We start from the raw sequence: 57,254 nt of genomic DNA on the forward strand, positions 1-57,254 counted from the left end.
TCAAGTCTTCTTAAACGATCGGCATTAAACACTGAGGTTGGCCTTTCAAAATTAAGCGTATTCTAAATGACTATCGAAACTGTTTGGCTTCTGGAAGGAACTCAAAGCCAGCTGACGCAAGTTTAGCGATCAATGCTGCCTTGTCGATCTCGTAGAAGTTGACCACTCGATCCAAATCACCGCCGAAGTCGTCACGTAGCTTCATGTTGACGATGCTCATCAACATTACAGGATCCATTTTTTCAAAATTAGCGAGGTTCATATTAGTCCTCGAAATCTGAGATCAGCAGGTTTGCAGCGGCAAAGGCTGCACGCTCACGCGCTTCTTTAGGAAGAGATTCGTCTGCAGCAAGGTCATTCAATGTTTTTACCGCGCAGGTGATCGCTTTCGGGATATAGCCTTGGTCGCCACTGCCAATTTGAGAATACAGTTCACGCACCAAATCACAACAATCGTATACTTTCATTTTTATACCTAACCAAATGATAACTTATCTCAATATACACATAGAGATAAGCAAAAACAAAGTAGATCTGATTAAGTTCAGAGTTAGTTTGTTCTTGCTCAATATCTCATTCTGTTGATGCTCAACGTATCACTTGCTAGCTTGCCAATTAGCCGGATATTGACCGCTTAACCAGATATTTGCTGTTCAAGTTGATAAGTCACTTCATCAGTAAGGTTGAGTTGTTTGGCTAACTCTTTGAGGTACGCCTTTTCCATGAAGTTCTGTTCGTCGGCTACGATCAAAGAGGCTAAGTAGATTTCGCTGGCTTGTTGCGGTGATGTCGCGAGTTGAGCGATTTCACTTGGATCGAGTGGTTTGTGCAACTCTTCAGACACCAATTTAGTCAGTTGATAATCGGCACCCATGTTCTCGACGGCTTGTTCAATCTTAGCCATCTCTTCTTCATCGACATGGCCATCGGCTTTGGATGCGGCAATCATTGATCTGAGAATCAGTACGCTATGGTTTGAGTCGTTCTCATCAAATTGAGCTTGCTCGGCATTCGGTGTTTGGCCTTGTTTAGATTGGTAGTCGTTGTAGACCTTGTAAGCGAGAGCGCCCAGAGCTGCTGCGCCACCAATACCTGCGGCTTTCTTACCCATTTTCTTGGTTTTCTTAGAACCCATTAATGCACCTAATAGCCCGCCACCAACAGCGCCTGCACCGAAGGCTCCGAGTGTACTTTTACTGCTACTCTTGCCATTGTTGCCTTGAGAAAGGCCACTTAAACTTGAAGAACCTTGTGAAAGTTTCTGAGTGCCTTGTTTAACGAGATCTGACTTAAGTGCTTGGTTCAGTAAGCTTTTGATATCCATTGATACCTCCAATGGTGAGCATGTCCAAAAAGTTGATGACACCAATATACGGATTTGAAGATGAACAGGGGATTAACTTACGTTATTTACTCTACTGATAAATAGAAGGGAGTTTGAAGGGAAAAAATAGGTATAAAAAAGGCCACCTGATGGTAGCCTTTCAATGTTTATCTAGTGAGTAATCTGATTACTAAGCTAGTTGAGCTTTAAGGTGCTCGATAACCGTGTCCATTGCGATAGCTTCTTTATCACCAGTACGACGGTTTTTGTATTCGAAGTTACCTTCGTCCATGCTGCGATCACCGATAACGATAGTGTGAGGAATACCCACTAGCTCGATATCTTTAAACATAACACCTGGGCGCTCTTTACGGTCATCGAATAGAACTTCGATACCCATAGCCGTTAATTCAGCGTATAGCTTCTCAGCTGCTTCTTTAACACGCTCAGATTTGTGCATGTTCATTGGTACGATAGCAACTTGGAATGGTGCTAGTGCGTCTGGCCAAGTGATACCAAATTTATCGTGGTTTTGCTCGATAGCAGATGCAACAACACGTGAAACACCGATACCGTAACAACCCATTTCTAGGATTACGCTCTTACCATCAGGACCAAGCACGTTACAGTTCATTGCTTTAGAGTAAGTATTACCTAGTTGGAAGATGTGACCAACTTCGATACCACGCTTAAGCTGAATAGTACCTTGACCACATGGGCTAAGGTCGCCTTCAACAACGTTGCGTAGGTCTTCAACTTGAGCAAGCTCAACGTCACGACCCCAGTTGATGCCGAAGTAGTGCTTACCGTCTACGTTTGCGCCAGCGCCGAAGTCACTCATTACAGCAACAGAACGGTCAACGATGAATGGTAGCTCTAGACCAACAGGGCCAAGTGAACCAGGACCAGCACCAACAAGTGCACGGATTTCTTCTTCAGAAGCCATCTCTAGTGGAGAAGCAACCTGTGGAAGGTTCTCTGCTTTCACTTCGTTCAGTTCGTGGTCGCCACGGATGATTAGCGCGATGATATCAGCGTCTACTTCATCAGAAGCTTTAACGAATAGAGTCTTAACAGTCTTCTCGATTGCTAGACCGTGTTGCTCTACCAATTCTGCGATTGTTTTTGCGTTTGGCGTATCAACCAGTTCCATCTCTTGAGTTGGCGCTGCCGCTTCAGTCGTTGGAGCTAGTGCTTCTGCTTTCTCGATGTTCGCTGCATAATCAGATTCTGAAGAGAATGCGATTAGGTCTTCGCCGCTTTCAGCAAGAACGTGGAATTCTTGAGAGCCGCTGCCGCCGATTGCGCCAGAGTCTGCCAATACTGGACGGTACTCAAGGCCCATGCGATCGAATGCTTTACAGTAAGCATCGTGCATCGCTTGGTAAGACTTTTCTAAGCCTTCTTTATCGATATCAAAGCTGTACGCATCCATCATAGAGAATTCACGTGCACGCATTACGCCAAAACGAGGGCGGCGCTCATCACGGAATTTAGTCTGGATTTGGTACAGGTTTAGAGGTAGCTGTTTGTAAGAGCTGATCTCGTTACGTACTAGGCTCGTTACCACTTCTTCAGCTGTTGGGCTAAGAACAAACGGGCGAGAGTGACGGTCTGTGAAACGAAGTAGCTCAGGACCCATCTTTTCAGAACGGCCAGTCTCTTCCCAAAGCTCAAACGGTTGAACTACGGGCATCAAGATTTCAACGGCACCTGCATTATCGATCTCTTGGCGAACGATATTTTCGACTTTACGCAGTACACGTAGACCAGTAGGTAGCCAAGTATATAAACCTGAAGCTAGCTTACGGATCATACCTGCACGTAGCATCAGCTGGTGGCTGATAACTTCTGCGTCGTTTGGAGTCTCTTTCAGAGTAGAAAGAAGGTAGTTACTGGTACGCATTCTATGGTATCCGTTTCATCATTGATAAAAGAAAACTTGCTGCAGTTAGTGACGACAGCAAATCTGATATAGCCGCATATAATATCAGCCTATTTGGGATCTCAAAAGCGTTCAATGTCGGTAACATTGATGAAAAGCGTTTCAACAACGAATTTCACGTTAAGATCGAACAAATTTACCGCATATTCTTTACTGTCTGGCTTGCCTTTCTTATAGGCGGGTCGCGGATCTTGGCCTAACACTTCTTTGATCACCTGAATGATATGGCGCGCCTGTGGGTGACCAGACAGCTTACTTTGGGCTTGCTGCGAGAAGCTCACATCTAACACTTCAGGTTCATCGGCGGCAAACCCTCCTAGTGCATCGGGAATCGAATCCGAGTAGGGGATATAAGGCTTGATGTCTATGATAGGTGTGCCGTCAACGAGATCAACACTGCCTAAGTCCAACCAAGTTTGTCCCTTTTCTTGAGATACCCCTTTGAGTTCAACTGCAGACATGCCTATTCCATTCGGTCTGAATGTGGCACGAGACGCGAAGACACCAATACGTTCATTCCCGCCAAGGCGAGGTGGCCTCACTGTTGGTTTCCAGCCTGCTTCAAGGTTCTTATCGAACAAAAACAACAACCACACATGGCTAAATTGCCCAATATCTCGCACAGACTCAAGGCAGTTTGCTGCATCAACCAACCTGACTCTTGAGGTGGATGTGGGTACCAACCTGGGCTGCCTTGGCACAGCGAACTTCTCTTTATAAGGAGACTCAATAAAGCCAACAGGTTCAATGGTGTACATAGTTGGGTGTTCTCTGATTACGATTAAGACGGGAAAATATCATAAAATCACTTGTTTTTCTTTTGATAATGATTAACATTTGTAATGTTATAACGTATCAATTTGGTTGTTTAAGAGAAATACAATGAAACCGAATATCCATCCAGATTACCGTCCCGTGGTTTTTCATGACACCAGTGTCGATGAGTACTTCTTAATCGGCTCAACGCTAAAAACAGACCGTACTATCGAATGGGAAGACGGCAATACTTATCCTTACTTCACGATTGAGGTGTCGTCAAAGTCGCATCCTTTCTATACGGGTAAACAACGAGTGCTACATAAAGAGGGACGCGTTGCGAATTTCACTCGTCGTTTTGGTCAATTAGGTAAGGGAGCGAAATAGAATGAAAGTTGTGAAATCACTTAAAAGCGCGAAAAGCCGCCATCCTGATTGCCAGATAGTAAAGCGCAGAGGTCGTCATTATGTTATCTGCAAAACTAATCCGAGATTCAAAGCGGTTCAGAAATAAGCCGTCAATTTGATGTGACACGTGTGTAAAAAACGAGGGGAAAGTCAAACTTCATTCATTTGTCTGCTTTTCTTTTCCCTCAACAGGAACCTGATTAAAGATAGAGTGTTTATTTAGCGTACGATGTGTTTTATTTTCAAGTGAATCAATAGGTTATGTCGTTAGTTATATTTGTAGTGAATGCGTAGTTGTGAATTATAAATCTATGTTTTGTATTCAATGTAGATTTATTTGCTAATTAATTGTTCAAATGGAGTTAAAAATCGTCGTTTGTTACACATTTTGTAACATTTTGAATTTCTAATTGATAATTTTGTCGCGTACCCTTCGCTGGCAATTTGAACATTTTTTTCACAATTGCATAGGAATCACTACAAGGAGGGAACTGATGAGTTCATCAGCTTCAATAAAAAACAACTCGCCAAAGAAACCTATTTTTACCCGTTTTCTCGATGGTGTTGAATATTTGGGGAACCTATTACCCCACCCGATCACTCTTTTCGCAATCTTCTGTGTCGCTATTTTAGTTACTTCAGGTATCGCTGGATATTTTGAAGTATCTGTTATGGACCCTCGTCCAGAAGGTGCTCCAGGTCGTGCTGCTGACGGCATGATCTACGTTGTAAGCTTACTTAATGCTGAAGGCTTACAGCTCATTGTTACTAATCTCGTGACAAACTTTGTTGGCTTTGCGCCATTAGGTACCGTGCTTGTTGCAATGCTAGGTGTAGCGATTGCTGAGCACTCAGGTCTATTATCTGCGGCGATGCGTGGCATGGTAATGGGCGCATCTAAGCGCATGGTTACGGTAACCGTAGTTTTTGCCGGTATTATCTCTAACACGGCTTCAGAGCTGGGTTATGTAGTACTTATCCCGCTTGCAGCAATGCTTTTCCACTCTTTGGGTCGTCACCCATTAGCGGGTCTAGCGGCAGCATTTGCTGGTGTATCTGGTGGTTACTCTGCGAACCTTCTAATCGGTACGGTTGATCCACTGCTTTCTGGTATTACCACAACAGCAGCACAGATGATTGACCCGACTTACAACGTTGGTCCTGAATCAAACTGGTACTTCATGTTTGTTTCTACTTTCTTCATCGCGATTACAGGTGCATTTGTAACTGAGAAGATTGTTGAACCAAAACTGGGTAAATACAACGACGAAGAAGCGTCTGAAGATTTATCAAATGATTCAATGGGCAAGCTAACAGACGTTGAGAAGAAAGGCCTTAAGCTAGCGGGTATCGCAGTCTTAGCGGTTTCTGCACTTCTTGCATGGACGATTGTTCCAGCTGATGGTGTTCTACGTTCAGCAGCAGGTACGGTTTCGGGTTCTCCATTCCTGAAAAGTATCGTAGCGTTCATCTTCGTATTCTTCGCAGTTCCTGGTTTTGTTTACGGTAAAGTTACCGGCACAATGAAAACAGACCGTGATGTAATCAATGCAATGTCTAAGTCTATGTCTTCAATGGGCATGTACATCGTACTTGTGTTCTTCGCTGCTCAGTTTGTTGCTTTCTTCAAGTGGACTAACTTCGGTCAAGTATTTGCAGTTGCAGGTGCTACGTTCCTACAGGATATTGGCCTAACGGGTCCAATGTTGTTCTTCGCATTCATCCTAATGTGTGGCTTCATTAACCTGATGATCGGTTCGGCTTCTGCTCAGTGGGCAGTAACAGCACCTATCTTCGTTCCAATGCTAATGCTAGTAGGCTACGCTCCAGAAACGATTCAAGCTGCTTACCGTATCGGTGACTCAACAACGAACATTATTACTCCAATGATGAGCTACTTCGGTCTAATCCTTGCTGTAGCGACGCGTTACATGAAGAACCTAGGTATCGGTACTCTGATTGCAACTATGCTTCCATACTCAATCGTATTCTTGGTTGGTTGGAGCTTAATGTTCTACGTTTGGGTATTCGTATTCGGCCTACCAGTAGGTCCGGGCGCTGCAACGTACTACACGCCTTAGTTGTAGAGTAGGGGAAACCTTCTTCTAATTGATATTAAAAAACCTGCATTGTTTGCAGGTTTTTTGATTTTTTATGGAGAGATAGAACTAGGTTAAGCTCGGATGAGCCAGCTAGCGTTTGGCTAGAATTCTATCTAAGTGGTTGGCAAACTCACGACGGTCGGTTTGAGAAAGGGTGCTTGGTCCGCCAGTTTGGATGCCGCTTGAGCGCATGGTATCCATAAAGTCACGAATGTTCAGACGCGCTTTGATGGTCTCTTTGGTGTAAAGCTCACCACGAGAACTGAGAGCTTGCCCACCCTTGGTGATCACTTCGTCAGCCAGAGGGATATCGGATGTAATCACAAGATCGCCGGGTTCAGTGCGCTTTACGATTTCGTCATCAGCAATATCAAATCCGCTTGGCACTTGAATCGAGTGAATGTTATTGCGTTTAGGAACAGGAACCAGGTGGTTTGCCACAAAGGTACATTCAACCCCTGTGCGCTCAGCTGCGCGTACGATTGTTTCTCGGATAACCTTTGGACAAGCGTCCGCATCAACCCATATCTTCATAGTGTTCTATTTCTCTGTTTGCTTATTTATCGGTCAACTTATTTCTCAGTTGCCTTATTGATCAGATAACTTGCCTTCAAGCGTGGTAACACGAGCAGTGAGTTCAAGGATTTGCTTTTCTAGCTGGCTTACACGATCAAGTGCCGGCTCTTCTGGTGTCGCGACTTCAACTTTAGGAACACGATTTGCGCTTTTCCAGCTCTTGATAGTAGTAATCAAAGCGGGCATCGGAACGGATGTGCTCATACGAGCCTTAACTAAAGCAACTGTCGGCTCTTTCCCTTGCGCTTGCAGTCCTTCAAGCACTGATTTCAACTCTTCAGAAACATCTTTTGTCAGCATGTTGACCTCCATTTTTAGTCTTTGGTCATTTTACTCGCTCTGGTGAATGATAGCGAATCATAAAACCTCCCATGGCTTGTGAGAGATCTCTTACAAAGGCTGTGAGATAATACGAATACATCGCTAGAGAGATTGATGTGCATGTGATTAAGTTGTTGAATTTTAGTTGTTTTATATAATTAACAACTTTCTTGAATTCAAAATGTGATGCAAATCTATTGTCCAAAATCCTAAATCGCGTAAATTAAACCTTGTCGGAAGGATTCTGACACGGAACAGGAAAGCACCAAGGATTTGGTTATCTTCAGGATGAAGATTTGGTTACTTAGGATTGAGTGATCAAGCATGGAGCGTAAGGACATTGTAGGGATACAGTCAGTTAACAGGAAGTTAGCTGCAACGGAATGACAATGGACACCTTTAGGATTAAAAGGGTTGGATTAGCATCAGGACGATGTAAAGGACACCGCTCACGGAACAAGTGATGTGCGCTAACTAGGATTGTTAGCTTTCAGGATGATTGGACACCGCTAGGACGGCGAAGTAAAGGAAAGAGCTGAAGGATTACAGCCACTATTATGGATGATGCATGGAGCATTAATTAGTAGCCGGACTGCTGCGAGTAAGACCCTAGCCCTGACACTTCGGTGTCGGGGCTTTTCTTTTTCTGAGGCTTTCTCTGTTTAGGAGGCTCTTTTTAATCGAGAGCTTTTTCATCTAAAAGCGCAACATCTGCTTTCTGCTAATGGTCAACACAAGGAGTGTTTTATGACGATAGCAACCTCAAGAACGCTGTTGGTACCTTATACTGAACAGTTAGAACTCGACTTTATCAAGTTAAATTGCTGCCCCATTAATCGTGCCGAAATGAATGGGCCTCATTCTGTTGCCTCTGCGAAGCACCTTTTTCAAGAAATACTGCAAGATAACGTCGGCTTCTGCCGCGCGATCATCCACAACCAAACCCGTGAATATATTGGGCATGTCTTTGTTTCATCAGAAGAAGGTAAGCGTGAGCTTGGCTTTATTTTGGATAAAGAATACTGGAATCAAGGTTTTGCTAGTGAGGTGTTAAAACCTTTCTTTAGTTTGGTGTGCTTTGAAGAGCGTCTAACGAATGTTGTTGCGACTGTGAATGTCGGCCACAACCCATCTATTAAGCTATTAGAAAAATTAGGTTTTGCATTTAAAGAGACCAAACAAGATCAGTTTGGCCCTTATCATGAATATCGTTATACCGAGTATTGCGACGTTACATTCTATGAGGCTGTAGCTCAAACCGCATAGAACGGAAACCCACCATAGTCAGTTTCCCTTGGTACAGGTCATCACCCAACGCCGAAAACTCGAATTGGTACACGGTGTGCCAGCGCCAAATGGTGGTGAGCTCATGGCGCATCTTAAGTTTATGACCACTGAAGGCGACACTTAATAATTGTAGGTCTAGCTCTTTACACTTTCTCGCAATGGCAGCTTTCGCAAGCTCAGATTGCCTGCGCTGCTGCCAAAACAGAAAGCAAAAGAAGCACAGAAACAAAATAGCCAATAAGTTATCTATCATTTAATCCATACTTCCTTTTTATCTTTCTATTCCGTTCGTGATTTGAGTTTTTTCTTACGAGCTATTGTTCGGTTCTATTTAGTTTCTATTGCGACTTAGCCGCTTGTTGTAATTCAACAAGTGCATTGGCAAGTTCTGGTGATGGATTTGAGTTCAGTAGCGGCAAAAATACCATTCTCAGAGTTGGAATCATCACTAAATCTGCAAATAACTGATTGAACAAGTTTTGGTTGCCTGTTTGTGCGAGACGCAGCAAGAATTGCTCAGCAATCACTGGATCTTGCAGTGCGTGCCAGCTTCGACCAGCCAAACCAATTAACACTTCTTGGTGACTTAAGCGTGGGCTCGTCAGAACTTGGTTAATGACGGCATTCGTTGTGCTTTGTTCAGCACCAGAAAGAGCACGAACCAACGCAGACAGCAAGAACAGATCCGGTTCTTGGCTGTTAATCTCATTTTCGGCCATCTCTTGTAAGCGTTGAGCCAGCTTGTCATTGATTTGCGTGTGCTCAAGCGCCCCTAGTATTGCGTATAGAGGTTCTGATGGCAGTTTGTTCAATGCTTTGCGAATCGCGACACCGTTTTGTTGGCTGCCTAGGCGAGCACACATATCGGTGATGCCTTGAAGACCAACCGTTTTCCAGTTGTCCCAACCTAAATCGCCAGTGAAGTAGTGTTGAGCGTGTTCGTAGTATTGGCTCGTCGCCAGGTCTAAACCTGCTCTTACTTGGCTATGGAACACGGCCATTTTGTCTTCTGAAGGCTTGAAAGTATATGGGTTGTTAGACAGCTTTTGTTGTTGCTCTTCGCTGCTCTCGCCGTTTAGACGTGTACCCATCGCTTCGATAACAAACTTAAGGAAGTTGCCTACATCGCCTTGATGCAATAGGCCTCTTTCGTCCAGCTTGAACTTTAGGAACCAAATCCAAGGTTGCTTGTGTTCGTTCCAGTAACTAATGGCTAAGTGAGCTTGTTTCTGAAGTGGAAATGGGTACGGCTGTTTCCCTTGCTCAACATCAGAGAATAAGGTGTTGTCGATCTTTTGAATGCGACGACCTAGGTCGTAGATATCGTATTGGCAACCGCTATTCTTGAGTAACTGAGTGAGCGTGTGAATCGTTTCCATAGTAATAAAGCTCCTAACTTTCTTTCCTAAATAGATGGTACTCTATGCCCCAATTTCAAGGTCACTAGATAAATAACTTGGTGAAAAATGACAGCAGCCACAAAGTTACCTCTTTTACTTCAACAATTAGAACAACAAATGCGCCAATGTTCCCTATGGAGCACGCTTCCGCCTTCTGATGAAGCTCTGGCGAGCGTAGAACCTTTTGCTATTGATTCTCTAAAGCCAGAAGAGTGGTTGCAGTGGATCTTTATTGTAAAGATCAACGCAATGATGGATGCCCAAATGAGCCTACCGAAAGGCTTTGCGATTCATCCTTATTTTGGTGAAGTGTGGAAAAATGAGTCAGACAAAGTCGAACTGCTAGTGACAATTCAGAGCATTGATGAGGTATGTGCGTAATGTTAGAGATCATTTATCAAGATGAGTACTTTGTCGCGGTGAATAAGCCCGCTGGCATGCTAGTGCATCGTTCATGGTTGGATAAACACGAAACGCAATTTGTTATGCAGACATTGCGCGATCAAATTGGTCAGCATGTCTTTCCATTACACCGCTTAGACAGACCGACATCGGGTGTGTTGGTGTTTGCGTTGTCGAGTGAGGTTGCTTCACAGGTGATGCCAATGTTCGCTAATCATGAGATGCAAAAAACCTATCATGCGATTGTCCGTGGTTGGATAGAAGAGGGCGATACGCTCGATTATGCACTTAAGGTTGAGCTGGATAAGATCGCAGATAAGTTCGCGAAAGAAGACAAAGAAGCGCAAGAGGCAGTGACAGTCTATGAACCGCTAGCAAAAGTAGAAGTGCCATATTCAACAGGACGTTTTCCTACGAGCCGCTACTGCTTGGTTGAGATGATGCCAAAGACAGGTCGCAAACATCAGCTGCGTCGTCACATGGCTCATCTAAGACATCCGATTGTCGGTGATACTTCACATGGTGATGGTAAGCACAATCGACTGTTCCGTGATGATTTAGATTCGCACCGCTTGTTGTTGCACGCTTCTGAGCTTCGCTTTATTCATCCTTTCACAAAAGAAGAGTTGGTGATGAAAGCCAACCTAGATGAAACGTGGTTAAGGTTGTTTGAAACCTTTAAGTGGGATACTCAATTAATCAATTCTCAAACGTGCTTGTCTAAGTAAGTCACACGCGTTTTAGTAATTACGAGTCTAAGTGAATAAAGAAAATAGAATAAAAAACAAAGGGCTGATAGTGAAATCAGCCCTTTTTGTATCTGCATAACCTTAACGGCATAACTAATGTTGGTTAGTTAACAGTAATAGTTAGTCGCGGGATCATTTTAGCTTTTCTAGATCGGCTTCGATCTCAGCGATCTTACTTGATACCACTTTCTCTAGATGGCGTAAGTCGGTAAGGATCTTCTGTTTCACATCCACTTCAGCCGTTGGCGTCGGTTTGGTGATCTTGTTGAGCTCATCAATCACAAGAGTGAGGTTGCGGTTAATCTCTGTCACTTCTTTGTATTGATTATTGCCACCGCTAACAAGCACACTTTTTACTTGTCGTGGGTACTTAAATTTAACGCTTTTCGCGAACAGTTCACCTTTCTGCTTACGAAAGTAAATCTTCAGGATATCTTTGTGCGCTTCTTGGCGAAGGGAGTAACGTTCAATCTGTTTAGGTTCGTGGATACCTAAGCCAGTGAGGTTTGGATACATAAGCGACCTCTAGGTTATGAATGTAATACTTTTATGTAATTGACTTGATCAATGTAGCAGCCTAACGACGAGCTAGATAGTTGATATCTGTGAATTGATTGTAAGTTGTGGGCAAGATCGCTCTCTATCTTTGCCCACACTTATTTGGTTATTAAACCTGCTTTTAGACTGAATTCGCTTTCTAAGGTGCGAGTTCCGAAACGTGCTCGGTTAATCTTTCTCTTAGTGCCTGCTCTTGCTCTTCAGATAGTCTTCCACCGGCTTCACTGGTCAGAATAAACAAATCCTCAGCTCGCTCACCTATGGTGGTGATTTTGGCACCATGTAAGTTGATGTCTAGTTCCGCGAAGGTTGCACCTACTTGAGCCAATAACCCCGGCGTATCAAGGGCTCTTAACTCCATCAAGGTACGTTTTTTGCTCTTGGTTGGTAGGAACTCAACTAAGGTTTTGACCTTAAAGTGTTGCAAGTTACGTGGCGTGCGACGCGTCTTAATCTTAGTCGGACGGCCATCAGCCAATACATGAGTCAGATGTTTAGCAACGGCTTTGTGTCTTGCTTCATCAATCGCTTCGCCGTGTTGGTCTAGTACGATAAAGGTATCCAAAACATGACCATCTTTGCTGACCATGACCTGCGCGTCATGAACGTTAAAGTTACGTCTGTCGAGTTCGGCAACCACGGTCGCAAACAGTGCCGCTTGGTCTTTACAGTAAACGAACACTTCTGTGCCACCACGCGTCGCTTTCTTACTGATCAGCACTAACGGTTGGCTTGGGTCTTCTAGGCGAAGTAAGTGCTCACAGTGCCAAGCGATTTGTTTATGTGTGTGACGCAAAAAATAATCGGCTTTGAAGCGTTGCCATAACACTTCAATTTCACGAGCAGTGAAGCCTTCTTTACGCAGCAGTGCTGATGCCATTTGTTGATTGTGGCGAATACGATCTCTGACATCGACTGGGTTTTCCAATCCGCGTCGCAGTGCTCGCTGCGTTGAGTGGAATAGCTCTGCTAACAGCGTTCGCTTCCAGCTGTTCCATAGCTCTGGGTTAGTTGCACAGATATCGGCAACGGTTAAACAAACCAGTAGCTCGAGTGATTCTTCATCACGAACCTTTTTTGCGAATTCAGTGATTACATCAGGGTCGTAGATGTCACGGCGTTGAGCGGTCACAGACATCAACAGGTGGTTTTGTACCAACCACGCGACTTGTTTTGCTTCAGGTTTTGATAACCCGTGTTCAATACAGAAAGAGTAAGCTTCAACAGCGCCAATTTCTGAGTGGTCTCCACCGCGGCCTTTGCCGATGTCGTGGAAGATAGCCGCCAGAATCAGCAGCTCTTTCTTCTGTACGCGTGGGTAGACTTCACAACAGATAGGGTGCTTGTCGTGGTTCTCAATTTGGCCAAAACGGTTAATGTGCTTGAGCAGGCGAATACTGTGCTCATCCACAGTGTATACGTGGAATAGGTCAAACTGCATCTGGCCAACGATCTGGCTCCACTGCGGTAAGTACGCTGAGAGCACGCCCAGCTTATGCATTAAGCTAAAGGCTTTGTGTAGTGCATTTGGGTGGCGAACTAGATCCATGAACTTGTCACGAGCTTCAGGAATCGTATGCAGGAAGCGGTTCAATCGACGACGTGCCGTTCGCAATTGTCGTAATGTTGGTGGGCTTACCCCTTCGATAGTCGAGTCATTAGCGATATGGATAAACATATCGAGAATCGTTTCTGGTCTAGCTTGGAATAGGGCCGGCTTGCGTGCTTCGATCAATGACCCTCGGCGTTGGAAGTCATTGTCGAGAATCTCAGCTTCTTGGGTCTGGCCACCATTGATGATTGCTTGATCGAACAATTTAAGCAGCATTTTGTTGAGCTCGGCTACGCGACGAAGGGTTCGGTAGAACTCTTTCATCATCATCTCAACACCACGGTTACCTTCGCCAGTGTAACCCAGGTGTTCAGCAACTTGAGCTTGATGGGCAAAGGTGAGGCGGTTGTCGTAACGGCGCAGCTCTATGTGCAGTGCAAAGCGAACTCTCCATAGGAAATCTTGGCACTCCACTAGCTCGCGATATTCAGCATCCGTTAGAAAGCCGTATTTGCTCATCTCCAATAAAGACGTTGCACCAAAATGTCGACGCGCAACCCAGCTCAGTGTATGGATGTCTCTGAGCCCTCCCGGAGTCGATTTGATGTCCGGTTCTAGATTATAGGTGGTGTCGTGGTAGCGAGCATGACGCTCTCTCTGTTCTTGAATCTTAGCCTTGTAGAAGGTCTCACTTGGCCAAAATGAATCAGAATGAATCTTTAGTTTCAATTCTTGAAAGGTGTCTTCGCTGCCACACAGTAAGCGTGACTCTTGCAGGTTAGTGGCAACGGTTAAATCATCGGTGCCGATATCAAGACACTCTGCAATGGTACGCACCGCGTGGCCGACTTCGAGTTTCAAGTCCCAGAGTAGGGTAATGAATTGACTGACTTTTTCACCCAGTGCGGGTGGCAGTGTTTTTTGCGAGACGATGAGGATATCAATATCGGACAAAGGGTGTAGTTCACCACGACCATAGCCTCCCACCGCAACAAGTGAAATATGAGGCAGTTTGTTGAACCCAAAATGCTCCCATAAACGATTGAGAAGCAAATCCATGTATTCGGAACGAAGCAGCACCAAATCGGTGACTGGATGATGATTGAGAAATTCATTTTTTTGATACTGCGTGAAGATTTCGAGCTGATTTTTTATTTCGCAGATTTCAATTTGTTCGTCATTGAACGTAAGGGGACATTGATAAGGCATAGTCTGCTATCCGTGCAAGCAAATGAGAATAGTAAACAATTTAACAGAAGCTGATGGAAAATCGAAATTGAGCGGATAAAAAAATATCCTCGACAGGCGAGGATATTTTTAAAAGTCTGAGGTATTCAGCTTGTTGAACTAAGCGTTCTTCATGATACGTGGGATCGTATCGTCGCTGCGTAGTGTTAGTACCTCACAACCAGTATCGGTCACAACTAGAGTGTGTTCCCACTGAGCGGAGTTCTTGCTGTCTGCTGTGTACACTGTCCAGCTATCTTCGTCATCTAGACGACAGCCAAACTTACCCGCATTGATCATTGGCTCGATTGTGAAACACATGCCTGCTTTCAGTACGGTACGGTCACTGTTTTTGTAGTGAACGACTTGTGGATCTTCGTGGAACTCAGAACCAATACCGTGGCCACAGTAATCTTTTACAATAGAGAATTTAGCGCGTGGGTTGTTCTTGTTGTTTGTTTTGATGTACTTCTCAATAGCAGTACCGATTTGGCCAAGTTGAACACCTGGTTTAACCTGACGCATGCCTTCGTAAAGTGCTTCTTGAGCAACCATACACAGACGTTTGTTTGCTGGAGAAACTTCACCCACAAGGAACATCTTAGATGTGTCACCGTGGTAGCCTTGTGGACGAACACTTAGATCAGCATTTTCGTCATCAGGAACAATCACAGTGATATCAACGTTGAGAATGTCGCCATCTTTTAATACTGCAGGTTTGAATTGACCTGTGCTACCCGTCTCATCTTGTGATGCTGGAATACCGTGACACACGATGTGGTTGATAGACGTACAGATTGACTTAGGGAAACCGTGGTAATCAAGTGGTGCTGAGTATGCGCCTCTTTCTAGAGCGTACTCATGACAGATTTGGTTTAGCTCTTCTGTCGTTGTACCTACTTGGATATGAGGTTCAATCATCTCTAGAATTTCAGAAGCCAGTTTGCCGGCGACGCGCATCTTTTCAATTTCTTCAGCAGTTTTAATTTTTACAGCCATTGCATATCTCTTAATTTGGTAGCACCTAAGTGTGCATATTGGGGCTATTCTATCAGTGCAGCATTTTAGCGCAACATTCCCATATCCGCACAATACCGATGGATACTGTTTAACCTGAGTAAATAATGTTCGGTTAAAAGATGTAGAAGCAACTTGATATGGATGCCATTTATAGAGGAAATTCGTCTTTAGAGGTCAGTATAGCAGTCGCCATTTTTCGATTTTTTTCTAGCCATAGATAGACAAAATATGGTATAAAGCGCGCCGGACATCAGGAGTGTTTTCTCCAATTGGCGAAACAAGCTTTGTGTCCACTAACTTATTTCTTTAAATCACACACATTCCGACACATGTTCCGGGGTGCCTCAACAACACAAATAACGGCTGAAAAGTGGTTAGTTGTTAGGGGTCGGATTCATGGGGGATGTGGAGGCCTAACCCCATAGAGGATTTTAAAATGGCAACTGTATCAATGCGCGATATGCTTAAAGCTGGTGTTCACTTCGGTCACCAAACTCGTTACTGGAACCCAAAAATGAAGCCATTCATCTTTGGTGCTCGTAACAAAGTACATATCATCAACCTAGAAAAAACTGTACCAATGTTCAACGACGCTCTAGCTGAAATCGCTAAAGTTGGCGAGAAGAAAGGTAAAGTTCTTTTTGTTGGTACTAAGCGCGCTGCATCTGAAGCTGTTAAAGAAGCTGCTATCAACAGCAACCAGTTCTACGTTAACAACCGCTGGTTAGGCGGTATGCTAACGAACTACAAAACTGTTCGTCAGTCTATCAAGCGTCTGAAAGAACTTGAAGCGCAAGCTCAAGACGGTACTTTCGACAAGCTTACTAAGAAAGAAGCTCTAATGCGTACTCGCGAAATGGAGAAGCTAGAGAAATCTCTTGGTGGTATCAAGAACATGGGCGGCCTTCCAGACGCTCTATTCGTAATCGATGCTGATCACGAACACATCGCAGTTAAAGAAGCAAACAACCTAGGTATCCCAGTTTACGCTGTAGTTGATACTAACTCTAACCCAGACGGCGTTGACTTCGTTATCCCAGGTAACGACGATGCAATCCGTGCAGTACAGCTTTACCTAAACGCTGCTGCAGACGCGGTTAAAGAAGGTCGCAACAAAGATGTTGCTGCTGTAGCTGCTGAAAAAGACGGTTTTGTAGAAGCTGAATAATAGCGGCTCTGAGCCATATTTAGTTCATATTAAGCGGTCATAATCGGTGGCTTAACGGACTGAATACAGTCAATATCAGGGGCCAATTAATTAGGCCCCTGTTTTTTATCTTTTTTAGAATTTACTGAGGAATAGAGAATGGCAACTGTAACTGCAGCTCTAGTTAAAGAACTTCGCGAGCGCACTGGCGCTGGCATGATGGAATGTAAGAAAGCGCTTGTAGAAGCAAACGCTGACATCGAACTAGCAATTGAAAACATGCGTAAGTCTGGCGCAGCGAAAGCAGCTAAGAAAGCTGGTAACGTTGCTGCTGAAGGCGCAATCATCATCAAAGAAGAGAACGGCGTAGCTGCTCTTCTTGAAGTTAACTGCCAAACTGACTTCGTAGCAAAAGATGCTAACTTCACTGCATTCGCAGAAGAAGTTGCAGCTGCTGCAGTAGCTTCTCAAGCAACTGTTGAAGAGCTACAAGCACAGTTCGAAGAGACTCGTGTTGCTCTAGTTGCAAAAATCGGTGAAAACATCAACATCCGTCGCGTACAATACGTTTCAGGTGTTGCACTAGCTTCTTACCGTCACGGTGAGAAAATCGGTGTTGTTGTTGCTGGTGAAGGCGAAGCTGAAACTCTTAAGCACGTTGCAATGCACGTTGCTGCATCACGTCCTGAGTTCCTAAACCCAGAAGACGTACCTGCAGACGTAGTTGCTAAAGAGAAAGCAGTTCAAGTTGAAATCGCTATGAACGAAGGCAAACCAGCTGAAATCGCAGAGAAAATGGTTGTTGGCCGTATGAAGAAATTCACGGGCGAAATCTCTCTAACTGGTCAAGCTTTCATCATGGAGCCTAAGCAAACTGTTGGCGCTATCCTTAAAGAGAAAGGCGCTTCAGTATCTAACTTCGTACGTCTAGAAGTTGGTGAAGGCATCGAGAAAGCAGCTGAAATGAGCTTTGCTGACGAAGTTGCAGCGGTACAAAAAGGTTAATCCTTAGCGTATTGTTTGAAAAGAGACCGTGGCCATTGCTGCGGTCTTTTTATGAATAGTGAATTATTTTTGCTCGCAACGTTAGCTGTTATGAATGCAAACTGAGCTATTCAGTTTTTATCCATGACTGTTAATCATCAACTCTTTGGAAGGTAAACTCCATGACTACGAACCCTAAACCGGCGTATCAACGTATTCTGTTAAAACTTAGCGGTGAAGCACTACAAGGCGAAGAAGGTTTTGGTATTGACCCGACGATCCTTGATCGTATGGCACAAGAAGTGAAAGAATTGGTTGAACTAGGTGTTCAAGTAGGCGTTGTTATCGGTGGCGGTAACCTTTTCCGTGGTGCAGGCCTTGCTGAAGCCGGTATGAACCGCGTTGTTGGTGACCACATGGGTATGCTTGCAACGGTAATGAACGGCCTGGCAATGCGTGACGCTCTTCACCGTGCTTACGTAAACGCACGTGTAATGTCTGCAATCCCTCTTAAAGGTGTGTGTGACGACTACAACTGGGCAGATGCAATCAGCCAATTACGTCAAGGTCGCGTTGTGATCTTCTCTGCTGGTACTGGTAACCCATTCTTCACTACAGATTCTGCTGCATGTCTACGTGGTATCGAAATCGAAGCTGACGTAGTTCTAAAAGCGACAAAAGTAGATGGTGTATTTACTTCTGACCCTGTAGCAAACCCAGACGCAGAGTTGTATGATACGTTGTCTTACAACACGGTTCTTGATAAAGAACTTAAAGTAATGGACTTGGCTGCATTTACGCTAGCACGTGATCACAAAATGCCAATCCGTGTATTTAACATGAATAAACCAGGCGCACTACGTCGCGTGGTTATGGGTGAAACTGAAGGTACATTAATCAGCGACGCTGACTAATTTTTCGGGCTTACTGAGGTGTTATACCTTGGTAAGCTTATCCTTATCACTCCAAATAAAAAGCTTTCTTGAAGAAAGAACATAATCAAGGTGAAATTGTGATTAACGAAATTAAAAAAGACGCTCAAGAGCGCATGGTAAAAAGTGTTGATGCACTAAAAAACAGCCTGCAAAAGATTCGTACAGGCCGTGCGCACCCGAGCCTACTCTCTGGTCTTACTGTTGAGTACTACGGTGCTCCAACGCCTTTGACTCAAGTTGCTAACGTTATCGCTGAAGATGCACGTACACTAGCTATTACAGTGTTTGATAAAACACTGACTCCTCTAGTTGAAAAAGCAATCTTGACATCTGACCTAGGCCTAAACCCTATGTCTGCAGGTACAGTTATCCGTGTACCACTTCCACCGCTAACGGAAGAGCGTCGTAAAGACCTAGTTAAAATCGTTCGTGGCGAAGCTGAAGGTGGCCGTGTTGCTATCCGTAACATCCGTCGTGACGCGAATGGCGATCTAAAAGCACTTCTTAAAGATAAAGAAATCTCTGAAGATGAAGATCGTAAAGCACAAGACGAAATTCAAAAGCTAACTGACGCTGCGGTTAAGAACGTAGACGAAGTTCTAGCTGTTAAAGAAAAAGAGTTGATGGAAGTTTAATTTTCCATATTCTTTTCTTTCCGGAAAAACGCTGTACTCACGGTGCAGCGTTTTTTTATGCTACTCTGTTCGACTATTAGAATTTGATTCACTCTTTTATGCATAATTCTCAAGCGTTCACAGACTCTCTTCCTAAACACATTGCTATCATCATGGATGGTAATGGTCGCTGGGCAAAAGCTCAGGGCAAGCCTCGCGTCTTTGGCCATAAAAACGGTGTTCAAGCCGTTCGTAAAACTATCTCTTCTGCAGCCAGACTTGGCATTAAAGCTGTTACTCTTTTTGCGTTTAGTAGCGAGAACTGGCGTCGTCCTGAAGAAGAAGTCGGTATTTTGATGGAACTGTTTATTTCAGTGCTGTCGAGTGAAGTAAAAAAGCTTCATAAAAATAATCTACAACTTCGTGTTATTGGTGATAAAAGTCGTTTCAATGATCGACTACAAAAGAAGATAGAAGAAGCAGAAGCTTTGACTAGCACCAATACCGGTATGGTTATTAACATTGCGGCTAACTACGGCGGTAAGTGGGATATTCAGCAAGCAATGACTTCTATTGCTCAACAGGTAAAGTCTGGTGATATTAATGTAGATGACATTGATGAAGCTATGATTACACAGCACCTGACGATGGCAGATATTCCTGAAGTCGATCTACTTATCCGCACCAGTGGCGAATGCCGCATTAGTAATTTTATGCTTTGGCAGTTGGCTTACGCCGAAATGTATTTCACTGAACAATTCTGGCCAGACTTTAATGAAGACAGCTTAGTAGAAGCTGTGACTTGGTTTGTAAACCGTGAGCGTCGTTTTGGATGCACCGGTGAGCAAATTAAAGCTCTGATGGACAGTTAATAAGGATTTTTTGGTTTGAAACAACGAATTATTACGGCGTTGATTTTAGCTCCCCTAGTTATTCTAGGTATTTTCGAGTTATCACTTCCCACATTTATTCTTTCACTAGCGGTGATCTCGCTATTGGGTTTTTGGGAGTGGACTCAGTTTGTTGAAAGCAAATCGCGTTATTTAGCTTTGATTCCAACGGTTGTGGTAAGTGCTGCAAGTTTTGCTTTTATCCCTTTTGATGCATTTAGCCTTAATAACTTGTCTACTGCTCACTACGCCATTCTAACTATTGGCTCAATTTGGTGGGTAATCGCGAGTGGTATGGCAGTGACTTATCCTAAGTCTATGCCAGCATGGAAAGACTCTTATCTTCTTCGTCACTCCTTTGGTGTGCTGACTCTGCTGCCATTCTTCTGGAGTGTGGTTATCCTGCGTGCTAACGGTATCGACGTTGATCCTTACCACGGTGCAAAATTGGTTATGTTTGTTTGCTTGCTCGTTTGGGCGGCGGATAGCGGTGCTTATTTTTCAGGAAAGAGTTTTGGTAAGCGTAAAATGGCGCCAGCGGTAAGCCCTAACAAGACTATTGAAGGTCTTATTGGTGGCATCATTACTGCAGTGATCGTGGCTTGGATTTTTGCTGACTTGTTTGATATCCAATTCACAAGTCCTCTTCACATGATTGTTATTACTCTTGTGACCGTCGTTATCTCTGTTCTTGGTGATCTTGTTGAAAGCATGTTTAAACGTGTTTCTGGGGTGAAAGACAGCAGTAATCTGATTCCTGGTCATGGTGGTATACTAGATAGAATAGATAGCTTAACGGCTGCATTCCCTGTCTTTGCTCTGCTTTATTTAGCATTCTAATAAAAAGGGGCAGTGATTCTGCCCTTTATTACATTTCTACGGTCATATGTGATGCGAAATCTAACTATCCTTGGCGCTACCGGCTCAATTGGTGCAAGTACACTAAAAGTCGTTGAGCAAAACCCAGACCTTTATTCAGTCGTTGCACTGGCTGCTGGCTCGAATGTTGAAAAGATGCTGGCGTTAGTGGAAAAGTGGCAACCAAGCTATGTTGCGATGGCTTGCCCTAGTGCAGCGTCTCAGCTGACTGAAGTGTTGTCTTTGGATTACCCAAACATCAAAGTGCTTTCAGGTTCAGAAGGCATGTGTCAGATTGCTTCCCTAGATGAAGTAGACACTGTCATGGCTGCGATTGTTGGCGCAGCAGGCTTGCTTCCTACGATGGCTGCAGTTAAGGCTGGTAAGCGTATTTTACTTGCTAATAAAGAAGCTTTGGTAATGTCTGGGCAGTTATTTATAGACGCCGTGGAAAAGTACGGTGCTGAGCTACTTCCGGTTGATAGTGAACATAATGCTATCTTCCAATGCTTACCTCAAAACGTACAAACTAACTTAGGCCGCTGTGATTTAGAAGAGAACGGAATCAACCATATTCTTTTGACTGGCTCGGGCGGTCCTTTCCGTTATACGGACGTTACAGATCTGGAATCGGTAACACCAGAGCGAGCGATTGCACACCCTAACTGGTCTATGGGCCCTAAGATCTCGGTCGATTCAGCGACTATGATGAACAAAGGCTTAGAGTACATTGAGGCGAAATGGTTATTTAATGCCTCTCAAGAGCAGTTGAAAGTGATTATTCATCCTCAGTCGGTGATTCACTCTATGGTTCAGTACAAGGATGGCTCTGTGCTTGCTCAAATGGGCGAACCGGATATGGCGACGCCAATCGCTTTAACGATGTCTTACCCTGAGCGTACAGAAGCGGGTGTGAAGCCTCTGGATTTCACCAAAGTGGCCGAGCTGACTTTCTTAGAACCAGACTTTAGCCGCTACCCATGTTTAAAATTAGCAATCGAAGCGTGCTACTTAGGTCAGCATGCGACAACCGCAATTAACGCGGCAAACGAAATTGCAGTCGATGCTTTCTTGAATAATCGAGTGAAGTTTACCGATATTGCAGTCATTAACGAGCATGTTATGAGCAAAGTATGTGAACAACATAACTCTGAGGGCTTAGACAGCTTGGAAAGCCTTCTCGAGCTAGATAATATGTCTCGTCAAATAGCCAATCAATTTATTAAAGAGCAGCTAGCATGAGTGGAATTTTGTGGAACTTCGCATCCTTTATTGTAGCGCTTGGTATTCTGGTCGCTGTTCATGAGTTTGGACACTTCTGGGTTGCTCGTCGCTGTGGTGTGAAAGTTGAGAAATTCTCGATTGGTTTTGGTAAATCAATCTGGAGCAAAGTTGGCCGTGATGGTACGGAATACAGCTTGTCAGTCATTCCATTGGGCGGCTACGTTAAGATGCTTGATGGTCGAGTTGATGACCTTTCTGAAGACGAACAACAATATGCTTTTGATAAGAAGCCATTATGGAAAAGAACGGCGATAGTGGGTGCAGGCCCTGCGTTTAACTTTATCTTTGCCGTCTTTGCGTATTGGCTAGTATTTTTGATTGGCGTGCCGGCAGTTAAACCTGTAATCGGTGAAGTCACTCCGCAATCTATTGCTGCACAAGCCGGAATTGAAACTGGAATGGAACTTAAATCTATTTCAGGAATCAAAACCGCAGATTGGGAATCAGTCAATATGGGTTTGATATCACATATAGGTGATCAGTCCATGACTGTAACGGTTTCTTCTCAAGACGATATCGGCTTTGAGCAGCAGATGACATTGGATATTTCTGACTGGTCATTTAACCCAGAAACTGAATCGGCAATGACAACGCTTGGTTTTAGACCGTACTCTCCAGAGATATCGACAGTGCTAGCTCAAGTCATTGATGACGGTGCTGCATACGATGCAGGAGTAGAGGCTGGCGACAAAATTGTTGAGATTAATGGGCAGCCTATTGAACAGTGGCAGTCGGTTGTTGAGTTGATTCGTGCAAATCCAATGACATCATTGGATTTGGTCGTATTGCGAAATGGAGTTGAACAGCCATTAGTTATGACGCCAAAAAGTCGCGAGCTTTCTGATGGTTCTACAATCGGCTATGCGGGTATTGCTCCAGAAGTCGCAGAATGGCCAGAAGATTATCGCTTTGAGTTACAATTTGGTGTAATTGAGTCTGTAGGAAAAGCATTTGATAAAACAGGTCAGATCATTGGATTGACACTGACAATGCTTAAGAAGCTCATCGTTGGTGATGTTGGCTTAAATAACTTGAGTGGCCCGATTTCAATAGCTAAAGGTGCAGGGACAACCGCCGATTACGGTCTGGTTTACTTCTTAGGCTTTTTAGCTCTGATTAGCGTTAACTTGGGGATTATTAATTTGGTTCCGCTGCCTATGCTTGATGGCGGACATTTGCTCTTTTTCGCTATTGAGGCCGTTACTCGTAAACCGGTTCCTGAGAAAGTTCAGGAAATGGGATACAGAGTGGGAGGTGCAATCCTCTTCTCTTTGATGGCTCTGGCAATATTTAATGATTTTACTCGCCTGTGAATGGTTTCTCACAGGCATTGGTAGTAGCAAGGAATAATTAGAATAAGTATGGCGATTAAGCAAATTCTGTTCGCAAGTCTATTAGCCACTAGTGTGGCAGCGAACGGAGCACAAAACTTTGTAGTTCAAGATATCAAGATCGAAGGTTTACAACGTGTTGCACTTGGTGCAGCTCTACTGAAAATGCCAGTGCGTATTGGCGATGAAGTGGATGAAAGCGATGTATCTGAGATCATTCGCGCATTGTATGCTTCGGGTAACTTTGAGGATGTTAAAGTCCTTCGCGATGAAGGTGTTTTAGTTGTTCAAGTCAAAGAACGACCGACCATCGCAAGTATCTCATTCTCGGGCAACAAAGCGATTAAAGAAGAACAGCTTCAACAGAACCTAGATGCATCTGGTGTTCGTGAAGGTGAAGCCCTTGACCGTACTACGCTGAGTAACATTGAGAAAGGCCTTGAAGATTTTTACTACAGTGTTGGTAAGTATAACGCGACAGTAAAAGCGGTTGTGACGCCTTTGCCTCGTAACCGTTCTGACCTTAAGTTTGTGTTTACTGAAGGCGTATCCGCTAAGATTCAGCAGATCAACTTTATCGGTAACGAAGTCTTCACTGATGCAGAATTGCTTAGCCGCTTTAATTTAAATGTAGATGTCGCTTGGTGGAACTTCCTTGCGGATGAAAAATATCAGAAGCAAGTACTGGCTGGTGATATTGAAGCGCTGAAATCTTACTACCTCGACCGTGGTTACCTTAAGTTTAAGGTAGATTCTACTCAGGTGGCGATCTCTCCAGATAAGAAAGGCGTTTATATCACGCTTGGTATTGATGAAGGCGAAGCCTACACCGTTAAAGATGTCGCATTTCGTGGTGAACTTATCGGCCGTGAGGCTGACTTTGAAGCGTTAGTACCATTTGAAGATGGCGATACTTATAACGGTTCATCGGTAACGTCTTTAGAAGAGAACGTAAAACGAATTCTTGGTGAGTCTGGTTATGCCTACCCACAAGTCCGTACTATTCCTGAATTTGACGATGAGACCAAAGAAGTGTCGTTGGTTATCAATGTAGAAGCGGGCAGCCGTATCTATGTTCGTGACATTCGTTTCACGGGGAACAACTCAACGAAAGATGAAGTACTGCGTCGTGAAATGCGTCAGATGGAAGGCAGCTGGCTTAACTCTAAGTCAATTGATACAGGTAAGAGCCGTCTTAACCGTTTAGGTTTCTTTGAAACAGTTGATGTACAAACAGTTCGTGTTCCTGGTAGTGAAGACCAAGTTGATTTGGTTTACAACGTTAAGGAAGCGAACTCGGGCAGCATTAACTTTGGTGTCGGCTACGGTACTGAATCGGGGGTGAGCTTCCAAGTTGGTCTACAACAAGACAACTTTGCAGGTTCTGGTAACCGTGTTGGTGTAAGTGCCATGATGAACGATTACCAAAAGAACGTGAGCTTAGACTACCGCGACCCATACTGGAACCTTGATGGTGTGAGTTTAGGCGGTAAGATTTTTTACAACGAATTTGAAGCATCTGAAGCGGGTATCGTCGACTATACCAACCAAAGTTATGGTACGAGCTTAACATGGGGTTTCCCTATGGATGAGCTGAACCGTATCGAGTTTGGTGTGGGTTACACGCACAACAAGATCGGTAACGTACCGACTTATATCCAAGTTGAACAGTTCGCGAGAAGTATCGACCAATACGGTGACGAGCACATCTTAACCGATGACTTCGATATCAATATTTCATGGACGCGTAACAATTTGAACCGTGGTTTCTTCCCAACTGAGGGTAACCACCAACGTGCTTTCGCTAAAATGACGGTACCAGGCTCTGATGCTCAGTACTTCAAAATGCAGTACGATGTAAAACATTACATCCCGCTGACCAAAAAGCATGAGTTCACACTATTGATGCGTGGCCGATTAGGCTATGGTAATGGTTATGGTCAAACGGATGGTAACGATAACTTGTTCCCATTCTACGAGAACTACTATGCGGGTGGTTTTACAACCCTACGTGGTTTTGGCTCTAACTCGGCAGGTCCGAAGGCCGTTTACGGAAGCAGCACGGGTAACAACCCAACCTACGATACCGCTACGGATGATTCAGTAGGTGGTAACGCGGTTGCCTTGGCAAGTTTAGAGTTAATCGTACCTACGCCGTTTGCTTCTGATGAAGCACGTAGCCAAATTCGTACCAGTGTCTTCTTCGATATGGCAAGTGTATGGGATACCGAGTTCGTAGACCGTGGCGCACCTAACAGTGGCGGCCAGTACTACTACGATTACTCTGATCCAACGAATTACCGTTCATCTTATGGTGCAGCCCTTCAATGGATGTCACCGATGGGCCCACTGGTTTTCTCTCTAGCGAAACCAATTAAAATTTACGAAGGTGATGATGAGGAATTCTTCACATTTACCATTGGTAGAACTTTCTAATATTTAAAGGACAATATTTTGAAAAATATGATTAAAGCAGCAGGTTTAGGCCTTGTAGTTCTTAGCTCTTCTTTCTTTGCAACAGCTGCTGAAGCTGCGCAAAAAGTGGGTTATGTAAACACTGCACAAGTATTCCAGGCTCTACCTCAGCGTGAAGTTGTTCTTCAAAAAATGCAGGAAGAGTTCAAAGACAAAGCAGCTGAGCTACAGAGCATTCAAGCTGAAGCAAAAACGAAGATTGAAAAGCTTAAGCGTGATGGCGAGCTACTGGGTCCTGACGAAGTTGAGAAGCTACGTATCGAAGTAGGCCAACTAGACAGCAAGTACAAAATCAAAGCTCAAGCACTAGAAAAAGCAAGCCAACGTCGTGAAGCACAAGAGAAGCAGAAGCTATTCAAAGTGATTCAAGATGCTGTAACGAAAGTTGCAGAGAAAGAAGGCTACGACATGATCGTTGATATTCAAGCTCTGCAATACGGCAAGCCAGAATACAACATCTCTGAGAAAGTAATTAAAGCACTGAAATAAGTTTTATGAAGAATCTGACTTTAGCCGAATTGGCAACGATTACCGGGGGAGAGCTACACGGTGATGGTACTATTACCGTTTCAGCAGTCGCTCCTATGGATAAAGCGCAAGAAGGTAACATTACGTTCCTTTCTAACGTGAAGTACAGCAAGCACCTAGGTGACTGTAAAGCATCTGCTATTATGGTTAAAGAGAGTGAGCGCGAACTGTGTAAGACCAACGTTATTGTGGTTAGTGACCCTTACGTTGCTTTTGCTAAGGTTGCTCAAGCGCTTGATACTACTCCTGCACCCGCAGCGGCTATTGCTGATTCTGCTTCAATATCTAGTGATGCAACCATTGGACAAAATGTGTCTATTGGTGCGAACGCTGTAATTGAGTCTGGTGTAGTACTTAGTGATGATGTGATCATCGGCGCTGGATGCTTTATTGGTAAAAACGCAAAAATTGGCACCGGCACTAAGCTGTGGGCTAACGTAAGTGTTTACCATGAAGTTGTGATTGGTGAAGCATGTTTGATTCAATCAAGCACTGTCATTGGTTCTGATGGCTTTGGTTATGCGAATGAGAAAGGTGAGTGGGTTAAGATTCCGCAAGTCGGTTCAGTTCGTATTGGTAACCGCGTAGAAATTGGCGCGTGTACCACCATCGACCGCGGCGCATTAGATGACACGATCATTGAAGATAACGTTATCCTAGATAACCAACTTCAGATTGCTCACAATGTTCACATCGGATATGGTTCTGCTCTTGCGGGTGGTACTATCATTGCTGGCAGCACGACGATAGGTAAGTACTGTATTATTGGTGGTGGCAGTGTGATTAATGGTCACATAGAAGTTACTGATGGCGTTACAATCACCGGCATGGGAATGGTAATGCGCAGCATCACTGAGAAAGGCATGTACTCTTCGGGTATTCCTTTACAGCCAAACAAAGATTGGCGTAAAACAGCAACGCGTGTTCATCGTATTGATGAAATGAACAAGCGTTTGAAAACCGTTGAAAAACTTATCGAGAAGAGCGCGGAATCATAATTCCAGCATTTCTAATAAAAGGCTCGCGTACAGCGAGTCTTTTTCGTTTATAATCCTTCTAATTAAATAAAGAATATACATAGGAATACGACTTTGACTACTGAACAGACAACGATGAACATTACTGAAATTCAGGAACTATTACCTCATCGCTACCCATTCTTAATGGTTGATCGTGTGACTAGCTTTGAAAAAGAAAAAACACTGACCGCAATTAAGAATGTCTCAGTTAACGAACCTCAGTTCACAGGCCACTTCCCTCAGCTTCCTGTATTCCCAGGCGTGTTGATCTTAGAAGCAATGGCACAAGCAACAGGCCTTCTAGCATTTAAATCTTTCGGCGCGCCTTCTGGCAACGAGCTGTACTACTTTGCTAGCGTAGATAAAGCTAAATTCCGTAAGCCAGTAGTACCAGGTGACCAACTGGTTATCGAAGTTGAATTCTTAAAAGAGCGTCGTGGCATCGCATCGTTTAATGGTGTTGCTAAAGTTGACGGCGTAGTTGTATGTTCAGCTGAACTTAAATGTGCTCGTAGAGAGTTTTAATATGATTCATGAAACAGCGAAAATTCACCCGGCAGCAGTAATCGAAGGTGATGTCACTATCGGTGCTAACGTGACCGTTGGGCCTTTCACTTACATTGCTGGTAACGTGACAATTGGTGACGACACAGAAATCATGTCGCATGTTGTGATCAAAGGTCACACCACTATTGGCAAAGAAAACCGTATCTTCCCACATGCTGTTATTGGTGAAGAAAACCAAGACAAGAAATACGGTGGCGAAGAGACAACAGTTGTGATCGGTGATCGCAACGTGATCCGTGAAGCGGTTCAAATCCACCGTGGTACGGTTCAAGATAAAGCAACAACTGTGATTGGTGATGACAACTTACTTTGTGTTAATGCTCACGTAGCACACGATGTTATTGTTGGTAATCATACTCATATTGGTAACAACGCTATCCTTGGCGGTCACGTAACGGTTGGCGATTATGCTGGTGTAATGGCGCTTTCTGCGATTCACCCATTCTGTTCGATTGGTGCTTACGCTTACATTGGTGGCTGTTCTGCTGTAGTTCAAGATGTACTGCCGTACGTGCTTGCACAGGGTAACCATGCGGCTCCATTCGGTCTTAACCTAGTAGGCCTGAAGCGTAACGGATTTGAGAAACCTGAAATTCGCGCACTACAGAAAGCGTACAAAGAGTTATACCGTTCAGGTAAAACACTTGAAGAAGCGAAAGCGGCTTTAGTTGAAATGGCAAAAGAGTTTACTTCGGTAGTTCCTATGCTAGAAATGCTAGAGAGCTCTGAGCGCGGTATTATTCGTTAATACTTGATGTGGTTATGTACCAATCAATGTGAGTATGACAATAATTACTTCATCAGAATGGTATAACAAAAAGATCGCTACTCGTTAGGCGGTCTTTTTTGTTTTAGGCAAGAAGGGAATTGGAAAACTATGGCACAGCAAGAAGCAGCAACCAATAGCTCGGACTTCGTTTCGAATGAACCACTGCGCGTAGGCATTGTTGTCGGCGAACTGTCTGGCGACACGCTTGGTGAAGGCTTTATCAAAGCGATCAAATTACAGTACCCGAATGCTGAGTTCGTTGGCATTGGTGGACCGAAAATGAAGGCGCTTGGTTGTGAGTCTCTTTTCGAGATGGAAGAGTTGGCCGTTATGGGGTTAGTTGAAGTGCTTGGCCGTTTACCTCGTCTGCTAAAAGTAAAAGCGGAGCTGGTAAAGTATTTCACTCAAAACCCGCCAGATGTGTTTGTGGGTATCGATGCGCCTGACTTCAACCTAAGACTTGAACTCGATCTTAAGAACGCGGGTATTAAAACGGTGCATTACGTGAGCCCTTCAGTATGGGCTTGGCGTCCAAAGCGTATCTTTAAAATCGACAAAGCAACCGACCTAGTATTGGCTTTCTTGCCGTTCGAAAAAGCGTTTTATGATAAATATAACGTTGCCTGCGAGTTTGTTGGTCACACGTTGGCTGACGCAATTCCTTTAGAACCAAGTAAACAAGATGCGCGAGAGTTGTTGGGGCTTGAGCAAGACAAGCAGTGGTTAGCCGTATTGCCAGGCAGCCGTGGCGGTGAGATGGGTTTGATTGCTCAACCATTTATCGAAACTTGCCAACGCATTAAGCAAAAATACCCTGATATCAATTTTGTTGTTGCGCTCGTGAATGAGCAGCGCAAAAAGCAGTTTACTGAAATCTGGCAAGCAACAGCGCCTGAGCTTGAATTCACGTTAGTCGAAGATACGGCAACCAACGTGATTACCGCTGCTGACTCTGTGCTTCTGGCTTCCGGCACAGTGGCTCTTGAGTGTATGTTACTGAAGCGCCCAATGGTCGTTGGCTACAAAGTGAATAAACTGACAGGTTACATTGTGAAGAAGCTAGCAATCACTGAGTTCGTATCACTGCCGAATATTCTGGCTGGTGAAGAGATCGTGAAAGAGCATATTCTTGAAGAGTGCCACCCAGACTTCTTGTTCCCATCTGTCGATAAGATGCTATCAGCCGATAATAGTGCATTGATCGAACGTTTTACCGAGATGCATCACTGGATACGCAAAGACGCAGACAAACAAGCCGCTAATGCGGTATTGAAATTGATTGACCGACCTTTTGTTGAAGCATAAAGCGCTTACTTACAGAACATTAAGAGATTAGTTATGGCAGTAAAAGAGAAAAAAGAGCTTCCTCCATTTGAGTATCCGCAAGGCTACCAGCTGTTTGCTGGTGTGGATGAAGTAGGCCGTGGTCCTTTGGTTGGCGATGTGGTGACCGCTGCGGTTATCCTCGATCCAAACAACCCAATCGAAGGCTTGAACGACTCAAAGAAATTATCTGAGAAAAAGCGCCTAGCTCTGCTTCCAGAAATTAAAGAGAAAGCTCTGGCATGGTCTGTTGGTCGTTGTTCTCCACAAGAAATCGATGAGTTGAATATTCTGCAGGCGACTATGGTCGCTATGCAGCGAGCTATTGCAGGATTGAGTGTTCAACCTGATATAGCCCTAATAGATGGAAACCGTGTCCCAGAACTGCCAATGGACGGTCTTGCTATTGTAAAGGGCGATTTACGAGTAGCAGAGATCAGTGCGGCGTCTATTATCGCTAAAGTGGTTCGTGACCAAGAGATGGAAGAACTCGACAAGCTGCATCCAGAGTTTGGTTTTGCGAAACACAAAGGTTACCCAACTAAAGCGCATTTTGAAGCGATTGAAAAGCATGGTGTTACCGAGCATTACCGTAAGAGCTTTAAGCCAGTAAAGCGTATTCTAGACATTGATTAAGCTCTATATAGACTAGAGCTTTACGTTAACTAGAGCTTAGCATCGAATAAAGTTGCTTACTTGCGTCAGAAAAAAATAGAATACACACAGTTGTAATCCTAGGCTCAAACCTAGAACTCAGGAAAAATAATGTCAGATCCAAAATTTGTTCACCTACGCGTACACAGTGACTTTTCGATGGTGGATGGCCTATCTAAGGTGCCACCATTAGTTAAAAAAGTCGCTGAGATGGGTATGCCTGCTCTAGCACTTACCGACTTTACCAACTTGTGTGGTTTGGTGAAGTTTTACGGTACTGCCCATGGGTGTGGGGTTAAACCAATTATTGGTGCTGACTTCTTGATGCAGTCTCCGGAATTCGGTGACGAGTTGACCAAACTCACTGTTATTGCGACGGACAATAAAGGTTATAACAATCTAACGCTGCTTATCTCGAAAGCTTACCTTCGTGGTCATGTTCAGCATCAGCCTGTTATTGATAAAGAGTGGCTAATTGAGAATGCAGAAGGCCTGATCATTCTATCGGGTGCTAAAGAAGGTGAGATTGGTAAGGCGTTACTGAAAGGTAACCGTGAGTTGGTTGCAAGTAGCGTCGAGTTTTACAAAACGTACTTCGCCGATCGTTTTTATTTGGAATTGATTCGTACCGGACGGCCGGACGAAGAGTCATACTTGCACTTTGCGCTAGAGCTTGCTGAGCAAGAAGACCTGCCTGTTGTTGCAACCAACGAAGTGGTTTTCCTAACCGAAGACCTGTTTGATGCTCATGAAATCCGCGTGGCTATCCACGATGGTTTCACTATGGTCGATCCTCGTCGTCCTAAGAACTACAGCGCTCAGCAATATCTACGTAGTGAAGAAGAGATGTGTGAGTTGTTCTCAGACATTCCAGAAGCGCTAGAGAACAGTGTTGAGATTGCCAAGCGTTGTAACGTTACGGTTCGTTTGGGTGAATACTTCCTGCCTAACTTCCCTACGGAAGGTTTGGCGATTGAAGACTTCCTGATCAAGAAGTCAGAAGAAGGCCTTGAGCGACGTTTAGCATTCCTATTCCCTGATGAAAAAGTTCGTGCTGAGCGTAGGCCTGAATACGATGAGCGACTCAAGATCGAGCTCGAAGTTGTCAATAACATGGGTTTCCCAGGTTATTTCTTGATCGTAATGGAGTTCATCCAGTGGTCAAAAGACAACGATGTGCCAGTAGGCCCTGGCCGTGGTTCTGGTGCCGGTTCTCTTGTGGCTTACGCCTTAGATATCACCGACCTCGATCCACTTGAATACGATCTACTTTTCGAACGTTTCTTGAACCCAGAACGTGTCTCGATGCCCGATTTCGATATCGACTTCTGTATGGATAAGCGTGACCAAGTTATTGATCACGTTGCTGAAATGTACGGTCGTGATGCGGTATCTCAGATTATCACCTTTGGTACTATGGCAGCGAAAGCGGTAATCCGCGACGTAGGCCGTGTACTGGGTCACCCGTTTGGTTTCGTCGATCGAATTTCAAAGCTTGTACCGCCAGATCCGGGTATGACGCTAGAGAAAGCATTCCTTGCTGAACCTGCATTGCCAGAGCTTTACGATGGCGATGAAGAAGTTCGTGAGCTGATTGATAAGTGTCGCATCCTTGAAGGTTGTACGCGAAATGCCGGTAAGCACGCGGGTGGTGTTGTTATCTCACCCACCACGATCACCGATTTTGCGCCAATCTATGCCGACGCAGAAGGTAACTTCCCGGTAACGCAATTCGATAAGAATGACGTTGAAACCGCTGGTTTGGTTAAGTTCGACTTCTTGGGTCTACGCACCCTGACCATCATCGATTGGGCGTTGGGCCTCGTAAACCCTCGCCTGAAGAAAGAGGGTAAAGAGCCGGTTCGTATCGAGTCGATCCCTCTGGATGATCAAGCGTCATTTAACCTATTACAAAACTCTGAAACCACCGCGGTATTCCAGCTGGAATCGCGTGGTATGAAAGACCTGATCAAACGTCTCCAACCGGACTGTTTTGAAGATATTATCGCATTGGTAGCCCTATTCCGCCCGGGTCCTCTGCAATCAGGCATGGTAGATAACTTTATCGACCGTAAGCACGGCCGAGAAGCTGTTTCGTATCCTGATGAAACGTGGCAGCACGAATCGCTTAAAGAGACACTAGAACCTACGTACGGCATCATCCTGTACCAAGAACAGGTAATGCAAATCGCTCAGATCCTTGCTGGCTATACGCTTGGCGGAGCGGATATGTTGCGTCGTGCGATGGGTAAGAAAAAGCCAGAAGAGATGGCAAAGCAGCGTGGTACCTTTAAAGAGGGGGCTGAAGCCAATGGTGTTGATGGCGAACTGGCCATGAAGATCTTTGACTTGGTAGAGAAATTTGCGGGCTACGGCTTTAACAAATCTCACTCCGCAGCGTACGCACTGGTTTCTTATCAAACGCTATGGCTGAAAACGCACTACCCAGCGGAATTTATGGCTGCGGTAATGACGGCAGATATGGATAACACCGAGAAGGTTATCGGCCTTGTTGATGAATGTTTCCGTATGAAGCTCAAGCTTTTGCCACCAGATATCAACTCAGGTCTATACCGTTTCAACGTCGATGAAGATGGCGCGATTGTTTATGGTATCGGCGCGATCAAAGGGGTGGGTGAAGGCCCTATCGAAGCGATCATCGAAGCGCGAAATAAGGGTGGTTACTTTAAAGACTTATTCGACTTCTGTGCACGCCTTGATCTGAAGAAGGTTAATAAACGTGTTATCGAAAAGTTGATTCTATCCGGAGCCTTAGATAGATTAGGTCCTCACCGAGCGGCGATGATGGCATCTTTGAAAGATGCGGTGAAGGCGGCGAGCCAACATCACCATGCCGAGTCTTTTGGTCAATCTGATATGTTTGGTGTGTTGACCGACGCTCCGGAAGAGGTTGAGCACAAGTATACCCAAGTGCCTAAATGGCCTGAGAAGGTTTGGCTTGAGGGTGAGCGTGAAACGCTTGGCTTGTATTTAACGGGTCACCCGGTTAACGCTTACATCAAAGAGTTAGCGAAATACACCAGCTGTCGTTTGAAAGATGCCACGCCAACGCGTCGTGACCAATCACTAACGATTGCCGGTTTGGTGATTGCAGCGAGAGTGATGACCACTAAGCGTGGTACGCGAATCGGTTTGATGACACTTGATGATCGATCAGGCCGAATGGAAGTGATGTTGTTCTCGGATGCGCTCGATCGCTACGCAGAACTGCTCGAAAAAGACAAAATTGTGGTCGTTTCCGGACAGGTCAGCTTTGATGATTTCAATGGCGGGCTTAAAATGTCCGCGCGCGAGGTCATGGACTTAGGAAGCGCCCGTGAGAAATATGCTCGTGGGGTGTCGATATCTATCGACCAATCCCAAATTAACGGTCAATTTTTTGAACGCTTTAGTCAAATCTTAGAACCTTATAGAGCCGGAACGGTCCCAGTCAATGTATACTACCAGCGTGCCGACGCTAGAGCGCGGTTAACATTGGGCACAGAATGGCGCGTGACGCCAAGTGATACATTGCTAGACGAATTAAAACAGCTGCTTGGAAATAGCCAAGTAGAACTCGAATTTAACTAAAATTTAGCTTCGCGAATGCGGAGCTGAATCAACAAGGATTCATAGATGAGCCTGAACTTTCTAGAATTTGAAAAGCCTATCGCTGAACTTGAAGCAAAAATCGAAGCGCTACGTGACGTTTCGCGTCACGGTGGTGACACAGCGGTAGATCTAGACAAAGAAATCGAACAACTAGAGAAAAAAAGCTTAGAGCTTAAACAGAAAATCTTTAGTGACTTAGGTGCATGGCAGGTAGCTCAACTTGCTCGTCACCCTCAACGTCCTTACACCAAAGATTACCTGGAGCATGCATTCACAGAGTTTGAAGAGATGGCGGGCGATCGCGCTTACGCTGACGACAAAGCTATTGTGGGTGGTATGGCTCGTCTAAATGGCCGTCCTGTTATGGTTATTGGTCACCAGAAAGGTCGTGAGACTAAAGAGAAAGTGATCCGTAACTTTGGTATGCCAAAGCCAGAAGGTTACCGTAAGGCGCTACGTCTAATGGAAACTGCTGAGCGTTTCAACATGCCTATCATCACTTTCATCGACACAGCGGGCGCATACCCAGGTGTTGGTGCTGAAGAACGTGGTCAATCTGAAGCTATCGCTAAAAACCTAAAAGTGATGGCTGGCCTTTCAGTTCCTGTTATCTGTAACGTTGTTGGTGAAGGCGGTTCTGGTGGTGCACTAGCGATTGGTGTTGGTGACTACGTGAACATGCTTCAGTACTCTACGTACTCAGTAATCTCTCCAGAAGGTTGTGCTTCAATCCTATGGCGCGATTCAGATAAAGCACCACAAGCTGCTGAAGCGATGGGCCTGATTGCTCCTCGCCTTAAAGAGCTTGAGCTTATCGACGAAATCATTCCTGAGCCTCTAGGTGGCGCGCACCGCGACCCTGCACAAACGGCTCAGAACATGAAAGACATGTTAGTTAAACAGCTAGAAGAGCTAGAGCAGTTTGATAACGAAACGCTGCTTGAGCGTCGTTACCAGCGTCTAATGAGCTACGGCTACTGCTGATAAGTTGCCTTAGCGATAAGGCCAGCTATACGAACAAGTTGATGAAAGGGTTGGACTCAGTGCCAACCCTTTTTTATTATTAAAAAATTATCCCTTCACACACGACCTCTGGTTTATTAGCCTCATGACACACTTAATTGATACCTTCACATCTGTACTTGATCAAAGCGCGCTTAAGCCTTGTCGGTTGATCGTCGCTTTCAGTGGTGGTGTCGATTCACGAGTTTTGTTGGAGTTGGCTGCCCAATTCGCTAAGTCCCATCACATCGAGTGCTGTGCGGTACATGTTCATCATGGCTTAAGTAACAATGCTGATCACTGGGCAGAGCAGTGCCAAACATGGTGTGATGCTTTGTCTATTCCACTAGCTATTGAGCGAGTGTCGCTGGATGTTAATTGTGGGGAAAGCATAGAAAAGCTCGCTCGAGATGCTAGGTATCACGCCTTCAAACAACATATCCGACACGGCGATGTACTCGTTACTGGCCAACATATCGATGATCAAGTCGAGACTTTCCTGTTAGCGTTGAAGCGTGGCAGTGGTCCGAAAGGGCTCTCTTCTATGGCGAAAGTGATGCCGTTTGCTGATGCTCATATTGTTCGCCCACTGCTGTCGGTGACGAGAATGGAAATTGAAGGGGCGGCGCGCGATATGGCTTTAACTTGGGTAGAAGATGAGAGTAATCAAGACGTTCGCTTTGACCGCAATTTTATTCGTCATCAAGTGACTCCGACACTGACCGAGCGTTGGCCTAGTTTCCGAGAGTCGGTCAGTCGCAGCGCTCAGCTATGTGCAGAGCAAGAGTTACTGTTGGATGAGTTGTTAGAATCTAACTTACAGCAAGCTTTAGGTGGCAATCAAAGTCAAAGCATAAGTATAGAAGCATTATCTCAGCACTCTGATTTACTGCGTGCACGCCTATTAAGAATGTGGCTGAGCCGCTGTAATCAACCGATGCCGAGCCAAAAACAGCTCAAACTTATATGGGATGAGGTGGCATGCGCTCAGGCTGATGCCAACCCTAAGTTGGTGTTGAATGAGGTTGAGGTTAGACGTTTTAATCATCAGCTCTATGTTGTCAAAGAGACCAAAGACTTGTCGAACTGGCAAAGCGATATTTCGATGGAAGAGAGCTTAGTTCTGCCTGATGGTTTAGGGGAGCTACACTTAACTTCAGCGGCGAGTGATGGTGTATCTAACCACCGTGATGTACAACGTTTACGTTTTAGTCTCAACACAGCGAGCAGAACATTGCGAGTGATCTTTAACCCTGAGGGATTGTCAGCACACCCTGTTGGGCGCGGTCATAGCAGGAAGCTTAAGAAGTTGTTTCAAGAGTACCAAGTACCCAGTTGGTTAAGACGCAGAACGCCGATATTAATGGATGGCGATCGAGTGATCGCTGTTTTAGGCTTATTCGTAGATAAAAACTACGAAGGTCAAGATTGTGAAGCGCTTTGGAGCAAGTAGAAAAAGTTTGTGTCACAATTCACCGTCACTTTAATAAAAATAATTAATGGAATATGCAATGAAGAAAATTACACTAGGATTAGTTCTTGGATTTGGACTATTGAGTGGTAACGCTCTGGCGGGTGATGTTGCTGCGGGTCAAGCTAAAGCAGCAATCTGTGCAGCATGTCATGGTGCAGACGGTATCGCAGTGATCCCAGGTTACCCAAACCTTAAAGGTCAAAACGAGCAATATATCGCTTCATCAATTAAGGCCTATAAGAACGGCCAGCGTACTGGTGGTTTGGCCGCTGTAATGCAGGCTCAAGCTTCAATGCTGAGTGATGAAGACATCGCGAATCTAGCCGCTTACTACGCAAGCCTTAAGTAAAATCTTCTCAAAGCGCTGATTAAACAAGATGATAAATTTCGAGCCAGAGCTTTAAAGCTCTGGCTTTTTTCATTGAATGTTTACTATAGCTAACCGATAATGAGCCATTCGCACAGTTTAAGGGATGAACATGAAAAAGATTGAAGCCATTATCAAGCCATTCAAACTTGATGATGTACGTGAAGCACTTGCAGAAGTGGGTATTACGGGTATGACAGTATCTGAAGTTAAAGGCTTTGGACGTCAAAAAGGTCATACTGAGCTATACCGCGGCGCAGAGTACATGGTCGATTTTTTACCTAAAGTGAAACTAGAAATCGTTGTGACCGACGAAGTGGCTGACCAATGTGTTGACACCATCATCGAAACGGCTCAAACAGGTAAAATTGGTGACGGTAAGATCTTCATTACTGAAGTTGAACGTGTGGTACGTATTCGTACTGGCGAAGAAGACGAAGACGCCGTATAAAAAAACTATTACCCTAAAAGGAGCGTTTATCGCTCCTTTTTCATTTCTGGTAGGGTGCTGTATGTTTAAGAAAACCATCATTGTAATCACGCTATTGATAACGCTTGCTGTCGTTAGTTTTCATCTTATCTTCGTTATCCCGAATAAACCCAACCTGATCACTTCCTCTCAAAGTACCAGTAACGACATCTACAGCTGCTACCAAAACTCTGCACCGAAAGCGATTGATGTGTCTGATGGCTTAGACATTACGGTGTGGAATATCTATAAGCAAAACCGAAATAATTGGCAGAGTGAGTTAAATAAGCTGTCGGCAGGTAGCGATATAGTCTTGCTGCAAGAAGCGAGTATGACAGAAGGACTTCGCCAATGGGTAACGAGCGGACAGTGGGGTAGCACTCGTGTTAATGCGTTTGAAGCCTTTGAGCAAAGTGCAGGGGTACTCAACCTAGCAACTCATTTACCGATTGAAGCTTGTGCTTATACTCATGAAGAACCTTGGCTTCAACTGCCTAAATCCGCGCTTTGGTCGCGTTACCAACTAAGCAATGGCGAAGAGCTGGCTGTGATTAATATCCACGCTGTGAACTTTACCTTTGGTACGGAAGATTATGAAGCTCAGCTCAAGAGCTTAACTGATAATCTGCAAAAGTATCGTGGACCTGTTATTTTTGCCGGGGATTTTAATAGCTGGAGTGAAGCTCGCTTTGCTGTATTGAAAGATACGTTGGAGAAGGTTGGTTTGACGGAAGTTGCCTTTGAGCCAGATAACAGAACTCAGTTCATTACAGGACTGGTGCTCGACCACGTGTTCTATCGAGGGCTAGAGGTAGAAAAAGCAAAAGCGCCCATTACGGACGCTTCTGATCATAACCCTATGCGAGTGACCTTTAAGGCTAAATAGTGATTAGCTATTAGTCATTGGAACTTAACCATTTGCACGGTGGTTACGTTGGGAAATCTAACGGAACAATAGGCTAGAGAGTCTTCGCTAGCCTTATCTCTTCTACTTAAAAGATTAAAATGTAGAGCGCCCAGATTAGGTAGTAGCCAACCCATGGTAAGCCTGAAATCACAAGCGCTTGCCCGCGTTCAAACTCAGTCCACGTTAATACCGCAGCATAACCTAGCACGATGTACCATGGCAGAAGCAGTGGTAATGAGCTAGCAAATTGTGACCAATCATTAGTTAGCGGTAACTTGATCAAGCCATTTAAGCTGTTCAAGTCGGCAGCGTAGTTCATCACATGTCCATGCTTGAGTATCAGGCTTGCGTAGCTTGCTACATCACCTAAAACAGCTGGGAATATAACAACCGATGCCGCTGCAAACCATCGCCAAAAGCTGTGTTGGTGTTGGCTTGGCTTGGTTGCTAGGTTAAACCAGAATGCCAATAGAACAATGGTTAATGTTCGGCCAAATACGTCACTGATGATTTCACTTGCGAGTAAGGTATTGCTGTCAAGTAACGCCAATTGGTCAGGGTTCGTTTGAGCCAGTTGCTGCGATAGCTCTGCACTTAACCAGGCAAAATCTACATTCGAAAAATAAGCACCCCAAAATAAAAATGGGCTGAGCATTAATACGACGTAGGGTTGCCATCCCCAAGCACTTCGTTGATAAAGCGCTAAGAAACAAGCTGTTGGCGAACGGAATATATCCAACAGCATGACGAGTGGGTTACTTGACGGGTTCATACACTTACCTTAGTTACATCAACATACAGCTTCAGTTTTTGTCCTGGCTGTAGGTATTTCTTGTTCTGCAAAGTGTTCCATTTTACAACATCTGCACTTTTTACTTTGAACTTTGATGCAATACCGCTGACTGTGTCACCTGATCTCACGTTATAAAAGATCGTACGGATGATGGCGCCGTCTGAACCGTTCTTCCAAATGACCAGTTCTTGACCAACTCTAAGCGTGTCGCGTGGTCCCATGCCATTCCATTTAGCCAGTGACTGGTGAGAGACCTTATTTGCGCGTGCAATCGTCCATAGGCTGTCACCACTTTTTACGGTATGACTAAGCTTATATTGACCACGACTCTTCGACTGTGTGCTTGCTAGGCGATTTGAGGCGCTTAGGGCGTATGTCTTGTCGTCTTTGGTGGATGTTGGGATAAGTAGGTGCTGACCAATACGGATATTGTTGTTGCTCATCCCGTTTGCAGAGCGAATCACTTTGCTGGTGGTGTTGTATTTACTCGCCAATACGCTGATGCTATCGCCAGATTGCACTTTATAACGCACCAACTTCATGCCTTTGCCTTTATTAGCGGCCACTTCTTTGTTGAACTTCTCAACAGAGCTTAGAGGAAGTAATAATTGCTGATGTTTTTCTGGTGCCGTCGCCCACTGGTTATAAGCGGGGTTGTAGCCTTGAAGCTCTTTGACAGGAATGCCTGCGTAGTTCGCAGCAATTGCTAAATCAAGCTGTTCTTCAGGGTTAACCAGAGTCAGCACTGGCTTGTTCGGGATCGCAGGGATATCGATGCCATACTTTTCTTGATTGGCAATGACATCAGCTAGAGCAAGCAGTTTAGGTACATAGCTGCTGGTCTCTTTTGGTAAGTCAAGAGAGAAGAAGTCGATTGGTTTACCCAACTTCTTGTTCTTACGGATTGCGCTGTTTACTCGACCACCGCCACTGTTATAGGCAGCAATCGCATGGTTCCAGTCGCCATCGAAACGTCGGTTAAGGTCTGATAAGAAATCCAATGCGGCGTCGGTAGAAGCGGCAACATCACGGCGGCCGTCATACCAAAAGTTCTGTTCAAGCCCGTAGTCTTTGCCAGTGCCTGAAATGAATTGCCATAGACCTGCAGCACTGCCATGAGAGTAGGCAAACGCATCGAAAGAGCTTTCTACAACGGGTAGTAGTGCCAATTCTAGTGGTAAGCCTTTTTCTTCAATCTTAGTCGTGATCAGATACAAGAAAGGTTCAGCACGCTTTGATACGGTTTTTAGATGACTCGGGTGCTTGAGATACCAAGTTCGGTAGTAGTCGACCTTCTTTTGGTCTGGCACTTCCATTTCAAGTTGCATCGCAATGCGTTTCCAAACATCTTCTTGTGTTTGTGGAGTAACGACAGGTGCTTCAACTTTTTGATCTTCTTTGGCTGTTTCTTCTGATGAAACGTTCGCTTGAGAAACTTCTTTAGTAGGAGATGTGTTGGTTTGCTCGGAAGCTTGGTCTGGATTCTCTGACTGAGTTAATTGGCAACCAGAAAGTAGTAATACCAAAGCCCAGCTGTACTTAACTCGCATGTTACAGCCTTTTTAATTAACGGCCGATGATAATACTTGCCACCCCCTATGAGTGACAAGCCTGTATTTGTTAAAATTCGTTCTTCCACGCACGTAAAGCGGTGAATACCGATAAAGGATCGGTCTGCTCGGTGCGATTAGACACTGATTTCACTACACTTGGCTCGGTATAGCGCAGGAAGGGGTTCACAAACTTCTCTTGTCTCAAATTTGTGGGGATGGTCGACTTATTTTGAGCGCGAAGTCGGTTCACTTGGTCGCGATATTGCTGCAAATGTTGGTTATCAGGCTCTACGGCTAATGCGAAAGCGATATTGGCTGCAGTGTACTCATGTGCACAATAAACTTCGGTTTCTTGAGGCAGCGCCGTGATCTTATTCAGTGCATCGAACATCTGTTGTGGTGTGCCTTCCATGATTCGGCCACAGCCCGCAGAGAACAACACATCACCACAAAACAGTTTGGCATCGCCCACATAACCAATATGACCCGCGGTGTGGCCACTGAGTCCTAGGACGAGAAATACTTCGCCAAACAGTTCTAATTGATCACCATCATCGACCGGATGAGTTAAAGTAGGGATAGGTTCATTCCTTGGACCCACGACATCCACGCCGGGAAATTGTCTAACGAGTTCTGGAACACCACCAATGTGATCGTGGTGGTGGTGAGTAATCAAGATTGCATCTAAAGTTAGCTCATGGTGTGCTAAGTACTCTAATACTGGAGCCGCATCACCAGGGTCGACGACAGCACAACGGCGATCGCTATTTTCAATCAGCCAGATGTAATTGTCGTTAAATGCAGGTATGCTTTTGATATGTAACATTATTGGTTCTCCAGTCACTTTTAGTGCGACAGAATAAGTGAGACAGATTATTGATGAAGCCAGCACGTAGCAGAAAGAAGTTTGAACGTCCTTACACTTGGGCGCAATTGCACAATGGGGACTGGTTGAGAGAATCTATTCAAACTCGACTCGATGAGTGGTGCCCAAAGCTATTTGGTTACCATATGCTCAAGCTCGGTGGCCTCAGTAGTGAGATTTCTAGCTGCACATGCAACATTCAACATCAAGTAAACCTAGATATCCAGAACCCATTACATAATGTGATAGCGGATGGCTATAATTTACCCTTTTTGGAGAAAAGCTTTGATGTTGTAGTACTGAGTCATCAGCTAGATTATAGCAATGACCCGCATCGATTATTGAGAGAAGTCGATCGAGTGATGATGGACGATGGCTATATCATTATCACGGGCTTCAACCCAATCAGTGTCACTGGGCTTGCCAGTTTGATGCCTTGGCGAAAGAACAGCTTACCCTGGAGTGGGCGTATGTACACGCCAAGTCGAATTAAAGACTGGTTAGGTGTACTTAACTATGAAGTAATTCATTGTGACACCTACGCACTGTTTCCGATGAGTAAGTATCAAGCGATGTGGACGTGGTTGGAGAACAGCTTAGGTGGCTGCGCATCTTTTGCTGGAAGCCAATACTTTATTGTTGCTCGTAAACGTACTTACCCGCTTAAACCTATCAAGCCACATTGGCACCTCAAGCGACGTTTCTCGCCGGTTGGAGCAAGCTTTAGAACCAACTCGCGTCGTACAATGGACACAGCTAAAGCTTCATACCCGTTAAAAACAGAAAAAGCCGACTCGTAGTCGGCTTTTCATCTATCTATAAGTTTAAGAAACTATAAACTTGCTTCTGAAATCTACATCTCATTCAGTGAAGATGACTAGCTCGGTTGATAACCCGTATCTTCTTGAGTTGGGTTTTCAGCTGCCGTTCTTGCTAAATCATCACACATTTCGTTTTCTCTGTGTCCCGCGTGTCCTTTTACCCAGCGCCAATCAACGCTATGGCGAGCGGTTTCTTTATCGAGCCTTTGCCACAGATCGGCATTTTTAACCGGTTTTTTGTCGGCTGTTTTCCAGTCACGCTTTTTCCAGTTATGAATCCATTGTGTGATGCCTTGACGCACGTATTGGCTATCTGTGGTCAGAATCACAGAGCAAGGTTCTTTGAGGGCTTGGAGAGCAACGACAGCTGCGAGCATTTCCATGCGGTTATTGGTTGTTAGCGTGAAGCCTTCTGCTAGCGTCTTCTCGACTTTCTTGTAGCGAAGCACGATGCCATAGCCACCGGGACCAGGGTTGCCTAAACAAGAACCATCAGTGAAAATTTCAACTTGTTTCGTCATGATTTGATACTATTACCTCAAGCACATTATCGGCATAGTCTGACACAGTTATCCTTATGAATACCAGTAGCACTCCAGAACAAAGCACGAACGAAAAAAACAGTTCGAACGAAAATAAGCGCATTGTTGTACTCGATACCGAAACCACCGGTATGAATACAGAAGGTGGTCCTCACTATATGGGCCACCGCATCGTTGAAATCGGTGCAGTAGAGATCATCAACCGTAGGCTGACCGGGCGTCATTTCCACGTCTACATCAAGCCTGATCGTGCGATTCAAGAAGAGGCGATTGGCGTTCACGGTATTACCGATGAATTCTTGATTGATAAGCCTGAATACCAAGACATACATAAAGAGTTTCTCGACTTTATCAAAGGTGCGGAGCTGGTGGCTCATAACGCGCCCTTCGATACGGGTTTTATGGACTATGAGTTTGAGAAGCTCAACCCTGCGATAGGTAAAACGGATGACTACTGTAAAGTTACCGATACCTTGGCAATGGCGAAGAAGATATTCCCAGGTAAAAGAAACAACCTAGATATCTTATGTGACCGTTACGGTATTGATAACTCGCACCGTACTCTCCACGGCGCATTGCTCGATGCGGAGATCCTAGCCGACGTCTACTTATTGATGACGGGTGGTCAAACTTCGCTGCAATTTAACGCTGGTCAACAGGAAGGCGAAGCCGAAAGCATACGAAGAGTAGAAAGTGGTCGAAAATCCCTAAAGGTTTTACGAGCTACGGCCGATGAAGTAGAAGCGCATCAAAGTCGTTTAGATCTCGTCGAGAAAAGCGGAAGCTGCCTCTGGCGTCAGTAGGGAGAAAGTATGTTAAGGGTACTGGCTACCGGTTGCTTATTGCTGTTAAGCTTTGGCTTACATGCAGCAACCGAATCCGTAATGAGTTTATTGGACAACCGTTTTCGAGTTGATCCCAGTATTGAACAAGTCACCTTTGTGATTTATCGAGCCGATAATTCTAAACCTGTCGTTTTGGTTCGCCCTGATGGCAAGAAATACTACTCTTGGCGCAATGCTGATAATGTCCGTTGGTACGAAGAATCGTCCATGGACATTATCTCTATCGACAATCCGATGTCTGGCCCTTGGCAAGCGATAGGTAAAGTTTCCCCTAAGAACAATATCAAGCTGCTGTCTCATCTTGTTTTGGATGCTAATGAGTTCCCAGATAAGTTGTATCAAACAGAACGCATCAAATTTACCGCTCGACTAACCTCTGATGGCAAGCCGCTGGTGCTGCGCGATTTTCTCGATCGCGTAAAGCTTAAGGTCACCTTTACTAAGTTTGTTGAAAACGAAGAGTCTTTGGTGAGAGAAGCGCGCCCGGTGCCGGTTGTGATGGGCGAGTTTGCCGACGATGGTGCTGATCTTGATGAAAAGGCTGGAGATGGTGTGTTCACGGTCTCTTTGCCAATAGATATCGAGCCTGGTAAATACCGAGCACGTATTACCTCTGGTAATGGTGTGTTCTTGCGAGCGCAAGAGCAAGAAGTCTTGGTTTACCCAACACCGATCACTAGCACCTTCATTCAGTCACGAAAAGAGGGCTTACCTCATACGATTGTGGTGTCTGGTGAGCAGGGGATGCTCGCACCGAGCTCGTTAGCGGTTCATGTTGAGCACAAGGCTCCTGATGAATATGTGATGTACAAGCAGGGGCAAGCTGAAGTCGACGCAATGAAAGTCGCTCTTGAGGTGCCTTACAATGGCGATTTAGGGATCTATAATTGGTCAGGGATGGTTTACGCCACTGATGCTTCAAGTCAGCGCCCGCTGATCTTTCCAATTACCGAGCAGTCGTACAGCGTTGTTGAAGATATCGACTTAGCAGAGTCACGACGCCTTCAAGAACAAGCACTTGCTGAACAGAAGCGTATCGCAACAGAGTTGATGATCCTTCAAAAACGTGAAGATGATAGACAGCGCAGTATGATCATTATTGCGGTGGGTAATGTGGTCGCGATTCTATTGGGCTTATTGATTTGGTTTGTGGTTCGTAAGGTTAAAGCGAAGAAAAAAGCGTTACCTGAGATGCAGCTCAAGGCGCCCAAGTAACTCGCATAGATGATTAGATTGCTAGAGAGAATAAGCCGCTAGATAAAGCATTGGAATTTGTGGCAACGAAATCATGAACAAAAAAACGGGACTCATAGGAGTCCCGTTTTTGTTTCTTTTTCTGGCCTTAAGCGACGTTATCAATCGATTGGTCTGGGTACTGAGACTTTGCTGCAAGCTCCTCTGGTGAGAAGTCATCCACGTTAATCGTGTACAGTCTATGTTCCTCAGCGCTAATCAGAAGCTTTGCTTCGTCTTGCGTTAAGATACCTTTCTCAAGTCCCAACTGAGCAACAAGATCAAGTCGTAAGAAGGCACGTTTTTGATGCGTCTCTTTGCAGACTTTGTCGAACAGGGGTTCAGCTTGAAGAATCACTTCTAGCGCTTTTTCAATCTTACCTACTGGGTTGTATTCCGTCGCTTCTAGGTATTGGCCGCGACCTATACGAGAGCGTGTTTCGCTTGGTGTTTGTAGAATGTGCGCGACTTTGCTATCCAGTTTGTCGTTTGGTGCACGACGGATACGGCCAAATGGCATTAACACAACACGAAGCAGGCGACCAATCACAGGGTTAGGGAAGTTCGCTAAGAACTCATCAATCGCCACTTCAGTCTGACGTAAGCTATCTTGCATACCCCAATGTACTAACGGTAGATCTTCAGCGTGGCTGCCTTCACTTTCAAAGCGCTTCAACGTTGCTGAACCGAGGTAAAGTTGACTCAGGATATCACCCAGTCTTGCTGATAAACGTTCTCTACGCTTCAGTGATCCGCCCAGAACTGCCATTGAAATATCAGACAGTAGCGCAAGGTTTGCACTGTAGCGGTTTAGCTGTTGGTAGTAACGCTGTGTCTGTTTATCCGTTTTATTTGAAGGTGTTGGCGCATCAGAACCACGACCGTCGGTTAAACCAAACCACAAACTGCGGACTAGGTTACTCATCGTAAAGCTAACGTGTCCTGCTAACGCTGAATCAAACTTATCAAGCGCATCGCTGCTTTCAGAATAAGCGGCTTCCATTTCGTTAAGTACGTAAGGGTGACAGCGAATCGCACCTTGACCATAGATGATCATTGAACGAGTCAGGATGTTTGCGCCTTCAACCGTAATCGCGATAGGTGAGCCTTGGTAGCCACGAGCTAGGAAGTTCGATGGGCCTAAACAAATGCCTTTACCGCCGACGATATCCATCGCATCAATGATGCTGCGTTGGCCACGGTGAGTACAGTGGTACTTAACGATTGCAGAGATAACCGAAGGCTTTTCGCCAAGGTCGATGCCCGCGACGGTTAGGTTACTTGCTGCGTCCATTACATAAGCGTTACCCGCTAGGCGTGCAAGTGGCTCTTCAACCCCTTCCATGCGGCCAATCGGTTGTTTGAACTGACGGCGGATACGAGCGTAAGCACCTGTTGCGAGCGCAGCAGACTTAATGCCACCGGTTGAGTTTGAAGGCAGTGTGATACCACGACCAACCGACAGACACTCAACCAGCATACGCCAGCCTTGACCAGCCATTTTCTGGCCACCAATGATGAAATCGATAGGCACGAAGATATCGTCGCCTTGGGTTGGACCATTCTGGAAAGGTACGTTTAGTGGGAAGTGGCGGTTGCCAATCTCTACGCCTTTTAAATCCGTTGGGATAAGCGCACAGGTGATACCAAGATCTTTTTGGTCACCAAGCAGACCATCCGGGTCACGCAATTTAAAAGCCAAGCCTAAAACGGTCGCGACAGGCGCGAGAGTGATGTAACGCTTGTTCCAAGTTAGGCGCATGCCCAATACTTCTTCGCCTTGCCAGTCGCCTTTACAAACCACACCGTAATCTGGGATTGAACCTGCATCTGAACCGGCTTCTGGGCTAGTCAGAGCAAAACAAGGGATCTCTTTACCTTCCGCTAGGCGAGGCAGGTAGTGGTTTCTTTGTTCTTCTGTACCGTAGTGCTGTAATAGCTCACCAGGGCCTAATGAGTTAGGTACGCCAACCGTCGATGACAATACGCTCGAAACGCCCGTTAGCTTCTGTAGAACCAAAGATTGAGCGTAAGCTGAGAATTCTAAGCCGCCGTATTTTTTCTTGATTATCATGGCGAAGAATTTATGGTCTTTCAGGTATTGCCATACTTCTGGTGGTAAATCAGCAAGCTCATGAGTGACTTGGTAATCATTGACCATTTCACACACGGTATTTACTGGACCATCTAAAAACGCTTGCTCAGCTTCAGAGAGTTTCGGGTCAGCAATGTTCTGAAGCTTCTTCCATTCAGGTTTGCCTTTGAACAGCTCTGCTTCCCACCATACTGTGCCAGCTTCTAGTGCTTCTTTTTCTGTCTGAGACATCGCCGGTAGAACTTTCTTAAATAAAGAGAGTGCTTTTTGGCTGATCAGTGTCTGACGAATGGTCGGTACAGCAAAGATCGCAACGGCTAATAGATAGCAAAGCCAGCCAGTAACAGCCACGCCGCCAAACAGTGTTAATGCTACCATTGCGCCGGTTAATACAACTAATGCACGTACCAGACTAACTCTATGGTAAAGACAGACGCCTAAGATGGCGGTCATGCCGAGTAGGGAGAGCAATATGTTCATGATCGATTTCCTTTTCAGAGATCACTTATTGTTATTAAGTTTAGGTAAGAGGTCTAACCAGTTAAGTGTAAACAAAATATTAAATATTTGTAAAACTCTAAAGTGAATAAAAAGTGATCTCAATAGAGTTAAAGTTCTAATTGTGAGAGGTTGGTGGCGAATATTTGGACGGATCGGCAGTGAGACTCTAATAAAGGTGGCAATCTTTGGGCTTAAGTGTCGACACTATTTCATGTTTGTGGGTAAACTCAGGTAAAAGAGGGGAAAACCCTCAGCTCTCATTTCACGTACTTTAAGTTGCGTAAAAAAATATAAGAGATAAGCCTTATGTACCATGACCTAATCAAAAGTGAATTGAACGAAGCTGCTGACGTTCTGAATAAGTTCCTGAGTGATGACCATAACATCGCTCAAATTGAAGCGGCGGCAAAACTGATTGCTGACTCCTTCAAGCAAGAGGGCAAAGTGCTTTCTTGTGGCAACGGTGGTTCACACTGTGATGCAATGCACTTCGCGGAAGAGCTTACTGGCCGATACCGTGAAAACCGTCCAGGTTACGCTGGTATTGCGATTTCAGATCCAAGCCACCTGTCTTGCGTGAGTAATGATTTTGGCTACGACCACGTATTTTCTCGTTATGTAGAAGCGGTAGGTCGTAAAGGTGATGTGTTGTTCGGTCTGTCGACTTCAGGTAACTCTGCCAATATTCTAAAAGCGATTGAAGCTGCTCAAGCTAAAGGCATGAAGACGATTGCATTGACGGGTAAAGATGGCGGTAAAATGGCAGGTTGTGCCGATATCGAAATTCGAGTTCCACATTTTGGTTACGCTGACCGCATCCAAGAGATTCACATTAAGATCATCCACATTGTGATTCAGCTTGTTGAAAAAGAAATGGAATAATAGTTTTAAAGACATTTGGGGCCCAACTTAGGCTCCATTGGTTTTGATAGGGAGTAGATTAAACCATGTGTGAATTGCTCGGTATGAGCGCGAATGTGCCAACTGATATTTGTTTTAGCTTTACTGGTCTTATGCAGCGTGGAGGCAATACCGGCCCGCACCGCGATGGCTGGGGTATTACTTTCTATGAAGGAAAGGGTTTCCGTACGTTTAAAGATCCTAACCCTAGTTGTGAATCCAAGATCGCTGAGTTGGTTCAAAACTACCCAATTAAAAGTCAAGCTGTTGTCAGTCATATCCGTCAAGCTAATCGTGGTGGCGTTAATCTAGAAAATACTCACCCATTTACCCGTGAGCTTTGGGGACGATACTGGACCTTCGCCCATAATGGCCAATTAACGGATTACGATGATCTGGTTAGTGGTCGTTTCAGACCGGTCGGTGAGACGGACAGTGAACTTTCTTTCTGTTGGTTAGTGAAACAATTAGAAGATCGTTTTCCTGAACCACCACAGGACATGGAAGGTATGTTTCGCTTTGTCGCTGAGTGTTGTGATCAGCTAAGAGAGAAAGGCGTCTTCAACATGTTACTCAGTGATGGTGAGTACGTGATGACCTACTGTACGAATCATTTGTACTGGATAACAAGACGCGCGCCTTTTGGCAATGCGAGCCTGATTGATGAAGATGTTGAGATAAACTTCCAAGAAGAGACCACGCCGAATGATGTGGTCACGGTGGTAGCAACTCAGCCTCTAACATGCAATGAAGAGTGGTTTAGAATGAAGCCGGGCGAATACGCGTTGTTTCATTTTGGTGAGCTGATCGGCAATAACTATAAAGCCTTGGAAGATGTTGCTTATGCACCTAAAAAGGTTGCAAGCCAAGCACCAACTGAGCCATTGAGCTAAACGTTCCGAATAGTATCATTTTTGATCCGAACATAAGAAAGGCCGCTTACTGAACCAATAAGTCAATAAGCGGCCTTTTTATTTTCTGATTTTTAAGGGCTTGCTCTTTAGTGATTTACTTTGCGAGAACAGCTATACGAATTACTCTTCTGCGTAACCGTGTTTGCCTAATATTTTACCGTCTAAGACAGCTTGCCCGTTTACCATCGATAAACGATCTTCGGCAAACCATTTACAGACCATAGGGTAAATGCAGTGTTCTTGGGTAAGCACTCGGCTTGCTAATATGTCAGCATCATCATCTTTAAATACTGGCACCTTAGCCTGTAAGATCACTGGGCCACCATCGAGCTCTTCGGTAACAAAGTGAACGCTGGTGCCGTGTTCTTTGTCTTGCGCATCAATGGCACGCTGGTGGGTGTGTAGGCCTGGGTATTTAGGTAACAGGGAAGGATGGATGTTGACCATTTTACCCGCATAGTGACGAACAAACTCTGAACTCAGGATACGCATGTATCCCGCAAGTACGATTAAATCGGGTTGGTATGCATCAATCTGAATCATCAATTCATGATCGAACTCTTCACGTGAACCAAAGTCTTTTGGATTCACTGAATGTGCGTCAACACCTGCGGTTTTCGCTCGTTCTAATCCAAAAGCCTCTGCTTTGTTTGAGAAGACAGCCTTAACTGAAGCATCAATCATATTATTATCACAGGCATCCAAAATTGCCTGTAAGTTACTTCCGCTTCCTGAAACTAACACAACGATGTTTTTATTAGAGTGACTGGTTTTATTTGAGTGATTGTTTTTCATAGAGTGGGTCATACGATTGATTAACTGAACTGTTTACAATGTACCTACATAAACTAAGGTTTTCTGCGGGCTAAATAGCAAAATGAGGACCATTAGGTCCTCATTGATTAACTAAGTAAGTGAACGTATCACTTATTTGATTTCTACTTGCTCTTCGCCAGCTTCAGCGTTTGCGATCTCACCGATAACCCAAGCGTTTTCGCCTTCAGCTTTCAGTAGTTCAACAGCAGCGTCTGCTTGATCTTTAGGTAGAGCAACAACTAGGCCTACACCACAGTTGAAAGTGCGGTACATTTCAAATGTCTCCACGTTACCTTTCTCTTGTAGCCAGTTGAAGATAGCAGGCCATTCCCAGCTCTTGCCATCAATGACGGCTTTAGTACCTTCAGGAAGTACGCGTGGGATGTTTTCCCAGAAACCACCACCTGTGATGTGCGAGATAGCATGAATGTCATGCTCTGCAATCATCTTAAGTGCCGATTTGATGTAAATCTTAGTAGGTTCTAGTAGGTGCTCACCAATAGTGCGACCTTCTAGCTCTTCACTCTTATCAGCACCAGAAACTTCTAGAACTTTACGAATTAAAGAGTAACCGTTTGAGTGTGGACCACTTGAGCCAACAGCGATAAGTGCGTCACCTGCTGCTACTTTAGTACCGTCGATGATGTCAGCTTTCTCTACAACACCAACACAGAAGCCAGCTACGTCGTAGTCGTCGCCTTCGTACATGCCTGGCATTTCAGCCGTTTCACCGCCGATTAGTGCACAACCAGCTTGAACACAGCCTTCTGCAATACCAGAAACAACGTCTGCTGCTGTATCTACATCTAGCTTACCTGTTGCGTAGTAGTCTAGGAAGAATAGCGGCTCACCACCTTGAACGATTAGGTCGTTCACACACATTGCCACTAGATCGATACCAATGGTGTCGTGTTTTTTCAGATCCAAAGCAAGGCGAAGTTTAGTACCAACACCATCAGTACCTGAAACAAGTACTGGCTCTTTGTATTTCGTTGGAAGTTCACATAGGGCGCCAAAGCCACCAATACCGCCCATTACTTCAGGGCGACGAGTGCGTTTAACAGCACCTTTAATACGGTCTACTAGTGCATTACCTGCGTCGATATCAACACCAGCGTCTTTGTAGCTTAGAGAAGAAGTATTACCACTCACGGGATAGTCCTCGAACTTAAGTTGGATGTGAAAACGGCGCTATTCTAACAGGGCTTGATTACCAAGAGCAAACGTTTGCGCGGTTTTTTTTATTAGAATAAAGATTCTGAAATAACCACAAAGTTCGTGTATAATCTACAGGTTTGTTTAAATATTGCCGGAGTTGGAAATGAAAGTTGTTGAAGTGAAACACCCGCTAGTAAAACATAAAATTGGCCTGATGCGTGAAGGTGAGATTAGCACTAAGCGTTTTCGTGAGCTAGCGACAGAAGTGGGTAGCCTTCTAACATACGAAGCGACATCAGACTTTGAAACTGAGCGCGTAACGATTAACGGTTGGAACGGTCCAGTTGAAGTTGACCAAATTAAAGGTAAAAAAGTAACTGTAGTGCCAATCCTACGTGCTGGTCTAGGCATGATGGACGGCGTTCTTGAGCACATCCCAAGTGCACGTATCAGTGTTGTTGGTATCTACCGTGACGAAGAAACGCTTGAGCCAGTACCATACTTCAACAAGCTTGCATCTAACATCGACGAGCGTATTGCTCTAGTCGTAGATCCAATGCTTGCGACAGGTGGTTCTATGATCGCGACTATTGACCTGATGAAAGAGAAAGGTTGTAAGCACTTTAAGATTCTTGTGCTTGTTGCTGCTCCTGAAGGTATCGCTGCTCTAGAAAAAGCGCACCCAGATGTTGAGCTTTACACGGCCGCAATCGATGAGAAGCTAAACGACAAGGGTTACATTGTTCCTGGTCTTGGCGATGCTGGTGATAAGATCTTCGGTACTAAGTAATTCGGTTTCAGCTTAAGTGACTCTAAACCGTTTCTTAACTCGCTGAATTTAGCCGTATTAATAAAAAGGGAGAGCATTCGACGCTCTCCCTTTTTTGATCTGGCTAATTTGCGATGCTTTTTACTTAGTATCACAAGCCTCAATCAGTTAGTCGATTTGCGCTTTGTCTACCACAGTGTTGTCACCTAGCTCTTCTGGAAGTACTAGGTTAAGTAGAATCGCCACGATACCGCACAAGCTTACGCCCTGTAGGCTGAAATCACCGATACCAAAGGCCATGCCGCCAATACCAAAGACTAAAGTAATGCCGACAATCACAAGGTTGCGTGATTTGTGTAGGTCAACTTTGTTTTGAATTAGAGTATTCAAACCTACGGTTGCGATAGAGCCAAACAGTAGAATCATGATGCCGCCCATTACAGGAACCGGAATCGTTTGAAGTAGTGCACCTAGCTTACCGACCAATGCAAGAACGATAGCTGTTACAGCAGCCCAAGTCATGATCACTGGGTTGAATGCTTTGGTCAGCATTACTGCACCTGTTACTTCACTGTACGTAGTGTTTGGTGGCGCGCCCAGCATTGAAGCGGCAATGGTTGCCACGCCGTCGCCAGTAATAGTGCGGTGTAAACCTGGTTTCTTAAGGTAGTCTTTGCCTGTTACATTAGAAATAGCAAGCATGTCGCCTACGTGCTCAACAGCAGGTGCAATCGCGACAAACACCATAAAGAAGATAGCGTTGATGTTGAACTCTGGCGCTGTGAAGTTTGGTAGTGCTAACCAAGATGCTTGCGCTACTGGAGTGAAGTCTACCGCGCCGTATACCAAGCTGGTGATGTAACCCGCAACAATACCACCGAAGATTGGCAGTAGCTTAAGGAAGCCTTTTGAAAACACACTGATGACAATCGTCACTAACAGTGAAATCGAAGAGATCCACAGTGCAGCGTCTGCATCAACAAGCTGAACCGCACCATCGCCTGTCTTACCTAGCGCCATGTTAACTGCAACAGGTGCAAGACCTAAACCGATAACCATGATCACAGGGCCAACCACCACGGGTGGAAGCAGTTTATGGATGAAGGCTACGCCACGCACTTTAATCAACGCGCCCATTAAGACATACACAACACCTGCTGCCATTAGGCCGCCCATGGTTGCACCAACACCCCAAGTTTGAATACCAAACATGATAGGCGCGATGAATGCAAAAGAAGACGCTAAGAAGATTGGCACTGAACGGCGTGTAATAAGTTGGAACAAAAGGGTACCGATACCCGCGCCAAAGAGTGCAACGTTGGGATCAAGTCCTGTTAGTAGCGGCACGAGTACAAGCGCACCAAACGCTACAAACAGCATTTGCGCACCTTGCAGAGCATTTTTCATGTTATGTCCTTAAAAATGGTCGTTATATGAAAAGTGAAAAATAAAATTCGCGGGATTCTATCACTTAGCAATCGATTGCCACACCAAATAGATCAAATTTATTTATCTTAGTGATGTTTTATATCCATCTAAGCCCTAGAAATTCAGTTTATAAGTGAGCGATTTATCATGGCCAGGTGATATTTTGTGGTTATTAAACACAGTGGGCGCTATCGACCTTGCCCCTCAATCCATAGTTGCTTATCATCTAGGCACAAGATTTGAATATTAGGATCAGTATGCGCTACATAGCATTGTTGTTGATGGGACTATTAGCCTCTCCGAGTTATGCCTTAACTCAAGTAGATATTTTTAGTGCTGAAGTTGCGATTAACGCTGAAGACAAACAGCCAGAACAAGTGGCAAGAAATACAGGTATGGAGCAGGTATTGATACGTGCGACCGGCCAAACTGATGTCGCTTCGAATGAGACGATTCAAAAGGCGATGCGCAAGAGTTCGCAGTACATGTCTCAAATGAGTTTTGGTGAAAGCAATGACCAATCAACATTGCGTATGCGTTTTAACGGTGCTCAAATCCGTTCGCTATTGACTCAAGCACAGTTACCGTACTGGCCTGACACGCGTTCAAACATCCTTGTTTGGCTGGTAGAAGAGGACAACTACGACAAGAATATCGTATGGGAACACTCTAACTCGCAGTTAGCAGCGGGCTTGCAAGCAAACGCAAAAGAGCGCGGTTTGCCTCTAACGCTGCCTGTGGGTGACTTTGACGATATTACGGGTATTGCAACTTCTGATTTGTGGGGTAGCTTTGTTACGCCAATCAGTAAAGCGAGTCAGCGTTATCCTGTTGATGCTGTGTTGGTGATAAAGGCTCAATCTTCAGGCCTACGTTGGGCTCTATACGATCAAAAGCCAAGTCAATTGACGAGCGCACCAACATCGCCTGTAAGTGGTTCTTTATCAGGTAACAGCGCAACGACCTCTAAGAAGTTAGTCGACCAAATCAGTAACTACTACGCAGGTAAAAGTGCCGTGACGGTAGCGAGTGAGTCATCAGAATCGATTTTAACGCAGTTTATTAGCTTGAATAATGCTCAAGACTTCTTCCAGTTGGAGAACGCACTTAAGCGTCTAAACTCGGTGGCAAGCCTAGATATCCTGAAGATTCAGAACAACGAAGTTACTTTCCGAATTCACTTATTGTCGACTCAACAAGAGTTTGAGCAAGAAGTCGCAAGTATTCGTCAAGTTGCGAAGGTTGAAGAATCTTACATTGAGCCTGAAGTGAGTCCTGAATTTGAAACTCAAGACAACACAATGTCTGTCGGTGATGATTCAACAGACGCTGCTGAAGTCGTTGGTGACGAAACTGACTCAGGCGTACAAGTTATTAAGGGCAACGAGGTATCTGAGGATTCTGAGCTAACGCCTGACGCAACGTTAGAGGATTCTAGTACAGAAGATCTAACCATCACTGCGCCAGTACATGCTAAGCCAAGCTTGGTCTACGAGTGGGTTCGCTCATAATTGTCAGCTGACATGACTGATTGAAATGAAAACATGAAAAAAGCCCTGCAAGAGCAATCTCGCAGGGCTTTTTGTTTATAAGCGGTCAGTTTAAAAGCATGGGTTTAATATTACTGCTCGAACTTAGCTTTCTCTTTCTTTTCTACTTCAGAAAGGCGCTTAAGCTTAATACCTAATTCTTTGGCTCTAAAACGGGTAAACAAGATATTACCTGCGAAGCCTAGGCTAGTCAGGAGTAGCTCTACAGCTGCTAATAAACGTTCACCATCGTCTACATACATAATCGTTAACGCGTGTAGGAAGTAGAGCATTAAGACGAAATTCGCCCAAGCGTGCGTATAAGGCTTACCTGCTAGAATGCCCGGTAATGGCAGTAACAGCGGTACAGCCCAAGCGATCGCAAGTGTGATATTACTAAGATGCGGGTGCGGTGAAAGCGTCATCTGCCAAGCCACCACCCAGAATAAAAGTGACAAGTTGCCCGCTAAAGCAAGGTAGCGAAATAGCTTGGTTTTGGGAGACATAGCCTTCTCTGGCATATACATCATTGAGAAATTCCCTTCTGATTTATTGCGATGCGCGCTAGGCGTTTACCTAGGTTTTGTGCCAACTCAATTTCTTCTTTGCTAAGCGAAGCGCTCTCTCCAGTGCTGCTTGCACCATAAGGCGTACCACCGGTTTGCGTGGTGTGCAGCGCAGGTTCTGAGTAGGGGATGCCCACGACTAACATGCCGTGATGAAGCAGGGGCAACATCATGCTTTGCTGTGTCGTCTCTTGACCACCATGCAGTGATGAAGAAGAGGTAAAGACACAAGCTGGTTTATCGATGAGATCGCCATTGATCCACATTGATGTCGTGCTATCCCAAAAGTGCTTCATTGGCCCGGCCATGTTGCCAAACCAAACTGGACTGCCTAGCGCCAAACCATCACAAGATCGAAGCTCTTGTAACGAGGCAATAGGATCGGTTGGTTGATAACGCGAATCAGGCTGCTCTTCTACTGTGTACACGTCGTTCACCGTTCTTAGCATAGCTTCGCAGTTCGGGATGGATTCAACCCCTCGTGCAATCTGCCTTGCTAAAGCTTGTGTATTGCCGTGACGACTGTAGTAAAGAACAAGAATGTTAATGCTCATATTGGATTACAGAATCTCTAGCACTTGCTCTGGTGGGCGACCAATCTTCGCTTTGTTGTTTGCGACAACCACTGGGCGCTCAAATAGTTTTGGATTGGTTGCCATCGCGGCGAAAAGATCTTCATCAGTAACCGAAGCATCTCCCAGGTTTGCTTCTTTGTAGTCCGCTTCTTTGATGCGCATCATGTCGCGAACACTCTCAAAACCAAGCTGAGTGAACAATACTTTCAGCTGTTCAACTGTTAACGGAGTCTCTAGGTATTTGATTACCTCTGGCTGTACGCCGTTTTCCTGAAGGACTTCTAGAGTTTGACGGCTCTTTGAGCAGCGTGGGTTATGATAAATCACGACAGACATGGTTCTTCCTCATTATTATTTTTGATTTAATTGTTTAGCTGAAGCCACTAGAGGTGACTTCTTTTTTGTGTAACGTTGAGCTTTCTTTTTATTCTGGTAACGAGCTGTTATCAGTAAACATACTATTGTAGCGACAAGAAGCGTTCTCGTTGAATCATTAGCTGATCAATTCGAGCGTC

Annotated in this window: 58 protein-coding genes (1 of these 58 running past the window's edge); 34 read left to right on the forward strand and 24 right to left on the reverse strand. The window is 44.9% G+C overall.

The genetic code is table 11. The annotated features are described in order from the left end of the window. Positions 1-70: 70 nt before the first annotated feature. The 5 genes from A142_RS18080 to tsaA all read right to left on the reverse strand — a co-directional run bounded on the left by A142_RS18080 (position 71) and on the right by tsaA (position 4,027). Positions 71-262 (reverse strand): DUF4250 domain-containing protein, encoded by a 192-nt coding sequence (locus tag A142_RS18080; RefSeq protein WP_010436438.1) that lies wholly within the window; start codon positions 260-262, stop codon positions 71-73. Between the two features lies 1 nt (position 263). Next, complete coding sequence (locus A142_RS18085; protein ID WP_008222923.1) at positions 264-467, reverse strand: YaeP family protein; 204 nt, start codon at positions 465-467, stop codon at positions 264-266. 167 nt (positions 468-634) lie between these two features. Next, positions 635-1,324 carry a tellurite resistance TerB family protein gene (locus tag A142_RS18090; RefSeq protein WP_019821596.1) on the reverse strand — a complete coding sequence of 230 codons (690 nt, stop codon included), beginning with the start codon at positions 1,322-1,324 and terminating at the stop codon, positions 635-637. A gap of 190 nt (positions 1,325-1,514) precedes the next feature. Then, on the reverse strand, positions 1,515-3,230 hold the full coding sequence (locus A142_RS18095) for a proline--tRNA ligase (protein ID WP_019821597.1): 1,716 nt from the start codon (positions 3,228-3,230) through the stop codon (positions 1,515-1,517). A gap of 101 nt (positions 3,231-3,331) precedes the next feature. Then, entirely contained in the window at positions 3,332-4,027 is a 696-nt protein-coding gene (tsaA, locus tag A142_RS18100) for a tRNA (N6-threonylcarbamoyladenosine(37)-N6)-methyltransferase TrmO (RefSeq protein ID WP_019821598.1), read from the reverse strand. Between the two features lie 124 nt (positions 4,028-4,151). On the opposite strand from tsaA, the gene A142_RS18105 reads away from it, so the two are divergent. From A142_RS18105 to A142_RS18110, 3 genes are all read left to right on the forward strand, one after another. Continuing rightward, positions 4,152-4,412, forward strand: coding sequence for a type B 50S ribosomal protein L31 (locus A142_RS18105; protein WP_009847432.1), 261 nt, complete (start codon positions 4,152-4,154; stop codon positions 4,410-4,412). Position 4,413: 1 nt separating this feature from the next. Further along, positions 4,414-4,539 (forward strand): type B 50S ribosomal protein L36, encoded by a 126-nt coding sequence (gene ykgO / locus A142_RS24505; protein WP_004734365.1) that lies wholly within the window; start codon positions 4,414-4,416, stop codon positions 4,537-4,539. Between the two features lie 388 nt (positions 4,540-4,927). Continuing rightward, positions 4,928-6,514, forward strand: coding sequence for an AbgT family transporter (locus A142_RS18110; RefSeq protein ID WP_017630782.1), 1,587 nt, complete (start codon positions 4,928-4,930; stop codon positions 6,512-6,514). A 111-nt stretch (positions 6,515-6,625) separates the two neighbouring features. On the opposite strand, the gene A142_RS18115 is transcribed toward A142_RS18110, so the two are convergent. After that, entirely contained in the window at positions 6,626-7,069 is a 444-nt protein-coding gene (locus A142_RS18115) for a YaiI/YqxD family protein (protein ID WP_017056293.1), read from the reverse strand. 54 nt (positions 7,070-7,123) lie between these two features. Further along, positions 7,124-7,411 (reverse strand): hypothetical protein, encoded by a 288-nt coding sequence (locus A142_RS18120; protein ID WP_019821600.1) that lies wholly within the window; start codon positions 7,409-7,411, stop codon positions 7,124-7,126. A 768-nt stretch (positions 7,412-8,179) separates the two neighbouring features. Between A142_RS18120 and A142_RS18125 the strand changes: the two genes are divergently transcribed. Next, positions 8,180-8,698, forward strand: a complete 519-nt coding sequence (locus A142_RS18125) for a GNAT family N-acetyltransferase (protein ID WP_019821601.1) — start codon at positions 8,180-8,182, stop codon at positions 8,696-8,698. On the opposite strand, the gene A142_RS18130 is transcribed toward A142_RS18125, so the two are convergent. Both A142_RS18130 and A142_RS18135 read right to left on the reverse strand, forming a co-directional pair. Then, positions 8,664-8,972 carry a DUF3301 domain-containing protein gene (locus tag A142_RS18130; RefSeq protein ID WP_019821602.1) on the reverse strand — a complete coding sequence of 103 codons (309 nt, stop codon included), beginning with the start codon at positions 8,970-8,972 and terminating at the stop codon, positions 8,664-8,666. The genes A142_RS18125 and A142_RS18130 overlap by 35 nt on opposite strands. 85 nt (positions 8,973-9,057) lie before the next feature. Continuing rightward, on the reverse strand, positions 9,058-10,098 hold the full coding sequence (locus A142_RS18135; RefSeq protein ID WP_019821603.1) for a DUF3549 family protein: 1,041 nt from the start codon (positions 10,096-10,098) through the stop codon (positions 9,058-9,060). Between the two features lie 87 nt (positions 10,099-10,185). Here A142_RS18135 and A142_RS18140 point away from each other — a divergent pair, with 87 nt between their 5' ends. Both A142_RS18140 and truC read left to right on the forward strand, forming a co-directional pair. Next, on the forward strand, positions 10,186-10,500 hold the full coding sequence (locus A142_RS18140; protein WP_019821604.1) for a YqcC family protein: 315 nt from the start codon (positions 10,186-10,188) through the stop codon (positions 10,498-10,500). Further along, the gene (gene truC, locus A142_RS18145) at positions 10,500-11,249 is read left to right on the forward strand and encodes a tRNA pseudouridine(65) synthase TruC (protein WP_029405393.1); all 750 of its coding nucleotides are present in this window, start codon (positions 10,500-10,502) and stop codon (positions 11,247-11,249) included. The genes A142_RS18140 and truC overlap by 1 nt, the downstream gene beginning before the upstream one ends. 153 nt (positions 11,250-11,402) lie before the next feature. On the opposite strand, the gene A142_RS18150 is transcribed toward truC, so the two are convergent. From A142_RS18150 to map, 3 genes are all read right to left on the reverse strand, one after another. After that, positions 11,403-11,786 (reverse strand): DUF3461 family protein, encoded by a 384-nt coding sequence (locus tag A142_RS18150; protein WP_004734354.1) that lies wholly within the window; start codon positions 11,784-11,786, stop codon positions 11,403-11,405. Between the two features lie 181 nt (positions 11,787-11,967). Continuing rightward, positions 11,968-14,589 carry a bifunctional uridylyltransferase/uridylyl-removing protein GlnD gene (gene glnD / locus A142_RS18155; protein ID WP_019821606.1) on the reverse strand — a complete coding sequence of 874 codons (2,622 nt, stop codon included), beginning with the start codon at positions 14,587-14,589 and terminating at the stop codon, positions 11,968-11,970. 138 nt (positions 14,590-14,727) lie between these two features. Then, the gene (gene map, locus A142_RS18160) at positions 14,728-15,606 is read right to left on the reverse strand and encodes a type I methionyl aminopeptidase (RefSeq protein WP_004734352.1); all 879 of its coding nucleotides are present in this window, start codon (positions 15,604-15,606) and stop codon (positions 14,728-14,730) included. Positions 15,607-16,063: 457 nt separating this feature from the next. Here map and rpsB point away from each other — a divergent pair, with 457 nt between their 5' ends. The 21 genes from rpsB (at position 16,064) to A142_RS18270 (ending at position 38,815) form a co-directional block, all read left to right on the forward strand. Then, entirely contained in the window at positions 16,064-16,795 is a 732-nt protein-coding gene (gene rpsB, locus A142_RS18165; RefSeq protein ID WP_009847420.1) for a 30S ribosomal protein S2, read from the forward strand. A gap of 138 nt (positions 16,796-16,933) precedes the next feature. Further along, entirely contained in the window at positions 16,934-17,779 is an 846-nt protein-coding gene (gene tsf / locus A142_RS18170) for a translation elongation factor Ts (protein WP_017630772.1), read from the forward strand. Positions 17,780-17,940: 161 nt separating this feature from the next. Next, the gene (gene pyrH / locus A142_RS18175; protein ID WP_017630771.1) at positions 17,941-18,672 is read left to right on the forward strand and encodes a UMP kinase; all 732 of its coding nucleotides are present in this window, start codon (positions 17,941-17,943) and stop codon (positions 18,670-18,672) included. Positions 18,673-18,770: 98 nt separating this feature from the next. Further along, positions 18,771-19,328, forward strand: a complete 558-nt coding sequence (frr, locus tag A142_RS18180; RefSeq protein ID WP_017060741.1) for a ribosome recycling factor — start codon at positions 18,771-18,773, stop codon at positions 19,326-19,328. A 98-nt stretch (positions 19,329-19,426) separates the two neighbouring features. Then, on the forward strand, positions 19,427-20,179 hold the full coding sequence (locus tag A142_RS18190; protein ID WP_017063364.1) for an isoprenyl transferase: 753 nt from the start codon (positions 19,427-19,429) through the stop codon (positions 20,177-20,179). 15 nt (positions 20,180-20,194) lie between these two features. Further along, positions 20,195-21,037 (forward strand): phosphatidate cytidylyltransferase, encoded by an 843-nt coding sequence (locus tag A142_RS18195; protein ID WP_019821608.1) that lies wholly within the window; start codon positions 20,195-20,197, stop codon positions 21,035-21,037. A 51-nt stretch (positions 21,038-21,088) separates the two neighbouring features. Continuing rightward, positions 21,089-22,297, forward strand: coding sequence for a 1-deoxy-D-xylulose-5-phosphate reductoisomerase (ispC, locus tag A142_RS18200; protein WP_019821609.1), 1,209 nt, complete (start codon positions 21,089-21,091; stop codon positions 22,295-22,297). Next, positions 22,294-23,652: a sigma E protease regulator RseP gene (rseP, locus tag A142_RS18205; protein WP_019821610.1), complete on the forward strand. Its 1,359-nt coding sequence runs from the start codon at positions 22,294-22,296 to the stop codon at positions 23,650-23,652. Before ispC ends, rseP begins: the two co-directional genes overlap by 4 nt. 48 nt (positions 23,653-23,700) lie before the next feature. Then, positions 23,701-26,106 carry an outer membrane protein assembly factor BamA gene (gene bamA, locus A142_RS18210; protein WP_019821611.1) on the forward strand — a complete coding sequence of 802 codons (2,406 nt, stop codon included), beginning with the start codon at positions 23,701-23,703 and terminating at the stop codon, positions 26,104-26,106. Positions 26,107-26,133: 27 nt separating this feature from the next. Next, the gene (locus A142_RS18215) at positions 26,134-26,634 is read left to right on the forward strand and encodes an OmpH family outer membrane protein (protein WP_017056311.1); all 501 of its coding nucleotides are present in this window, start codon (positions 26,134-26,136) and stop codon (positions 26,632-26,634) included. 5 nt (positions 26,635-26,639) lie between these two features. Further along, entirely contained in the window at positions 26,640-27,671 is a 1,032-nt protein-coding gene (gene lpxD, locus A142_RS18220) for a UDP-3-O-(3-hydroxymyristoyl)glucosamine N-acyltransferase (RefSeq protein WP_019821613.1), read from the forward strand. 93 nt (positions 27,672-27,764) lie between these two features. Continuing rightward, on the forward strand, positions 27,765-28,217 hold the full coding sequence (gene fabZ / locus A142_RS18225; protein WP_009847408.1) for a 3-hydroxyacyl-ACP dehydratase FabZ: 453 nt from the start codon (positions 27,765-27,767) through the stop codon (positions 28,215-28,217). A gap of 1 nt (position 28,218) precedes the next feature. Further along, positions 28,219-29,007, forward strand: a complete 789-nt coding sequence (gene lpxA / locus A142_RS18230; RefSeq protein WP_019821614.1) for an acyl-ACP--UDP-N-acetylglucosamine O-acyltransferase — start codon at positions 28,219-28,221, stop codon at positions 29,005-29,007. A 129-nt stretch (positions 29,008-29,136) separates the two neighbouring features. Then, positions 29,137-30,333 (forward strand): lipid-A-disaccharide synthase, encoded by a 1,197-nt coding sequence (gene lpxB, locus A142_RS18235; protein ID WP_019821615.1) that lies wholly within the window; start codon positions 29,137-29,139, stop codon positions 30,331-30,333. A gap of 33 nt (positions 30,334-30,366) precedes the next feature. Next, positions 30,367-30,987, forward strand: coding sequence for a ribonuclease HII (gene rnhB / locus A142_RS18240; protein WP_019821616.1), 621 nt, complete (start codon positions 30,367-30,369; stop codon positions 30,985-30,987). Positions 30,988-31,116: 129 nt separating this feature from the next. Then, positions 31,117-34,596: a DNA polymerase III subunit alpha gene (gene dnaE, locus A142_RS18245; protein ID WP_019821617.1), complete on the forward strand. Its 3,480-nt coding sequence runs from the start codon at positions 31,117-31,119 to the stop codon at positions 34,594-34,596. A gap of 45 nt (positions 34,597-34,641) precedes the next feature. Continuing rightward, a complete protein-coding gene (gene accA, locus A142_RS18250) occupies positions 34,642-35,601 on the forward strand; it encodes an acetyl-CoA carboxylase carboxyl transferase subunit alpha (protein ID WP_017060731.1) in 960 nt (319 codons plus the stop codon). Between the two features lie 124 nt (positions 35,602-35,725). Next, complete coding sequence (gene tilS / locus A142_RS18255) at positions 35,726-37,072, forward strand: tRNA lysidine(34) synthetase TilS (RefSeq protein ID WP_019821618.1); 1,347 nt, start codon at positions 35,726-35,728, stop codon at positions 37,070-37,072. Positions 37,073-37,118: 46 nt separating this feature from the next. Then, positions 37,119-37,442, forward strand: coding sequence for a c-type cytochrome (locus tag A142_RS18260; RefSeq protein ID WP_019821619.1), 324 nt, complete (start codon positions 37,119-37,121; stop codon positions 37,440-37,442). A 130-nt stretch (positions 37,443-37,572) separates the two neighbouring features. Next, positions 37,573-37,911, forward strand: coding sequence for a nitrogen regulatory protein P-II (gene glnB / locus A142_RS18265; protein WP_017063373.1), 339 nt, complete (start codon positions 37,573-37,575; stop codon positions 37,909-37,911). A 61-nt stretch (positions 37,912-37,972) separates the two neighbouring features. Beyond that, complete coding sequence (locus A142_RS18270; protein WP_029405394.1) at positions 37,973-38,815, forward strand: endonuclease/exonuclease/phosphatase family protein; 843 nt, start codon at positions 37,973-37,975, stop codon at positions 38,813-38,815. Positions 38,816-38,921: 106 nt separating this feature from the next. On the opposite strand, the gene A142_RS18275 is transcribed toward A142_RS18270, so the two are convergent. The 3 genes from A142_RS18275 to gloB all read right to left on the reverse strand — a co-directional run bounded on the left by A142_RS18275 (position 38,922) and on the right by gloB (position 42,008). Further along, complete coding sequence (locus A142_RS18275) at positions 38,922-39,608, reverse strand: YIP1 family protein (protein ID WP_017060727.1); 687 nt, start codon at positions 39,606-39,608, stop codon at positions 38,922-38,924. Beyond that, the gene (locus A142_RS18280) at positions 39,605-41,179 is read right to left on the reverse strand and encodes a LysM peptidoglycan-binding domain-containing protein (RefSeq protein ID WP_019821621.1); all 1,575 of its coding nucleotides are present in this window, start codon (positions 41,177-41,179) and stop codon (positions 39,605-39,607) included. The genes A142_RS18275 and A142_RS18280 overlap by 4 nt, the downstream gene beginning before the upstream one ends. A gap of 70 nt (positions 41,180-41,249) precedes the next feature. Continuing rightward, the gene (gloB, locus tag A142_RS18285; RefSeq protein WP_019821622.1) at positions 41,250-42,008 is read right to left on the reverse strand and encodes a hydroxyacylglutathione hydrolase; all 759 of its coding nucleotides are present in this window, start codon (positions 42,006-42,008) and stop codon (positions 41,250-41,252) included. Positions 42,009-42,061: 53 nt separating this feature from the next. Between gloB and A142_RS18290 the strand changes: the two genes are divergently transcribed. Further along, entirely contained in the window at positions 42,062-42,847 is a 786-nt protein-coding gene (locus tag A142_RS18290) for a class I SAM-dependent methyltransferase (RefSeq protein WP_029405395.1), read from the forward strand. A 77-nt stretch (positions 42,848-42,924) separates the two neighbouring features. On the opposite strand, the gene rnhA is transcribed toward A142_RS18290, so the two are convergent. Continuing rightward, positions 42,925-43,389: a ribonuclease HI gene (gene rnhA, locus A142_RS18295; RefSeq protein WP_019821624.1), complete on the reverse strand. Its 465-nt coding sequence runs from the start codon at positions 43,387-43,389 to the stop codon at positions 42,925-42,927. A gap of 56 nt (positions 43,390-43,445) precedes the next feature. On the opposite strand from rnhA, the gene dnaQ reads away from it, so the two are divergent. Both dnaQ and A142_RS18305 read left to right on the forward strand, forming a co-directional pair. Then, positions 43,446-44,213 (forward strand): DNA polymerase III subunit epsilon, encoded by a 768-nt coding sequence (gene dnaQ / locus A142_RS18300; protein ID WP_017060722.1) that lies wholly within the window; start codon positions 43,446-43,448, stop codon positions 44,211-44,213. A 9-nt stretch (positions 44,214-44,222) separates the two neighbouring features. Beyond that, positions 44,223-45,470, forward strand: coding sequence for a TIGR03503 family protein (locus A142_RS18305; protein WP_019821625.1), 1,248 nt, complete (start codon positions 44,223-44,225; stop codon positions 45,468-45,470). A 127-nt stretch (positions 45,471-45,597) separates the two neighbouring features. On the opposite strand, the gene fadE is transcribed toward A142_RS18305, so the two are convergent. Beyond that, positions 45,598-48,063, reverse strand: coding sequence for an acyl-CoA dehydrogenase FadE (gene fadE / locus A142_RS18310; RefSeq protein WP_019821626.1), 2,466 nt, complete (start codon positions 48,061-48,063; stop codon positions 45,598-45,600). Positions 48,064-48,390: 327 nt separating this feature from the next. Here fadE and lpcA point away from each other — a divergent pair, with 327 nt between their 5' ends. Next, the gene (lpcA, locus tag A142_RS18315; protein ID WP_004734322.1) at positions 48,391-48,966 is read left to right on the forward strand and encodes a D-sedoheptulose 7-phosphate isomerase; all 576 of its coding nucleotides are present in this window, start codon (positions 48,391-48,393) and stop codon (positions 48,964-48,966) included. A 65-nt stretch (positions 48,967-49,031) separates the two neighbouring features. Next, positions 49,032-49,877, forward strand: coding sequence for a class II glutamine amidotransferase (locus tag A142_RS18320; RefSeq protein WP_019821627.1), 846 nt, complete (start codon positions 49,032-49,034; stop codon positions 49,875-49,877). A 141-nt stretch (positions 49,878-50,018) separates the two neighbouring features. On the opposite strand, the gene purN is transcribed toward A142_RS18320, so the two are convergent. Both purN and purM read right to left on the reverse strand, forming a co-directional pair. Then, positions 50,019-50,693: a phosphoribosylglycinamide formyltransferase gene (gene purN, locus A142_RS18325; protein WP_019821628.1), complete on the reverse strand. Its 675-nt coding sequence runs from the start codon at positions 50,691-50,693 to the stop codon at positions 50,019-50,021. 132 nt (positions 50,694-50,825) lie between these two features. Then, positions 50,826-51,866: a phosphoribosylformylglycinamidine cyclo-ligase gene (purM, locus tag A142_RS18330; RefSeq protein WP_008222945.1), complete on the reverse strand. Its 1,041-nt coding sequence runs from the start codon at positions 51,864-51,866 to the stop codon at positions 50,826-50,828. A 169-nt stretch (positions 51,867-52,035) separates the two neighbouring features. On the opposite strand from purM, the gene upp reads away from it, so the two are divergent. Then, positions 52,036-52,662, forward strand: coding sequence for a uracil phosphoribosyltransferase (gene upp, locus A142_RS18335; protein ID WP_017060716.1), 627 nt, complete (start codon positions 52,036-52,038; stop codon positions 52,660-52,662). A gap of 147 nt (positions 52,663-52,809) precedes the next feature. On the opposite strand, the gene A142_RS18340 is transcribed toward upp, so the two are convergent. Further along, positions 52,810-54,048: a uracil-xanthine permease family protein gene (locus A142_RS18340; protein WP_017096829.1), complete on the reverse strand. Its 1,239-nt coding sequence runs from the start codon at positions 54,046-54,048 to the stop codon at positions 52,810-52,812. Positions 54,049-54,326: 278 nt separating this feature from the next. On the opposite strand from A142_RS18340, the gene A142_RS18345 reads away from it, so the two are divergent. Beyond that, complete coding sequence (locus A142_RS18345; RefSeq protein ID WP_019821629.1) at positions 54,327-55,580, forward strand: DUF2066 domain-containing protein; 1,254 nt, start codon at positions 54,327-54,329, stop codon at positions 55,578-55,580. 110 nt (positions 55,581-55,690) lie between these two features. Here A142_RS18345 and A142_RS18350 read toward each other — a convergent pair whose 3' ends face one another. The 4 genes from A142_RS18350 to A142_RS18365 all read right to left on the reverse strand — a co-directional run. Next, positions 55,691-56,128, reverse strand: a complete 438-nt coding sequence (locus A142_RS18350; RefSeq protein WP_019821630.1) for a DUF2069 domain-containing protein — start codon at positions 56,126-56,128, stop codon at positions 55,691-55,693. Further along, on the reverse strand, positions 56,125-56,718 hold the full coding sequence (wrbA, locus tag A142_RS18355) for an NAD(P)H:quinone oxidoreductase (RefSeq protein WP_017066556.1): 594 nt from the start codon (positions 56,716-56,718) through the stop codon (positions 56,125-56,127). The genes A142_RS18350 and wrbA overlap by 4 nt, the downstream gene beginning before the upstream one ends. 6 nt (positions 56,719-56,724) lie before the next feature. Further along, positions 56,725-57,075 (reverse strand): arsenate reductase (glutaredoxin), encoded by a 351-nt coding sequence (gene arsC, locus A142_RS18360; RefSeq protein ID WP_019821631.1) that lies wholly within the window; start codon positions 57,073-57,075, stop codon positions 56,725-56,727. Between the two features lie 122 nt (positions 57,076-57,197). Beyond that, positions 57,198-57,254 carry the 3' portion of a tetratricopeptide repeat protein gene (locus A142_RS18365; RefSeq protein ID WP_019821632.1) on the reverse strand. Its footprint extends 1,398 nt past the window's final position, so only the last 57 of its 1,455 coding nucleotides appear in the window; its start codon lies beyond the right edge, outside the window; it ends in the stop codon at positions 57,198-57,200.

Origin of the sequence: Vibrio splendidus 12E03 (assembly GCF_000272105.2) — a bacterium.
In the GTDB taxonomy this organism is placed as follows: domain Bacteria; phylum Pseudomonadota; class Gammaproteobacteria; order Enterobacterales; family Vibrionaceae; genus Vibrio; species Vibrio splendidus_I.

Excerpts from the sequence above, each read along its gene's own strand:
- A142_RS18340 (WP_017096829.1), bottom strand. The coding sequence starts at position 54,048 with ATGAAAAATGCTCTGCAAGGTGCGCAAATGCTGTTTGTAGCGTTTGGT.
- map (WP_004734352.1), bottom strand. The coding sequence starts at position 15,606 with ATGGCTGTAAAAATTAAAACTGCTGAAGAAATTGAAAAGATGCGCGTC.
- lpxB (WP_019821615.1), top strand. The coding sequence starts at position 29,137 with ATGGCACAGCAAGAAGCAGCAACCAATAGCTCGGACTTCGTTTCGAAT.
- rpsB (WP_009847420.1), top strand. The coding sequence starts at position 16,064 with ATGGCAACTGTATCAATGCGCGATATGCTTAAAGCTGGTGTTCACTTC.
- A142_RS18095 (WP_019821597.1), bottom strand. The coding sequence starts at position 3,230 with ATGCGTACCAGTAACTACCTTCTTTCTACTCTGAAAGAGACTCCAAAC.
- A142_RS18150 (WP_004734354.1), bottom strand. The coding sequence starts at position 11,786 with ATGTATCCAAACCTCACTGGCTTAGGTATCCACGAACCTAAACAGATT.
- A142_RS18280 (WP_019821621.1), bottom strand. The coding sequence starts at position 41,179 with ATGCGAGTTAAGTACAGCTGGGCTTTGGTATTACTACTTTCTGGTTGC.
- purN (WP_019821628.1), bottom strand. The coding sequence starts at position 50,693 with ATGAAAAACAATCACTCAAATAAAACCAGTCACTCTAATAAAAACATC.
- pyrH (WP_017630771.1), top strand. The coding sequence starts at position 17,941 with ATGACTACGAACCCTAAACCGGCGTATCAACGTATTCTGTTAAAACTT.
- tilS (WP_019821618.1), top strand. The coding sequence starts at position 35,726 with ATGACACACTTAATTGATACCTTCACATCTGTACTTGATCAAAGCGCG.
- A142_RS18345 (WP_019821629.1), top strand. The coding sequence starts at position 54,327 with ATGCGCTACATAGCATTGTTGTTGATGGGACTATTAGCCTCTCCGAGT.
- arsC (WP_019821631.1), bottom strand. The coding sequence starts at position 57,075 with ATGTCTGTCGTGATTTATCATAACCCACGCTGCTCAAAGAGCCGTCAA.
- lpcA (WP_004734322.1), top strand. The coding sequence starts at position 48,391 with ATGTACCATGACCTAATCAAAAGTGAATTGAACGAAGCTGCTGACGTT.
- A142_RS18140 (WP_019821604.1), top strand. The coding sequence starts at position 10,186 with ATGACAGCAGCCACAAAGTTACCTCTTTTACTTCAACAATTAGAACAA.
- rnhA (WP_019821624.1), bottom strand. The coding sequence starts at position 43,389 with ATGACGAAACAAGTTGAAATTTTCACTGATGGTTCTTGTTTAGGCAAC.
- A142_RS18130 (WP_019821602.1), bottom strand. The coding sequence starts at position 8,972 with ATGATAGATAACTTATTGGCTATTTTGTTTCTGTGCTTCTTTTGCTTT.
- dnaE (WP_019821617.1), top strand. The coding sequence starts at position 31,117 with ATGTCAGATCCAAAATTTGTTCACCTACGCGTACACAGTGACTTTTCG.
- A142_RS18110 (WP_017630782.1), top strand. The coding sequence starts at position 4,928 with ATGAGTTCATCAGCTTCAATAAAAAACAACTCGCCAAAGAAACCTATT.
- wrbA (WP_017066556.1), bottom strand. The coding sequence starts at position 56,718 with ATGAGCATTAACATTCTTGTTCTTTACTACAGTCGTCACGGCAATACA.
- A142_RS18125 (WP_019821601.1), top strand. The coding sequence starts at position 8,180 with ATGACGATAGCAACCTCAAGAACGCTGTTGGTACCTTATACTGAACAG.
- fadE (WP_019821626.1), bottom strand. The coding sequence starts at position 48,063 with ATGAACATATTGCTCTCCCTACTCGGCATGACCGCCATCTTAGGCGTC.
- ykgO (WP_004734365.1), top strand. The coding sequence starts at position 4,414 with ATGAAAGTTGTGAAATCACTTAAAAGCGCGAAAAGCCGCCATCCTGAT.
- lpxA (WP_019821614.1), top strand. The coding sequence starts at position 28,219 with ATGATTCATGAAACAGCGAAAATTCACCCGGCAGCAGTAATCGAAGGT.
- rseP (WP_019821610.1), top strand. The coding sequence starts at position 22,294 with ATGAGTGGAATTTTGTGGAACTTCGCATCCTTTATTGTAGCGCTTGGT.
- glnD (WP_019821606.1), bottom strand. The coding sequence starts at position 14,589 with ATGCCTTATCAATGTCCCCTTACGTTCAATGACGAACAAATTGAAATC.
- lpxD (WP_019821613.1), top strand. The coding sequence starts at position 26,640 with ATGAAGAATCTGACTTTAGCCGAATTGGCAACGATTACCGGGGGAGAG.
- bamA (WP_019821611.1), top strand. The coding sequence starts at position 23,701 with ATGGCGATTAAGCAAATTCTGTTCGCAAGTCTATTAGCCACTAGTGTG.
- tsaA (WP_019821598.1), bottom strand. The coding sequence starts at position 4,027 with ATGTACACCATTGAACCTGTTGGCTTTATTGAGTCTCCTTATAAAGAG.
- ispC (WP_019821609.1), top strand. The coding sequence starts at position 21,089 with ATGCGAAATCTAACTATCCTTGGCGCTACCGGCTCAATTGGTGCAAGT.
- gloB (WP_019821622.1), bottom strand. The coding sequence starts at position 42,008 with ATGTTACATATCAAAAGCATACCTGCATTTAACGACAATTACATCTGG.
- A142_RS18320 (WP_019821627.1), top strand. The coding sequence starts at position 49,032 with ATGTGTGAATTGCTCGGTATGAGCGCGAATGTGCCAACTGATATTTGT.
- A142_RS18260 (WP_019821619.1), top strand. The coding sequence starts at position 37,119 with ATGGAATATGCAATGAAGAAAATTACACTAGGATTAGTTCTTGGATTT.
- A142_RS18270 (WP_029405394.1), top strand. The coding sequence starts at position 37,973 with ATGTTTAAGAAAACCATCATTGTAATCACGCTATTGATAACGCTTGCT.
- A142_RS18290 (WP_029405395.1), top strand. The coding sequence starts at position 42,062 with ATGAAGCCAGCACGTAGCAGAAAGAAGTTTGAACGTCCTTACACTTGG.
- A142_RS18275 (WP_017060727.1), bottom strand. The coding sequence starts at position 39,608 with ATGAACCCGTCAAGTAACCCACTCGTCATGCTGTTGGATATATTCCGT.
- A142_RS18120 (WP_019821600.1), bottom strand. The coding sequence starts at position 7,411 with ATGCTGACAAAAGATGTTTCTGAAGAGTTGAAATCAGTGCTTGAAGGA.
- A142_RS18215 (WP_017056311.1), top strand. The coding sequence starts at position 26,134 with ATGATTAAAGCAGCAGGTTTAGGCCTTGTAGTTCTTAGCTCTTCTTTC.
- A142_RS18090 (WP_019821596.1), bottom strand. The coding sequence starts at position 1,324 with ATGGATATCAAAAGCTTACTGAACCAAGCACTTAAGTCAGATCTCGTT.
- A142_RS18105 (WP_009847432.1), top strand. The coding sequence starts at position 4,152 with ATGAAACCGAATATCCATCCAGATTACCGTCCCGTGGTTTTTCATGAC.
- A142_RS18190 (WP_017063364.1), top strand. The coding sequence starts at position 19,427 with ATGCATAATTCTCAAGCGTTCACAGACTCTCTTCCTAAACACATTGCT.
- accA (WP_017060731.1), top strand. The coding sequence starts at position 34,642 with ATGAGCCTGAACTTTCTAGAATTTGAAAAGCCTATCGCTGAACTTGAA.
- rnhB (WP_019821616.1), top strand. The coding sequence starts at position 30,367 with ATGGCAGTAAAAGAGAAAAAAGAGCTTCCTCCATTTGAGTATCCGCAA.
- truC (WP_029405393.1), top strand. The coding sequence starts at position 10,500 with ATGTTAGAGATCATTTATCAAGATGAGTACTTTGTCGCGGTGAATAAG.
- dnaQ (WP_017060722.1), top strand. The coding sequence starts at position 43,446 with ATGAATACCAGTAGCACTCCAGAACAAAGCACGAACGAAAAAAACAGT.
- glnB (WP_017063373.1), top strand. The coding sequence starts at position 37,573 with ATGAAAAAGATTGAAGCCATTATCAAGCCATTCAAACTTGATGATGTA.
- A142_RS18085 (WP_008222923.1), bottom strand. The coding sequence starts at position 467 with ATGAAAGTATACGATTGTTGTGATTTGGTGCGTGAACTGTATTCTCAA.
- A142_RS18115 (WP_017056293.1), bottom strand. The coding sequence starts at position 7,069 with ATGAAGATATGGGTTGATGCGGACGCTTGTCCAAAGGTTATCCGAGAA.
- upp (WP_017060716.1), top strand. The coding sequence starts at position 52,036 with ATGAAAGTTGTTGAAGTGAAACACCCGCTAGTAAAACATAAAATTGGC.
- A142_RS18135 (WP_019821603.1), bottom strand. The coding sequence starts at position 10,098 with ATGGAAACGATTCACACGCTCACTCAGTTACTCAAGAATAGCGGTTGC.
- tsf (WP_017630772.1), top strand. The coding sequence starts at position 16,934 with ATGGCAACTGTAACTGCAGCTCTAGTTAAAGAACTTCGCGAGCGCACT.
- A142_RS18305 (WP_019821625.1), top strand. The coding sequence starts at position 44,223 with ATGTTAAGGGTACTGGCTACCGGTTGCTTATTGCTGTTAAGCTTTGGC.
- A142_RS18350 (WP_019821630.1), bottom strand. The coding sequence starts at position 56,128 with ATGATGTATATGCCAGAGAAGGCTATGTCTCCCAAAACCAAGCTATTT.
- A142_RS18080 (WP_010436438.1), bottom strand. The coding sequence starts at position 262 with ATGAACCTCGCTAATTTTGAAAAAATGGATCCTGTAATGTTGATGAGC.